Consider the following 57,671-nt stretch of genomic DNA (forward strand, 5'->3'; position numbering starts at 1 on the left):
TACGAATCATCACGAATACCATCTTTGGCATCTTGAATGATGATATGCACTTCGGCTCCTTCCTGCATCAGGTTGCGTGCCAGACGGAGCGCAATATCATAAGCGTATTCATCTTCATGCAGTTCGTATCTACCCACTTTTCCAATAGCTCCCGGATCGGGGCCTCCATGCCCGCTGACCACATAGAAACAAGCACCGGCAAGACGGTTGGAAGTGACTTTCACATTAGCCAGTTGCTTTCCAAACAAAGGCTCATTGATGGTGGTACCTATTTTTGTCGATTTAGCTTTTGAAGATGGTTGCTTTATCCCGGCACTTTCGGAAGCTGTGTTCCTGGCCCCCGTGTTTTTGGCAGAAGTAGTCTTGGCAGAAGCAGTTGTCGATTTCTTTACCGGAGGAATAACATAAGTCATGCCTACTTTAAGCACATTATTCTTTCCCAGCTTCTGCTTATTCAACTCTATAAAATCGTCGTAATACTTCTTCGGAGAACGGTTGTGCCTCAACAGAAAAGAAGAAATGCCCTCCCCCGCCTTCGGAGTTGCCTTCTGCTGCGCCCAAAGAGTTGTGCCCGAAAAAAGAAAAACTAAGAATAAAAGAATATAGAGTTTATTTTTCATAACTACATTAACTATCTCCTTCGCAAGAGTTATCATTTCACTCATAAACAGGGCAAAAATACAATTATTTTCCCTACTTTTGCAGCATTAAAACATTTTTTGAAATAAAACATTAAAACCCGATAACATTATGGCAAAACAATTCAAACCGGAAACCCTGTGTGTACAGGCTGGATGGACGCCTAAAAAAGGCGAACCACGCATATTGCCCATCTATCAAAGTACAACTTTCAAATATGATACCAGCGAGCAAATGGCCCGCCTATTCGATCTGGAAGACAGTGGTTATTTTTATACCCGCCTGCAAAATCCAACGAATGACGCTGTTGCCGCCAAAATCGCCGCTCTTGAAGGTGGTGTAGCCGCTATGCTGACTTCCAGCGGTCAGGCTGCCAACTTCTATGCCATTTTTAATATCTGTCAGGCAGGAGATCACTTCGTTTGTTCTTCCGCTATTTATGGAGGTACGTTCAACTTGTTCGGAGTGACGATGAAGAAACTAGGCATCGATGTGACTTTCGTAAATCCGGATGCCAGCGAAGAAGAAATTTCTGCAGCTTTCAAACCGAACACAAAGGCTTTATTTGGCGAAACAATTTCCAATCCTTCTCTGGAAGTGCTGGATATTGAAAAGTTCGCACGTATCGCACACAGTCACGGGGTCCCCTTGATTGTTGACAACACCTTCCCTACTCCTATCAACTGTCGCCCGTTTGAATGGGGAGCTGACATTGTAGTTCATTCTACCACCAAATATATGGACGGACACGCAACAAGCGTAGGTGGCTGTATTGTAGATAGCGGTAATTTTGACTGGGATGCTCACGCAGAAAAATTCCCGGGACTTTGTACTCCGGACGAGTCTTACCACGGGCTGACTTACACGAAAGCGTTCGGCAAAGGTGCCTATATCACCAAAGCAACTGCGCAACTGATGCGTGACCTCGGCAGCATCCAAAGCCCGCAAAACTCTTTCTTATTGAATCTGGGACTTGAAACACTGCACCTGCGTATGCCTCAACACTGCCGCAACGCACAGAAAGTGGCCGAATATCTTTCTAAAAATGAGAAAGTAGCTTGGGTAAACTATTGCGGTCTGCCGGACAACAAATATTACAGTCTGGCACAGAAATATATGCCGAACGGTTCTTGCGGAGTTATCTCCTTCGGACTGAAAGGCGGACGTGACGTGTCTATCAAGTTTATGGATTCATTGGAATTCATTGCTATCGTTACTCACGTAGCTGATGCACGCAGTTGCGTGCTCCATCCGGCAAGCCATACTCACCGCCAGTTGACGGATGAACAACTAATGGAAGCCGGTGTACGTCCAGACCTGATCCGCCTATCAGTAGGTATCGAAAATGCAGATGATATCATTGCTGATATCGAACAGGCTTTGAATGTCTAACAATATCGTAAAGATATCAAATAATAAGAGAAGGCACGGAGAATCTTTCATTTCCGTGCCTTCTTATTTTATCACAACAAGCACAGTTTCTTTTATCAAACCACCTTCTAAATAGTTTTTTTGAAAAATATTGCTGCCACACATGGAGCTGTATTCTTAGAGTTTTGTGTCTAACTTTTTAAGGGCAGTTCAATGTATGACAGGGGTAATCTTTCAATTTAGACATTATGCACGCCTTTAAGATTTTATGTTAGTCGTCTTTTTCGTTTAGCCAATCGTAGAAAGTGTATTGGGCTCGGACAGCAGATGTGCCAGGTGTTCTTTTTTTAAATATGTTTTGCAGCTTATCATCTACCCAACATGCTTTTTGATTGTCAGCGAGTTGGATGTCGAGCATTTCGATCAGGCTGTCACGCAGGTCGGGGACAAGAACGGGGGTGATGGCTTCGATGCGGCGGTAGAGGTTACGGCGCATCCAGTCGGGAGAGCCCATGAATACTTTGGGGCTGCCGTCGTTGCCGAAGTACCAAATGCGGGCGTGTTCGAGGAAGCTATCCACAATACGGGTGACACGGATATTACGACTGTATGACTGTCCGGGGATGAGGCAACAGATACCCCGGACGATAAGATCGATTTGTACACCGTGTTCGGAGGCTCCGTAGAGGCGGTCTATCATGGCAGGGTCTTGGAGGGCGTTCATTTTTAGGATGATGCGTCCTTTCTTGCCTTCGTCTGCGAGGGATATTTCGCGGTCGATCAGGCGGTTCAATTCGGGAATGAGGTTGAAACGGGCTACCAAAAGGGTGGTGAACTTCGGGTCTTCTTTTCCTTGCAGGGTACGGAAGAGGTTATAGAGGTCGGCCACTATCTCTTTGCGACAGGTGAAAAGACCGCAATCGGCGTAAAGGGTGGCGGTTTTTTCGTTAAAGTTGCCGGTACTGATGTAGGCGTAGCTGGGGATTTTCTCACCGTTTAATCCGCGACGACGGATCAGGGCTACTTTGGCGTGCACTTTCAAACCAGGGATGCTGTAGATTATCTTGATACCGGCGGCTTGCATCATTTCGGCGGTGGCAAGGTTGTTTTCTTCATCAAAGCGGGCTTTCAGTTCCACAAATACGGTAACTTTCTTGCCGTTTTGGGCGGCGGCTATCAGGGTATTGATGACGGCGGAGTTTTCCGCTACGCGGTATTGAGTTACCATGATTTCGCGGGTTTCCGGGTTGTGCACGGCTTCATATAAGAAGTGGATAAAGTGCTCGAAAGAGTGATAAGGGTAATATAATAACAGATCCTTTTGGGCAACGTAATTGAAAATGGATTCTTTCTCATCGAGGACGGTCAGCTTCATCGGCTTCGGCTTTTCGAGACTATGAAGGGATTTGTTCGGATTGGGAAGATGACGCAGGTCTTCGAGGTTCAAATGTTTATCACCTGGGACAAGTTCGTCACGCTGAATACGGAAGGCATCCACAAGGAAATCCAGGAATTCAGAAGGCATAGCACGGTCATAAACAAAACGACAGACATCACCGATCTTGCGTTTCTTCACTTTCTTCTTGAGTTGGGCGACGAGATCGGCACTGCTGGCGCTGTCGTCAATCAGTATATCAGCATCACGGGAAATTTTGATGCAGTAGCTGGAATCAACGTCGTAACCAGGGAAGATCAGGTTGAGGTTTGCCTTGATGATGTCTTCGGTAAACATCAAATAATGATTTTTCTCGCGAGACGGAAGTTCGATGAAGCGGGGCACTTTGGCGTAAGGCTGCTTCATCACAAAATAAAGAGGTTGTCGGAAGTCTGTTACATTTCTTTCATTTATGCACTCTCCTGCATATTTTTCTATATTTTCTTTAGTTTCTTCTCCTTTGTTTTCTTCTTCTTTCTTCGGATAGACTCGTATTGCCAGGTAAAGGCGGTTATCCCGTAGGAAGGAGACAATTTTATCTTTGGATACAGGCACAGGTTGCAGGTAGGGAAAGATTTCCTCCTGGAAAAAGTCTTTGATAAACTGTTGATGGAACGGTTCTACATGATTGTCCTGATAAAAAATGATATGATTTTTGCGCAGGGCAGGCAGTATTTTTTGTTCATAGATGCGTACACGGTCATCCAGCTGGCGGGTGACTTCTTTATTTATTTCCTCTACCAGTTCGCGAGCTGACTGTACGGTTTCTTCATCGCTTTCCGTAGCGCCGGAAGCAACAGCTTTATGGTCGGCTACACGGATTTTGTAAAACTCTTCGAGGTTGGAAGAGTAGATAGAGATGAAGTTGATACGTTCGTAAAGCGGCAGACGCTCGTCCAGAGCCTCCAACAATACGCGGTAATTGAATGAGAGCCAACTTATATCTCGCTTGAAATAATTATATTTGCTTTCCATGTGCTTTAAGATTTTTCCAAATATAGTATCTTTGTGGGATTAAACAAAGAATTTTATGACAAGAATTGGATTATTATCTGATACTCACGCTTACTGGGATGAGAAATACCTGAAATATTTTGAGCCGTGCGACGAAATCTGGCACGCCGGAGACATCGGTTCATTGGAAGTAGCAGAAAAGTTAGCCGCATTCCGTCCATTCCGGGCGGTATATGGTAACATTGACGGACAAGAAATCAGAAAACTGTATCCTCAAATAAATCGTTTCACGGTGGATGGTGCGGAAGTACTGATAAAACATATCGGCGGTTATCCGGGGAAGTATGATCCTTCCATCATCGGTAGTCTGATGACGCGACCGCCCAAGCTTTTTATCAGCGGACATTCGCATATATTAAAGGTGAAGTATGATAAAACGCTGGATATGTTACATATCAATCCGGGAGCTGCAGGTATGTCTGGTTTCCATAAGGTGCGGACTTTGGTGCGTTTTGTTATCAATCAAGGAGCGTTTCAAGACTTGGAAGTTATCGAACTGGCGGACAAATAAAATAAATGTCCCTGACTGAAAAATTATTTTAAAATTTTGCCACGTCGGAATTCTTTCCGACCTTTGCACACTGTTAATGAATAACTCAGACGAACATGAAAGGAATTATTCTGGCCGGTGGTAGTGCCACCCGACTTTATCCGCTTTCCAAAGCGATTTCCAAACAAATCATGCCTGTATATGACAAGCCGATGATTTACTATCCATTGTCGACACTGATGTTGGCAGGAATACGCGAAGTGCTGATTATTTCGACTCCACGTGACTTGCCTATGTTCCGGGACTTGCTGGGAACGGGTGAGGAGTTGGGTATGTCTTTCTCCTACAAAATACAGGAACAACCTAACGGACTGGCACAGGCTTTCGTATTGGGAGCCGATTTCCTGAACGGCGAACCAGGCTGTCTGATTCTTGGGGATAATATGTTTTACGGGCAAGGCTTCTCTGCCATGCTCCGCCGGGCTGCCAATATAGAAAAAGGTGCCTGCATCTTCGGCTACTATGTAAAAGACCCGCGCGCATACGGTGTAGTGGAATTTAACGAACAAGGGAAAGTTATTTCGCTGGAAGAAAAACCGGAAATGCCGAAAAGTAATTACGCTGTTCCCGGACTCTATTTCTATGATGCCAGTGTGACGGAAAAAGCGGCAGCTCTTCGTCCTTCAGCACGTGGAGAATATGAGATTACAGACCTGAATCGCCTGTATCTGGAAGAAGGCACATTGAAAGTGGAACTCTTCGGACGCGGATTCGCATGGCTGGATACGGGTAACTGCGACAGTCTGCTGGAAGCATCCAACTTCGTGGCTACTATTCAGAACCGGCAAGGTTTCTACGTCAGCTGTATTGAAGAAATCGCCTGGCGTCAGGGATGGATTCCAACAGAGCAATTGCTTCTGCTAGGTCAACAACTCGAAAAGACCAAGTATGGAAAGTATCTCATCGAATTGGCAAAACAATCCTAAAATCAACATAATAGAATAAAATATGAAAACTTATCTAGTGACCGGTGCCGCAGGATTTATCGGTGCGAATTACATCAAATACATCTTGGCCAAACATAACGACATCAAAGTCGTGATATTGGATGCCTTGACGTATGCAGGTAACTTAGGAACGATTGCCAAAGACATTGACAACGAACGCTGCGTCTTTATCAAAGGAGACATTTGCAGCCGTGATGTGGTAGATGGTCTTTTTGCTGAGTATCGTTTTGATTATGTAGTGAATTTCGCTGCCGAAAGTCACGTTGACCGCAGCATTGAAAATCCGCAACTGTTTCTGATGACCAACATTCTCGGAACACAGAACCTATTGGATTGTGCACGCCGCGCATGGGTAATGGGAAAAGATGAACAAGGATACCCTACCTGGAGAAAAGGTGTACGCTATCATCAAGTATCCACCGACGAAGTGTATGGTTCACTGGGAGCCGAAGGGTATTTCACTGAAGCAACACCGCTTTGTCCTCACAGCCCGTACAGTGCCTCTAAGACTAGCGCAGACATGGTAGTGATGGCTTACCATGATACTTATAAAATGCCGGTAACAATTACCCGCTGCTCAAACAACTATGGTCCGTACCACTTCCCGGAAAAATTGATTCCGTTGATTATCAAGAATATCCTCGAAGGAAAACATCTCCCCGTCTACGGTGACGGCAGTAACGTACGCGACTGGCTTTATGTAGAAGATCACTGCAAAGCGATCGATCTCGTTGTACGTGAAGGTAAAGACGGAGAAGTCTACAACGTTGGCGGACATAACGAGAAGACAAACCTCGAAATCGTAAAACTGACTATTTCAACTATCCACCGTCTGATGACAGAGAAGCCCGAATATCGCCAGGTTCTCAAAAAGAAAGTGAAAGACGAAAACGGAAATATTTCGATCGACTGGATCAACGAAGATCTGATTACGTTCGTTAAAGACCGCTTGGGACATGACCAACGTTACGCCATCGATCCTACAAAGATTACAAATGCTTTAGGATGGTATCCCGAAACAAAATTCGAAGTTGGTATCGTAAAAACAATCGAATGGTACTTGGCCAACCAGGCTTGGGTGGAAGAAGTTACCAGCGGAGATTATCAGGGTTACTACGAAAAGATGTACGGGAAATGATTCTCAACTTACCAACATTCCTATTGCAATAAGAACACCCATAAACAGCATATTACGCGAGGTCTCGCCTAATATGCTGTTCAATTTTTTACCACTATATATTTTCACCATCCGTTTCCAGGTGAGGAAATGAGGAATCAAATAGAGTTGCGGAAGAAGAGCGGCTAAAAAATGCCCTTCACGAAGGAAACATAGACAGAGAAGAGAAGCTGTAACACCCAACATCAAATAAAAATAGCGGCCGAACTTCTCACCGAAACGAACGATTACTGTTCTTTTTCCACTGCGCGCATCCGCTTCCCGGTCACGGTAGTTATTGACTACCAGCAGCGTATCAATCAATAGTCCACAAGTCAGAGAGGCGATAGTGACATCCGGCGTCCATGTTAGCGCTTGCACGTAATATGTTCCGCCAACAGGCACAAATCCGAAGAAGACAATCACCAGTACATCTCCCCAGCCGTTGTAAGAAAGAGGATAAGGGCCAGTGGTATAAAGAAAGGCGAATAATACACAAAGCACTCCTACGACAATCAGTTCCCATCCGGCAAAGAAAAGTAATGTGCAACCGATAAGACAGGCAAGAACAACCGTAATAATAATCCCGGTTTTCATCGCTTGCGGAGAAATCCATCCCTGTGCACAAGCACGTTCGGGTCCCAAGCGATCTTCCCGGTCTGTCCCTTTAAGGAAGTCGAAAAGGTCGTTAATGAAATTAGCGGCAATTTGCATCAAACTTGCAAACAGACAGCAAATCAGTGCCGGCAACCAATGAAAATGCCCGTCCATTGCAGCGAGAGCTGTACCTATCAAAACAGGGGTAACGGCTCCTGTAAGAGTTTTGGGACGTGCAGCTAATATCCATGCTTGTAGCGAGTTATGCTTTACTTCTTCCATAGTGTTCTGTTTTTAGATCTTTCCTGCTGTTGCGTTCTGCTTCTTCCATGCTGTTATCTTCTTGCTGTTTTTGTACTTTTATATCCCATAAAAAGTTTTCGGGCACAAAATTATATGATAATCTTGAGATTCTCACACCGACAAGACAAAGAAATGCTTTTTCTTTAGAGGAAAGATAACACTATTTGGGAAATATACTCTATTACTTTTACCTCACATCCCAGTAGAGAGAATACACATTGCCATTTACGGGAATAAGAACGGGCAAATAATATGAAATTGACTTTCTTCATATTTTTTGAGAAGGACAATGGTTATAAGTCTTCTCCGTTTGACCGATTATACTCGTTGTCATAAAACATCAGAATTTTGTATCTACCATATTGTTGATTAATCATGAACCATACTGATTTTTTTAAAATTGTTTCCACGAATTCATTTGTAATTTGCACCAATTTTTCTCTATCTTCAATTTCCTCTATTGGATATTTTGAAAAAATATATTTCTGCATTTTTAATAGTTCAGCATTCCCCTGTACGCTCTTTTCAAATATATTCTGAATGCTATCCGGTAGAATATTTACGGATTCGATTAGGGCTGGTAATTGACAGTAAGAGGCCTCATATCGCTTATTATTGACTGTCATTTCATAAGATAGATCTTCATTTTCAGATAGAAAAAGATTGGAAGATGAGTACGATATATATCTATCATTCTTCTGAAACTGACGACATAGTTTGTTAAATCTTATTCTGATATCAGTTTCACCTGATGCTATTGCATCTTCAACCAAGATCCGCCACACTTTATTGTTATTGGTTACTACACTCAAGTACACTTGACTACCATTAAATTCTCCTTCCAGTTGATCTAACGTACTATTGTATCGATATCCTTTTGCCTTCAGTTTTTGTATCATTTCCGATTTGCTGCCATCGACAGGGATACCAAGAAATTGTGTTACATCTTTTTGTGCATATAAAATAGTTGAAATAGTGAGTAGCATCACAATTGATAAAATCTTGTTCATTGTTATTTCTTGTTTATTAAGAAAGGCGTGCAACCATTCATAACTTGCCTTCATTTTGGTTACCGCCAAGTGACCACATCTCGTAACAAGTACAGAATAGTCCACGCCTTATGGGCGTGAACCTTCAGTCGACTTGTCCTCACGAGATGAATGTTTGGCGGTATTCAAATGAAGGAGAACAAGAGCTAAAAGCTCAATTCAATATTTTCAAGTATGAACAGGAACGCTTTCCGTGATTATTATTTATTTGTTTAATTCATTCTGTGGAAATCCTTTTGCAAAATTTGCAAATGCTTCCCAAATATCTGTTTCCTGTTTATTCAATTCATTCGCATACTGTTTTAAAGGGTTAATACTTACATTTCCGGCACAAAGATATTGAAAACGATGAATTTATTCCATATTCAGCAGTGATAAATTGAATAGATGTGTTGCGAAACAGAGTTTTGTCGACTTATACGGTGCTGTAATTACGGGCAAGAGTATTAATAGATGAGAACTTGTCTATTAAAAGAAAACTTCTTCTCCATTAATTATAAACTTCTTTTCTCCTACTTCTAAAGTTCCAGCTGATTCATCATAAACTCTAAACGCAAGTTCAGGGCAAACGCATTATATTTTTATCTTATTTAATAGTTTGAACAAATATTCATCATTCCATCCTGCGTTTTTTCTTTTGGCTGCTACACTGCCCTTTGTTTCATCTTGTTTGATGATATAAAGGGCCATCTTATTAATTAAAGAAAAATTTTGCGCAGCATTACCTACTTTCCTTCCTGCGTCTTCTCTAAACGATACGTCTAACTGCCAATGTAGCCTGTTTTCTATATCCCAATGCGATCTTATAGCCTCTGAAATTTCTTTCGGTTTTAGCCCTAGTGAAGTAATGTAATATCTTTTTTCTACGGAAAGTTTTTTAGTGGCTACCTCCAGTCTTTCGGTACTAATTCTTACGATGGACTTGACCCCCTCAAATTTATCTTTCAGCATTGATTCCATAATCTTTCCCGGGCTATAAACCAGACATTCACGAGTCTCAATTCTCCCATGAGAAACCTCCTCTGTGACATATTTTCCATAGTGTGAACGGTATACCGGCCGATCAATATCAACACCATCCATCTCGTCTAGCCAGCGTTCCACATCCATTAACCTGTTTTTTTGATTGGCCTTTAATGCCAGAATATAGTCTGCATTATTTTCTATTATTACTTCGGCAATATCTGTTTGGCATGCAATAGCATCAATTGTCACTATGCAATCCTGCAAATCCAGAGATTTTATAAGAGAAGGAATAGCGGTGATTTCATTGCTTTTATCATCTACTTTTACCTGACCCATACTGATTCCATTGGAAACAGCCCAGGCACTAACCATATGAAGCTTGAATCCTTTTTTGCCAAAGGGATTGTCTTTGCTGCACTTACTTGCTCCACGAAGCATTTTACCGTCTATAGCAACAACCCCTTCATACTTACCACAAAGCTCAGATACCCAATCACGAAAGACCAATTCAAAATAACCGGGTTTGAGTAAACTGAAAAAACGATTGAAAGTGTCATGACTTGGGATCTTTACTAAATCAGGAAAACGACGTTTAAAGAAGTCAAACTTACAAATACCGAACCGTTCTATTTCATTCCAGCTTTCACTTCCACAGATTACAGCACACAAGGCTATATAAACGATGACTTCCAAAGAGTGTTCTTTTTTTCGGTCAATACGAGGATCTTCAAGTTGTTTACAAAGACTAATTAAGCTCATTTTAGGGTTTATTTTTGTTTAAATTCAATACAACAAAAATACAAATAAATAATTAATATACAAAATATTAATAGATTAATAATAAGACAAATAATAAAAATGAAATATAGATAATAGTTGACTAATTGATAGACAAAATATAATGCGTCTGCCCTGACGCAAGTTTTGTTTTTATAAACGAAGCTTGCAATTATAAAAATGAAGCTTGCATTTTTATAATCAAAGCTTGCGTTTATAGTTTATGATGAATGGAAGATAAGTTTTCTATCTGATGAGATGAAGTTTATAATTAATGAAACGGAAGTTTTTTATTAATAAACAGGAAGAGAAGTACCGCTTCCTATAAGAATCAGTAGTAGTGGACTGATTGAGAAGAAACGTACGAAAGTAACAGGTATGCATAATCTGTCATCCGGTATAATCTTTTATTTTTTTGTCAGATATCAAATTAAAACACTTATCTTTGTTCTCTAATCATTAAAACCTCACGTTTATGCCAGTAAATGAATGGAAAGAACGATATATTGACCCGAGAACCGATTTTGGATTCAAGTATCTTTTCGGAACGCCCATGAACAAAGAACTGCTAATCGGCTTTCTGAACGCGCTTTTTCATGGAACATACATCATCAAAGACCTTACTTATCTTAACGGTGAGCAACTAGGTATTCGTAAAGAAGACCGCCGTGCCATCTTTGATGTGTATTGTGAAACGGAAAGCGGTGAAAAATTCATTGTCGAGATGCAAAATGTATTCCAGCAATTCTTCAAAGACCGCAGTGTCTATTATTCCACCTTTCCCATCCGCGAACAGGCCAAACGGGGAGATTGGGATTATCGGCTCGAATCAGTCTATACGGTAGGAATACTCAATTTTGTGTTCGATGAAGACAAGAATTCAAAGGACTATTTCCATCATGAGGTAAAATTGATGGATGTAAATACTAAAAAAGTATTCTACGACAAACTTACATTCATCTATCTGGAACTCCCCAAGTTTACCAAGACAGAAGATGAACTGGGAACATTGTTCGAAAAATGGATATTCGTCCTGAAGAATCTGTCCCGTCTGTTGGAACGTCCGGCTGCATTGCAGGAACGCGTCTTCAACCGTTTGTTCGAAGCTGCTTCAATAGCCCGTTTCACTCCAAAACAGTTAAGAGAATATGAAGACAGCGTGAAAGCGTATCGGGATATCGTAAATGCTGTAAATACGGCACGGAAAGAAGGACATGAAGAAGGACATGAAAAGGGGCTGAAAGAAGGATTGGAAAAAGGCCGTGAAGAAGAAAAAATAGAAATAGTCAGGAAGATGAAATCGGACGGATTGCTTGATGACGTGATTTCCAAATACACAGGGCTTCCGATTGAGGAAATAGAGAGAATCTGAAAGGAAATATGAACTTGTTGGTTCCGTTCAATCATCTGCATTCATAAACGAGAAAATGAAGAAAACGATATACCCTTTTATGCTGTTGGCGTTACTTTTGTTGGTTTCTTGTAAATCGAAAAAGAATGTCGTATCCACCTTGCCGCGCCCTGTCTTGAACATGGACTCTGTCTCTGCACATATAACGGATACAACCGGATCCATTGCCAGGATATTCACCCCTGACCATTCGCAACTCAAAGACCTGAATATCTCGAAAAGCAAGAAACATAACCCCCAAAAACAAGAACCAGCTACCGACAACAAATACTCTGACCGGGTGCTTCGTGGCACAAAGATAACCTCTTCGACAGTCAAACTCTCTTCTACCTATGCGGGTATAGACCGTGTAGTGAACTACGACTTTACCCACCGTGACGTCCCCGAAGCATTCGAAGGTTTCCGTATCGCTTTTATTTCCGACTTGCACTATAAGAGTCTATTCAAAGAACAAGGCTTGAACAGCCTTGTCAATCTCTTGATTGCCCAAAAAGCAGATGTTCTTTTGATGGGTGGCGATTATCAGGAAGGTTGCGAATATGTAGAACCTTTGTTTTCCGCACTTGCACGGGTAAAGACACCAATGGGAACCTACGGAGTGATGGGCAATAATGATTACGAACGTTGTCACGACAAAATTGTGAACACAATGAAACATTACGGAATGCGTCCGTTAGAACACGAAGTGGACACGCTGCGTAAAGACGGCCAGCAGATTATTATTGCCGGAGTGCGCAATCCTTTCGATCTGGGGCGCAACGGAGTATCACCCACTTTGGCACTCTCTCCCAAGGATTTTGTCATCTTGCTGGTTCATACGCCGGATTACATAGAAGACGTTTCAGTAGCCAATACAGACCTTGCTCTCGCAGGGCATACACACGGCGGACAAGTCCGTGTATTCGGAGTCGCCCCGGCACTGAACTCACACTACGGCAATCGTTTTATCACCGGACTGGCATATAATACAGCAAAAATCCCTTTGATTATAACAAACGGAATAGGAACTTCAAAGTTACCGATCCGTGTCGGTGCTCCGGCAGAAATCATCGTCATTACCCTTCATCGGCTGACGGAGTAAGGTATCGTAACTTAGTACGATAACAAACAGAAATAGCAGCATCACACACTTTTCTGATACGACTTTCTGTAATATACCACACTTTTAGGGTACGACTTTTTGTTAAATACCACACTTTTAGGATATGACTTTTTGTTATTATCCTTTTTAGTGTTTACATTTACATCTATAAATAGTTGATTATCAACAACAAGAGTAACTGACAAATTATCCGTTATATTCTGCCGGATATGTATTTTAATATATTCAAAGGCGTATATTATCTTTCTTGATAGCCTCCCAAACTCTTGGATGTAGAAAGTAACGAATATCTTTCCCTGCACTCAAGGCTTCCCGAATAAAAGTGGAACTGATTTCAAAAACAGGAGAATGAACGAGACGCACGGTTTCCGGCAATTCCTCTTCTTTTACCGGAAAGCCGGGACGAGGATAAATGAGAAGTTGATTCTCTTTAATGATGCGTTCGGACTGATACCAGCGTCCAAAACGTTCCCAATTATCGGAACCGATAATGAAATAAAACTCCCGGTCGGGATACGTTTCACGAAGTTTTTCCAGTGTATATACGCTATACGAAGGACGGGGCAAATGAAATTCAAAGTCTGAAGCTCGAAAACGAGGATAATCACTGATGGACAACTCCACTAATTGAAGACGAAGTTCGTCACTCCATAACTCCGCCTTCGTCTTCAAAGGATTCTGCGGACTTACCATAAACCAAATTTCATCCAACCCTTCATACTCACAAAGGTAATTGGCTAAAGCGAGATGCCCGATATGAATCGGATTGAATGACCCGCTGAAGATTCCGGTTTTTCTTGTTTTAGCTTGGTTCATTTTCTGCCATTCTTTCTTCTTGCTTCACTTTCTTTCTCCACTTCGGTAAAACAATAGCTTGTCTGATTGTGAGAAGTAGCGTAATGCCGCTTATGACCCATTGTTGAAAATAAAGGCATACAATAAAAGCAAGAAGATTCATCACACCGGTGACGGCACACAGATACATCCATTTTCGGCTGTTACAATTCTTCTTGTACATTCTTAAGTCTTATTCTTCGGCTAAAAACCCTTTGATTACTTTCAACGCTTCTGCCTTCGCAACTTCCAAATCGTCATTGACAATCACACAATCGAATTGCGGAGCAAACCCCAATTCGTATTCCGCCTTGGCAATACGGCTTTCAATGACTTCCGGAGCATCCGTTCCGCGTCCTTCCAACCGGTAACGTAATTCTTCCACCGAAGGCGGTTGAATGAACACTGACAGCGCACGATCACCATAAAACTTCTTGATATTACATCCACCTACCACATCAACGTCAAACACAACATTCTGACCTGCTTCCAGTTGCTTTTCCACTTGTGCCTTCAACGTTCCGTAATAACGGTCCTTATATACTTCCTCATACTCCAAAAATTCGTTGTTCTCAATGCGACAACGGAATTCCTCCGGCGTAAGAAAGAAATATTCCACTCCGTGCTGCTCCGTCCCACGCGGAAGACGGCTGGTAGCAGAAATAGAAAATGCAAGATTCAAATTCTGCGTCAGCAAATAATTGATAATAGTAGATTTGCCCGAACCTGACGGGGCAGAGAAAATAATTAGTTTACCGGTCATTATTAAAGCTTATTTGACATTAAGTTATTTACGATTAGACGATTTACGATGTACGATTGATATTACTTTTTGAATTTATAAATATCCAAATGTGTACACAATTATTTCGCAATACTAACTTCAATCGTACATCGTAAATCGTCTAATCGTAAATGAATCATCGTAAATAAATTTATTGTGAGTAAATTACATCACGTTCAACACCTGCTCCTTAATCTGCTCCAGCTCATCTTTCATCTGAACAACGATTTTCTGCATTTCGGCATGATTAGACTTGCTACCTAACGTATTGATTTCCCGACCCATTTCCTGGGCAATAAAACCAAGTTTCTTACCTTGTCCGTTACCGCTTTCCATTGTGCTGATGAAATATTTCAGATGGTTGCTAAGGCGTTGTTTTTCTTCATTGACATCCAATTTCTCAATGTAGTAGATCAATTCTTGCTCCAAGCGGTTCTTGTCGTAATCCACACTTAATGTCTTTTCGAGAGCATCCGTGATGCGTTCTTTCACTTTTTCCACACGTTCTTTTTCGTAAGGAGCGATCTTTTCGAGCAGGCTTGTGATATTGGCGATCTTCTCGCGGAACTTCTTTTCCAGTGCAGCACCTTCCTGTTTGCGGAAATCTACCAGATGACTGATAGCATCGAGCACCGTGGCATGCACCATTTTCCATTCCTCTTCGGTCAGTTCCTGAATTTCCGTTTTAGTCATCACATCCGGCATACGGAGCAATGTCTGAAACCAGTCGGCAGGAACAGGAATACCAAGATTCTGCGAGATTGCCAAAATCTGTTTGTAGTAACCTTCCACCAATACTTGATTGATAGGAGTCGCATTTTCTGCCGCCTCTTTCTTCTCGATCCACAGGCTGAAATCGACCTTTCCACGTTCCAGCACTTTAGAAATCTCATTACGGATTTCAATCTCTTTTTCACGATACACCGGAGCGATACGAGTGGATAAATCCATTGCCTTGCTGTTGAGCGACTTGATTTCTACATTTATTTTTTTATCAGGAAGTTCGGCCGTAGCTTTGCCGTATCCTGTCATAGACTGTATCATAACCTTAAAGTTTTGTGCAAAAGTACACGAATATTTTAAGAATTGGAAATAATCATGTAAATTTGCGACAATTTAATAAGCTGATTTTTATGTCGTGTATACTGAATATTGAAACCTCTACCTCTGTTTGCTCGGTAGCGGCCAGTCAAGACGGACAGACGATTTTTGTGAAAGAAGATTTGAAAGGCCCTTCACACGCCGTGTCTTTAGGAGTTTTTGTAGATGAAGCGTTGTCTTTCATTGACAGTCATGCCATCCCTTTGGATGCAGTCGCAGTAAGCTGCGGACCAGGTTCTTACACCGGACTTCGAATCGGGGTTTCTATGGCGAAAGGGATTTGTTACGGACGTAACATCCCATTGATCGGTATTCCGACACTGGAAGTATTGACTGTTCCGGTGTTGTTGTATCACGACTTGCCCGAAGACGCTTTGCTTTGTCCGATGATCGACGCCCGCCGCATGGAAGTATACGCAGCCATTTATGACCGCAGACTTCAGGCAAAACGTGCAGTATCTGCCGATATCATAGACGAAAACTCTTACTTGGAGTTTCTAAACGAACAGCCGGTTTATTTCTTTGGAAACGGGGCCGACAAATGCCGCGAACAGATCACGCATCCGAACGCACACTTCATCGACAATATTCACCCATTGGCTAAAATGATGTTCCCGCTGGCAGAAAAAGCAATAGCCGACGAAGATTATAAAGACGTGGCTTACTTCGAACCTTTCTACCTGAAAGAATTCGTTGCTTCCACGCCGAAAAAACTTCTTTAATTTTTAATTTTAAAACTTTCAATTAAATAAATGCAATACAATACTCAACAGAAAAGAATGCCGCTTCCCGAATATGGGCGTAGCATCCAGAACATGGTAGATTATGCGTTGACCATTCAGGATCGTGCAGAACGTCAGCGTTGTGCCAACACCATCATCAACATTATGGGAAATATGTTCCCCCATTTGCGTGATGTGCCCGACTTCAAGCACAAGCTCTGGGATCACCTGGCTATCATGTCCGGTTTTGATCTGGATATTGACTACCCGTATGAAATCATCCGTAAGGACAACTTGGTGACCCGTCCGGATCCGATCCCCTACTCCACTGCCCGTATGCGTTATCGCCACTACGGACGCACACTGGAAATACTGATAAAGAAAGCAATCGAATTCCCCGAAGGAAACGAAAAGAGAAACTTGATTGCCCTCATCTGCAACCACATGAAGAAGGACTACCTGGCATGGAACAAAGATACAGTGGACGACAAAAAAATCGCCGAAGACCTGTACGAACTCTCCAACGGGGAACTCCAAATGACTGACGATATCGTCCGGCTAATGGCAGAACGCCTGAACCAGAACTATCGTCAGAAGACGAACTATACCAATAATCGTCAGAACAACAAGAGAAGATACTAAGAAAATAGGAAATAAGTATCAAGTAGATACCGCACGGTTAATACTTGATATTTAACACTTAACACTTTAACCATACTTAATACTTAAAAATTAATGGCTTCATTTGTAATCGAAGGAGGACATCGGCTTTGCGGAGAGATTCACCCGCAAGGAGCTAAAAACGAAGTTTTGCAGATAATCTGTGCCACATTGCTAACCGCAGAGGAGGTAACGGTAAACAATATACCTGATATTCTTGATGTCAACAACTTAATCCAGCTCTTACGCGATATGGGAGTGACGGTTGCAAAGAAAGGCATTGATTCTTATAGTTTTAAAGCAGAGAATGTAGACTTGGCTTATTTGGAAAGCGATGAGTTTTTAAAGAAATGCTCCAGTCTGCGAGGCTCTGTCATGCTGATTGGCCCTATGGTGGCACGTTTCGGCAAAGCGTTGATATCCAAGCCGGGAGGAGATAAAATCGGTCGCCGCCGTTTGGACACTCACTTTGTAGGTATTCAGAATTTAGGAGCGGACTTCCGTTATGATGAAGGACGGGGCATTTACGAAATAACAGCCGACAAACTTCAAGGAAGCTATATGCTGCTAGACGAAGCGTCCGTCACCGGAACAGCCAATATCGTAATGGCTGCCGTGCTTGCCAAAGGCACTACTACCATCTACAACGCTGCCTGCGAACCTTACCTGCAACAACTCTGCCGGTTGCTCAACCGGATGGGAGCGAAAATCAGCGGAATTGCCTCCAACCTGCTTACTATTGAAGGCGTGGAAGAATTGCATGGCGCACAACACACCGTATTGCCCGATATGATTGAAGTCGGCAGTTTTATCGGTATGGCAGCCATGACAAAAAGCGAAATCACCATCAAAAACGTTTCTTACGAGAACCTTGGAATCATCCCCGAGAGCTTCCGCCGCCTGGGCATCAAGCTCGAACAGAGAGGAGATGACATTTATGTTCCCGCACAGGAAACTTACCAGATAGAATCATTCATCGACGGCTCCATCATGACAATAGCCGACGCCACCTGGCCGGGACTGACTCCCGACTTGCTTAGTGTAATGCTCGTTGTAGCCACACAAGCCAAAGGCAGCGTACTGATCCATCAGAAGATGTTCGAAAGCCGCCTGTTCTTTGTGGACAAGCTGATCGATATGGGTGCACAGATCATCCTCTGCGACCCTCACCGTGCCGTAGTCATCGGACACAATCATAGCTTCAAGTTGCGCGGCTCCCGCCTGACTTCACCGGATATACGTGCCGGTATAGCCCTTCTGATTGCCGCCATGAGCGCTGAAGGAACCAGTACCATTAGTAACATCGAACAGATAGACCGTGGTTATCAGAACATCGAAGGACGTCTGAACGCTATCGGAGCCAGAATCACCCGAATATGATAAAAAAAGAAGAAGTATATAAGATAGGATTATTCAATAAACCGCATGGCATTCACGGTGAATTGCAGTTTACGTTTACGGACGATATTTTCGACCGCGTGGACTGCGATTATCTGATATGCCTGCTCGACGGTATTTTCGTGCCTTTCTTCATCGAAGAATACCGTTTCCGTTCCGACTCCACCGCTTTGGTAAAACTGGAAGGGATAGACACTGCCGAACGTGCCCGAATGTTCACCAACATCGAAGTTTACTTCCCCGTAAAGCACGCGGAAGAAGCGGAAGACGGCGAATTGTCCTGGAACTTCTTTATCGGTTTTCAAATGGAAGACATTCATCACGGACCTTTGGGAGAAGTGATAGATGTAGATAACACTACGGTAAACACCCTTTTTGTGGTTGAAAGAGATGAAGAGGAACTACTCGTTCCCGCCCAAGAGGAATTTATCGTAGGGCTAGACCAGAAACAGAAACTCATCACCGTGGAACTTCCCGAAGGGTTGCTCAATCTGGAAGAGTTGGAAGATGACCGATGAGAACAAATAAAACGATGAGTCACTCATCAACTGAAAATAGTAAATAGTAAATCGTAAAATAGTAAATATCCGAGATGCCAAAGAGAAGACGAAGTAAAGCTTTCTGGAAAAATTTCAAGTTCAAGTATAAACTGACGATCGTTAATGAAAATACACTTGAAGAAATTGTCGGACTTCGTGTATCCAAGCTCAATGGACTATCCGTTTTACTTTGCGTGCTGGCAGTGCTTTTCCTGATTGCTTCCTGCATCATTGCTTTCACCCCGTTGCGCAATTATCTTCCGGGATATATGAACAGTGAGGTCCGTACACAGATTGTAGACAATGCGCTGCGTGTAGACTCTTTGCAACAAGTGCTCAACAAGCAGAACCTCTACATCATGAACATTCAGGACATCTTCAGCGGGAAAGTGCCTATCGACAGCGTACAAACGCTTGATTCACTGACTGCTGCCCGTGAAGACACGCTGATGGAACGAACCAAGCGGGAAGAAGAATTCCGCCGCCAATATGAGGAGAGCGAGAAATACAATCTAACCTCCATCACTTCCCAACCGGACGTGACCGGATTGATATTATACCGTCCCACTCGAGGCATGGTATCCAACCACTTCAATACCGAAAAGAAACATTACGGCACTGATATTGCCGCCAATCCCAACGAAAGCGTACTGGTAACCATGGACGGAACCGTCATCCTCAGCACGTACACCGCTGAAACCGGTTATCTGATTGGCGTGCAACACAACCAGGATTTTATTTCGATCTACAAACATTGCGGTTCTCTCCTGAAAAAGGAAGGTGAACGAGTGAAAGGAGGCGAAGCCATCGCCTTGGTAGGAAATAGCGGAACACTTAGTACAGGGCCACACCTGCACTTCGAACTTTGGTATAAAGGCCACCCGGTAAATCCGGAAAAATACATCGTATTTTAAAGTGATGACAGATAAAGTGATGATATAAAATGAATATAGAGACTAACAAAAAAAAGAAACAAATAGCTATTCTAGGCTCCACAGGTTCCATCGGAACGCAGGCTTTGCAAGTCATCGAAGAGCATCCCGACCTGTACGAAGCATACGCACTGACAGCCAATAACCGTGTGGAACTACTGATTGCGCAAGCACGAAAGTTCCTGCCGGAAGTAGTAGTGATAGCCAACGAAGAAAAGTATTCCGAACTGAAAGAAGCATTGAGCGACCTGCCTATCAAGGTGTATGCAGGAACCGACGCTATCTGTCAGATTGTGGAAGCGGGTCCTATCGATATGGTATTGACAGCCATGGTCGGTTATGCCGGACTGAAGCCGACAATCAACGCGATCCGCGCCAAGAAAGCGATTGCGCTAGCAAATAAAGAAACATTGGTAGTAGCAGGTGAACTGATTAACCAGCTGGCACAACAATATCGCACCCCGATTCTGCCGGTAGATTCTGAACACTCTGCCGTTTTTCAGTGTTTAGCAGGAGAAGTGGGCAATCCGATTGAGAAAGTGATATTGACTGCCTCCGGAGGTCCGTTCCGCACTTACACTTTAGAACAGTTAAAGTCCGTGACTAAGACACAGGCCTTGAAACATCCCAATTGGGAGATGGGAGCGAAAATCACGATTGATTCTGCTTCCATGATGAATAAAGGTTTTGAAGTGATCGAAGCCAAATGGCTGTTCGGTGTTCAACCCAGTCAGATTGAGGTGGTTGTGCATCCGCAATCAGTTATTCACTCGATGGTGCAGTTTGAAGACGGAGCTGTAAAAGCACAGTTGGGCATGCCTGATATGCGTCTGCCCATCCAGTATGCATTCTCTTATCCCGACCGTATTAGTTCTTCTTTCGACAGGCTCGATTTTTCCAAATGCACGAACCTGACGTTCGAACAACCCGATACGAAACGGTTCCGCAATCTGGCACTCGCTTACGAAGCGATGCATCGCGGAGGGAACATGCCTTGCATCGTCAATGCCGCTAATGAAGTAGTAGTAGCCTCTTTCCTGAAAGATGGCATCAGCTTCCTCGGTATGAGCGACGTGATAGAGAAAACAATGGAACGGGCTATGTTTATAGCCACCCCCACATACGACGACTATGTAGCCACCGATGCGGAAGCACGGAGAATCGCTTCCGAACTGGTGAGTCGGCAAAGTCTCTGAGCAATGATTAGTAATTTGTAAATAGTAAAATAGTAAATAATAAACATGGAAACATTTTTGATTCGTGCCCTGCAATTGATTATGAGCTTATCTTTGCTCGTTATCATTCACGAAGGCGGGCATTTTCTTTTTGCCCGTTTGTTTAAGGTGCGTGTAGAGAAATTCTGCTTATTTTTTGATCCCTGGTTCACCTTGTTTAAATTCAAGCCTAAGAAAAGCGACACAGAATATGCAGTAGGCTGGCTGCCGTTAGGCGGTTATGTCAAGATATCCGGTATGATTGACGAGTCGATGGATACCGAGCAGATGAAACAACCCGAACAACCGTGGGAGTTCCGTTCCAAACCGGCATGGCAACGTCTGCTAATCATGGTGGGTGGCGTACTGTTCAACTTCCTGTTGGCCCTGTTCATCTACTCGATGATTCTTTTTGCGTGGGGCGACCAATATATAAAGGTGCAGGAAGCTCCTCTCGGCATGGATTTCAACGAAACGGCCAAATCTGTAGGTTTTCAGGACGGTGATATCCTTCTTTCTGCCGACGGTGTTCCTTTCGAACGTTATGACGGTGATATGTTGAGCCAGATTGCCGACGCTCGCGAAGTAAGCGTTATCCGCAACGGTGCAAAAGCTTCCGTTTATATCCCCGAAGACTTGATGCAACGCCTTCTGGCAGACAGCATCCGTTTTGCCTCCTACCGTTTCCCATACGTGATAGACAGTGTGATGGTGAATTCTCCTGCCGCACAAGCAGGCATCCAACCGGGTGACAGCATTATCGCCCTGAACGGAACACCGATTTCTTTCTCCGACTTCAAAGAAGCGATGGCAGAACGTAAGAAAAACGCAGAAACCTTGCTCAAAGACAGCATAGATCCGCGCCTGATTACACTGACCTATGTACGTAGCGGCGTAACCGACACATTGAATATGCGTGTAGACTCCGCCTACCTGATGGGTGTAACCGCCTGTCTCGTCACAGACCGCCTGCTCCCTATGGTGAAAAAAGAATATACTTTCTTTGAATCCTTCCCGGCAGGTATCTCCCTCGGCATAAAGACACTGAAAGGATATGTAGGAAACATGAAACACCTTTTCTCGAAAGAAGGAGCCAAACAGCTAGGTGGCTTCGGAACGATCGGCAGCATCTTCCCCGCTACATGGGATTGGCACCAGTTCTGGTATATGACAGCCTTCCTTTCTATCATTCTGGCTTTCATGAATATCCTCCCTATCCCCGCATTGGATGGCGGCCACGTGCTCTTCCTCTTCTACGAGATGATAGCTCGCCGCAAACCGAGCGACAAATTTATGGAATACGCTCAAATGACCGGTATGATTCTACTCTTCGGTCTGTTGATATGGGCTAACTTCAACGATATTCTAAGGTTCTTCTTTTAGGATTTCGAAGCATAGATAGATTCAAGAGGCTGTCTAAAAAGTCGTTAGTAACTCCAACTCCCCTCCTTCAGGAAGGAGAATGAGGATAGAACCGATTTTTTAGACAGCCTCCATTTATTCTCTGTACCTATCCGAATGATTGACAGACACAAACACAGAAGCAAGCCCATCCGACTACAAAAAGAACCGGTTACTTCAACTTCAAAATCCGCTGATTGCTGCTTCCCCTGAACTCCAAATATGGAGAGAAAAGAGCCTGTTCGAAGCGTCCGTCCACCAATACATCAATATAATCAAGAGCGGCACTTAAACGAGGCTGCGCCTTAATTTCTTCGTATGTGTATCCGGTGTAGCACCACACATTCATCCCTGTTTCCTCTTTCACCCGTTTCAGTAAAAGCCGGAACGCTTCCGGATGAAAAAACGGATCACCACCGGAAAAAGTAACGCCGTCCAGCAAAGGATTCGCTTTGATTTCACGGATGATGGACTGTATTTTCTCCTCCGTCAGTTCTTCTCCTGCGTCCGGGTTCCAACTCTCCGGGTTGTGGCAACCGTGACAATGATGGGAGCAGCCGGCAAGATAAATAGAAAACCTGATACCTTCACCGTCAACGATCGTTTCGGGATAAGTTCCTAGTAAATTCACTTCTACAAATGCTTTACACGGTCCTTCTCTTCTGCTCGCTTAGCAGAGTTCCAAGAACTTAAATCGCCCGTCAGATAACCGGTGATACGCCGCATACGGAGAATACTTTCACTCTGGCATACAGGGCATTTATCGAAGATAACTCCCTTGTAACCACAGTTATGACAAGTGTCTACCGGGTGATTGATAGAGCCGTATCCAATACCTTCGTCGTGCATCACTTTCACAATCTTGGCAATGGCACGCACATTCTTCTGCGCTTCACCGTCCAGCTCCACATACGTGATGTGTCCGCCGCGTGTAACAGCATGGAACGGAGCTTCACGCTTGATTTTCTCAACGATGCTGATCGGTTCTTTCACGTCTACGTGAAAAGAGTTGACGTAATAGTCGCGATCTGTCACTCCGGGGATTTTTCCATATTTCCGGCGGTCCATTTTCGTGAAACGTCCCGAAAGTCCTTCGGCAGGAGTAGCCAGAACGGAGTAGTTCAGATTATATTTCTCTTTATATTCGTCTGCCACTTTATTCATTTCCATCACCGCTTCATACAGCGTGTCCCATGCTTTTTGGTTGTGTCCGTGACCTTGTCCGTAGAGAGCCACCATTGCGTTATGCCCGCCAATAAATCCGATCCCCAGTGTACCGCTGCGCAAGGCGTCTCCTACCTGTTCGTTCGGATTCAGTCCGCCACCGCCTTTCCACACATTATTTCCCATCATGAACGGGAACTGACGTGCCAGAGCCGTACGCTGATACTGATAACGTTCGTAAAGCTGATCGGCTACGAGCGCAGACATTTGGTGTACAGATTCGATGAAAATTTCTTTTGCTTTTTGTTCGATGGCATCTTTGTTGCGTTCATCTTCTACCAGATTTTCCGCTTTGATACGGGCTTCGATAGCCAGTCTTGGCATATTCAGTGTAGTGAACGAAAGATTGCCACGTCCTAAAGAAGATTTTTCTCCCGCCACATTTTCAAAAACACGGGTACGGCAACCCATCGTTGCCAATTCGTAAATGTAACGCTGCGGATCGTCGGCTTTCCATTTCTCGTTCTTGTTGAAAGGTGTGTCGAGGAACATGAAGTTCGGGAACAACGCTTTCGCAGTAGTCTGGCAAGCCTTCAATAACAAGTCGAAGTTGGGAGCCTCGTAACTGTCGGTCATTGCCTCTTCGATGTTCTCCGCTTTCATTGCCTTCTCAAAGTCTTTCTCCGAGTAAGAAACACCGTCTTTCACCTTGAATATCTGGATGGGGAATACAGGCACTTCTCCTCTTGTGCCGAGTCCTTCAATGGTAGCTTTCAGCAGTTCTTCGATCACCATACGGCCTTCGGCAGAAGTGTCCGTTCCGTAGTTAATGGAACTGAATACCACTTGGTTACCGCCACGGGAATGCATTGTGTTCAGGTTGTGGATGAATCCTTCCATTGCCTGATGCGTATCTTTACGGGTCTGCTGGTAGGCTTTTTCGACAATGCGTGCAAGGTGTTCCTTATCTATAATGATCTGTAAAGCGACCAAAGCGATGCGCAATGTTTCGCGTTCGGCCTCGGTGGACTTGATAGACGGAAGGTATTCTTTAATCAACGTGCGGATGGATTTTTCATCGGCCTGATTTCCGTTCTCCATAGCCACATAGAAGTTGATGAACGATGCCAGATGCTTACGGAAAGATTTCGCCACTCCTTTTGCCATGAAGAAGTCGAAAGCCGGAATCGCCTGTCCGCCATGCTGCTCATTTTGGTTGGTCTGAAAGATGATGGTAGCCAGCGTAGCATAGCTTTGGATGCTTTGCGGGGTGCGGATGCTACCGTTCTTTGTGCGGAAACCGCGTTCAAAGAGGTCATCCATATCATATTGGATACAGGTTGTCGTCTTTGTCGGATAATAATCCAGGTCGTGGATGTGAATGTCTCCCAACTGGTGCGCTTCGGCAAAACGTTTCGGCAACAAGTATTTATAGGTATAATCTTTAGTTACTTCGGAAGCAAACGTCATCATCTGCCCGGCAGGCGTGTGACTGCTCATGTTGGCGTTGCTCAAATTGACATCATTTTTGTCGATAGCCACAATGCCGTCCATCACCTGTTTCATCTGGGTTTTCTTATCACGCTCCGTATTCCGCCATTCGCGATAGATGATGTATTTCTTCGCCACCTCCGGCCGCACTTTCATCAACGACTTTTCTACCAAGTCCTGAATCTCTTCTACGGTGATCGTGGGGGTAGCAAACTGACTGATAACATTCATGGTGATGTCAGCAATCAACTGCTGCTCATCCTGAATACCACATGCACTGAATGCTTTACTAATTGCATTCTTAATCTTACTGATAGAGAAATCTTCTCTCTTACCATCGCGTTTGATGATACAAATTTCCGCGTAGTTCATAACTTTAACTCCCGAAAGCATTAATAAATTGAAAATAGAAAATCTCTTCGGCAGGTCTTCTGACTTATCCCTCCCCCGCAACACCTTCCCACACCGGCATCGATGCAGTGGCCTATTGTGCGGATTCTTAGAGAATTACAGCAGCGGGTACTGTCGCCGATTTGCACAGCGTTCCCTCATTGACTAAACCTCTTTTTAGCTCCGAAAACGGATGCAAAGATAGGGGAATATATAATAGCTTGGTTAGCTTTTAACATTAAATTTTGGGAAACTTTTCTTTCTCGCTGATACAGAAAGTTTTCCAAAACGGAAAACTTTTTTTCTGATTTTAACGTGGATAATATTCCAATTCCGTTTATTCTTTTTCCGAAAAGCAGACAATTCACAGACCGTCTATCCCCTATTGTAGCTACAAAAATGGGAATTTATTTTCTTTTGTTCTATACAAAATCAAAGAAATATTTCTGCTTTTTAGAAATTATCATCAAATTTCTCTTTTCCGCAATGTTTCCGAAAAAGGAGTAGAATTAAATTGTATGACACCCGGGTGTCAAGTGCCATGAAACCCGAGTGTCGTATAACTGATTATTGCAGTATTTTGTTTCCGACCTTACTGCTAGCAATAACTTCAATCGCTATTAGACAGAAGTATCTAACTCATAACCTGCCAAAAGGAACTAATAATCTCCTGCAATCCGACGCAAAACACATACATACCTACATACGGCCGCCACCCAAAACCTGATACAACGTAATCACACCCTGAATTTCAGTAAAACGGTTTGCCACTTGTGACAGTTGCGCGTTGAGCAACATTATATGATTACATTAATTATATGACTACACCGACTTTATCTTTTGTACTTATGTTCTTCTGTCTAAAAATCAGAATTACTCTTTTCCAGCCCTGGACTTTTCTCCCTCGCTCACTTTGATTTCCTCTTCAATCTGCCAATCATGCGTAGGGGCACTCTGTATGGGACGGAGACGTTCCTGCAACCATTAGAAAGCGATGAATAAGGTTGGCACGATGAAAAGCAGTGCCAGCGTACCGATAGTCATACCGCCAACTACTCCCGTACCCAACGAACGGTTACCGTTAGCTCCTACTCCACTAGACATCATCAGCGGGAACAGACCGAAAATCATCGTCAAAGCCGTCATCAGAATCGGGCGCAGACGGGCTTTGGCTGCGCTGACAGCAGAAGCAATCAGTCCCATACCGGCCTTACGGCGTTCGGCAGCATATTCCGTCAGCAAGATAGCCGTTTTTGCCTGCAGACCGATCAACATAATCAGACCCGTTTGCAGGTAAATATTATTCTCCAGTCCGAATATCCGGGCAAAAAGGAAGCTACCCATCAATCCGCAAGGCACACTCAAAAGAACGGCGAACGGAATAATGAAGCTTTCGTAGAGCGCACTTAGAGCCTGTTTAAATTTTCCTGAGATTATGTTAGATAGGCTTTACCAACCTGTTTTTATTCGTCCCATAGTCTCCGTCATGCTGCTCCTCACAACAACAGAAAATATACTCGAAAGCAACTCTCAAAACTGTGTCGGGCAAAACTCGGAGCGGGCTCTTAATAATCCACTTTTCATTCATTAATAAAAAAGTTCTCTTTCATTAATTGTAAACTTCTTATTATCAGCATGTAAACTTATTTTTCATTAACTGTAATCTATAAACGCAAGCTTCGTTTATAAAAACAAAGGCTTTGATTATAAAAACAAAGCTTGCAATTATATAATCAAAGCTTGCGTTTATAGTTTGCATCAAATGAAACAGGGCAGACGCATTATATTTTGTCTATCAATTAGTCAACTATTATCCATATTTCATTTTTATTATTTATCTTATTATTAATCTATTAATATTTTGTGTATTAATTATTTATTTGTATTTTTGTTGTATTGAATTTAAACAAAAATAAACCCTAAAATGAGCTTAATTAGTCTTTGTAAACAACTTGAAGATCCTCGTATTGACCGAAAAAAAGAACACTCTTTGGAAGTCATCGTTTATATAGCCTTGTGTGCTGTAATCTGTGGAAGTGAAAGTTGGAATGAAATAGAACGGTTCGGTATTTGTAAGTTTGACTTCTTTAAACGTCGTTTTCCTGATTTAGTAAAGATCCCCAGTCATGATACTTTCAATCGTTTTTTCAGTTTACTCAAACCCGGTTATTTTGAATTGGTCTTTCGTGATTGGGTATCTGAGCTTTGTGGTAAGTATGAAGGGGTTGTTGCTATAGTGGAGAGCACTCCGAAAGAGTGCTTCTAAAAGAAAAGATAAGGTGGAATCTTCCCGATTTCCATCTTTCTTTTTTCTTCTTATCAATAAAAACAATAAATGTTTTCCGAACCGGATATAAATGTGGAAACTTTACAAGCCGTATTATAGAACCAGTCATTTTGCTATAAAATCAATAGAATTTATCAATTATGGACTACAATTTTAAACTTTTATTCCTACATTTGCAGCCAAATGATAACTTATTAATAAAAATACAGATACCATGGCTAAAATAACGAAAGAAGCCGCTTTGCTCTACCACTCACAGGGCAAACCCGGTAAGATTGAGGTAGTTCCTACCAAACCGTACAGTACACAAACAGATTTAGCACTCGCATATTCTCCCGGCGTAGCAGAACCATGCCTCGAAATAGAGAAAAATCCACAGGACGCATATAAATACACTGCGAAAGGTAACCTTGTTGCCGTTATCTCTAACGGTACAGCCGTACTCGGACTGGGCGATATAGGCGCATTGAGCGGCAAACCGGTAATGGAAGGCAAAGGGCTGCTCTTCAAAATCTATGCGGGTATTGACGTCTTCGATATCGAAGTGGACGAAAAAGACCCTGAAAAATTCATCGCAGCGGTGAAAGCTATCGCTCCTACTTTCGGTGGTATCAATCTGGAAGATATCAAAGCACCGGAATGTTTCGAAATCGAACGCCGTCTGAAAGAAGAACTGGATATCCCGGTGATGCACGACGACCAGCACGGAACGGCTATCATCTCCAGTGCCGGACTGGTAAACGCCCTGCAAGTGGCCGGAAAGAAAATCGAGGATGTGAAAATCGTTGTGAACGGTGCCGGTGCATCCGCAGTATCTTGTACTAAATTGTATGTTTCACTGGGTGCACGTCTCGAAAATATCGTCATGCTGGACAGCAAAGGCGTAATCAGCAAAACACGTACCGACCTGAACGAACAGAAAAGATACTTCGCCACCGACCGCACAGATGTCCACACACTGGAAGAAGCAATCAAAGGCGCAGATGTATTCCTCGGCCTGTCGAAAGGAAATGTGCTGAGCCAGGATATGGTGCGCAGCATGGCTCCGATGCCTATCGTATTTGCACTGGCCAACCCTACGCCGGAAATCTCTTACGAAGACGCCATGTCAGCCCGCCCCGATGTATTGATGGCAACCGGACGTTCCGACTATCCGAACCAGATTAATAATGTAATCGGTTTCCCGTACATCTTCCGTGGCGCATTGGACACGCATGCCAAAGCAATCAACGAGGATATGAAGATTGCCGCTGTACACGCCATCGCCAATCTGGCAAAACAGCCTGTACCTGATGTCGTAAATGAAGCCTATCATGTAAACAACCTCTCTTTCGGCCCGGAATATTTCATCCCGAAACCGGTAGACCCGCGTCTCATCACAGAAGTTTCCTGTGCCGTAGCCAAAGCCGCTATGGAAAGCGGAGTGGCTCGCACGGAAATCAAAGACTGGGACGCTTACTGCGTACATCTGCGTGAATTGATGGGCTACGAATCCAAACTGACCCGCCAACTGTATGATACTGCCCGCCGCTCACCGCAACGTGTCGTATTTGCCGAAGGTATCCACCCGAATATGCTGAAAGCTGCCGTTGAAGCCAAAGCCGAAGGGATCTGCCATCCTATCTTATTAGGAAACGACGAAGCTATCGGAAAACTGGCAGAAGAAATGGATCTTAGCCTGGAAGGTATCGAAATCGTCAATCTCCGCCATCCGGACGAATCGGACCGCCGCGAACGCTACGCCCGCATCCTTGCAGAAAAACGTGCACGCGAAGGATTTACCTACGAAGAAGCCAACGACAAGATGTTCGAACGCAACTACTTCGGCATGATGATGGTGGAAACAGGAGATGCAGACGCATTCATCACCGGACTTTATACAAGATATAGCAATACGATCAAAGTGGCAAAAGAAGTGATCGGCATCCAACCGGGCTTCAAACACTTCGGCACCATGCATATCCTGAATTCCAAGAAAGGTACTTACTTCCTGGCAGACACATTGATCAACCGCCACCCCGATACGGAAACACTGATTGATATCGCCAAACTGTCTGATAAAACAGTTCGTTTCTTCAACCACACACCGGTGATCTCTATGTTGTCCTACTCTAACTTCGGTGCTGATACCACAGGTAGCCCGGTGAAAGTGCACGAAGCTGTTGCTCACATGCAGGAAGAATATCCGGAATTGGCTATCGACGGTGAAATGCAGGTAAATTTTGCCATGAACCGCGAATTGCGTGATGCCAAATATCCGTTTACCCGCCTGAAAGGTAAAGACGTAAATACATTGATTTTCCCGAATCTAAGTTCAGCAAACGCCGGTTACAAACTGTTGCAGGCAATGGACCCGGATACAGAATTCATCGGCCCTATCCAGATGGGATTGAACAAACCTATCCACTTCACCGATTTCGAAAGTTCTGTCCGCGACATTGTGAATATCACAGCCGTAGCCGTGATCGATGCCATCGTAGACAAGAAGAAAAAAGAAAGCAAATGAAAAGGCCTTTATCCAAATCACAAATAGTTTGCATCAGCTTGCTTTGGTTGGCGCTTTGCTATTTAGTTCTGGCAAAAGCCGAACGAATTGACGGGATGACAATAGTAATGCTTGTCATTTCGGCAGCATTGGTATTTATTCCTGTTTATAAGTCAATCAAAAAGAGCAAATAAATATCTTTTTTCCTATTTTTAATGCGATAAAATATCAAATTTGATGTTTTATCGCATTTTTCTTTATAAAATGTTTGATAGTTCAATTTTTATCTTTACTTTTGCAACCGGAAATAAAAATCCGATGTACCCATATACAAGTGTGCAAATCGCTATACGGCAGAAAAGCACATAGTCGAGCGGCACATGAGCTATTTGTCAAATTAGCACATTATTTTATATCAACCAATTAAAGAAAAAAAAGATTATGAATGCAGCAAAGGTATTAGACGATCTGAAAAGAAGATTTCCCAATGAACCGGAATATCATCAAGCAGTAGAAGAAGTGCTTTCTACTATTGAAGAAGAATACAACAAACACCCGGAGTTTGATAAAGTAAACTTGATCGAACGTTTGTGTATTCCAGATAGAGTATATCAGTTTCGCGTGACTTGGATGGATGATAAAGGTAATATTCAAACCAACATGGGTTACCGTGTTCAGCACAACAACGCGATCGGTCCTTACAAAGGCGGTATCCGTTTCCATTCATCTGTAAACCTTTCTATCTTGAAGTTCCTTGCCTTTGAACAAACATTCAAAAACTCACTGACTACGCTGCCGATGGGTGGTGGTAAAGGTGGTTCCGACTTCTCTCCTCGTGGAAAGTCAAATGCTGAAGTAATGCGCTTTGTACAGTCGTTCATGTTGGAACTGTGGCGTCACATCGGTCCTGAAACGGACGTTCCTGCCGGTGACATCGGTGTTGGTGGCCGTGAAGTAGGTTTCATGTTCGGTATGTACAAGAAACTGGCTCACGAATTTACCGGAACATTCACAGGTAAGGGCCGCGAATTCGGTGGTTCGCTGATTCGTCCGGAAGCTACCGGTTATGGTAACATCTACTTCCTGATGGAAATGCTGAAAACAAAAGGCACTGACCTGAAAGGTAAAGTTTGTCTGGTTTCCGGTTCTGGTAACGTTGCTCAATATACAATCGAAAAAGTAATCGAACTGGGTGGTAAAGTAGTTACTTGCTCTGACTCTGACGGTTATATCTACGATCCGGATGGTATCGACCGCGAAAAACTGGATTACATCATGGAACTGAAGAATCTGTACCGTGGCCGTATCCGCGAATACGCAGAAAAATATGGTTGCAAATATGTAGAAGGAGCTAAACCTTGGGGTGAAAAATGTGATATCGCTCTTCCTTCTGCTACTCAAAACGAATTGAATGGCGACCACGCTCGTCAACTGGTAGCAAACGGTTGTATCGCTGTATCTGAAGGAGCTAACATGCCTTCTACTCCGGAAGCTATCAAAGTGTTTCAGGATGCTAAGATCCTTTACGCTCCGGGTAAAGCTGCTAATGCCGGTGGTGTGTCAGTATCAGGTCTTGAAATGACTCAAAACTCTATCAAATTGAGCTGGAGCGCTGAAGAAGTAGACGAAAAACTGAAGAGCATCATGAAGAATATCCACGAAGCTTGCGTTCAGTACGGTACAGAAGCCGACGGATACGTAAACTATGTGAAGGGTGCTAACGTAGCCGGATTCATGAAGGTTGCTAAAGCAATGATGGCACAAGGTATCGTGTAATCAGCGAAAGATATATAAGCTATAGTTTATTTAAAGGCTCCCGCCTTCCGAAAGGAAGTGCGGGAGTTTTTTTTATACCCTATAAGGTATAATCCATAAAACCATAACTAAAATTATACCCTAAAGGGTGTAAATCAGAGAAAATACATTATCTTTGTACCCAAAAGGGTATAATATGAACGATAAATCATTATCAGAATACGTAAAGCTAATGCGTAAAGAACATAACTTGACCCAAGTAGAACTCTCCGAAAAATCAGGAGTTGGGTTACGCTTTGTACGCGAACTCGAACAAGGCAAACAGACTTTGCGTCTTGATAAAGTAAATCAAGTGCTTAGTCTTTTTGGAACGGAAGTGGGTGTTGTACCAATAAGTAAATTCAACAAGCTATGAGACAAGCACACATATACTACCAAGACCAGTTGGCAGGATTACTTACAGAAGATGAAAATGGCTATACTTTTCAATATGATGCAGCCTACATTAAATCCAACGATGCCGACCCTGTCAGCCTCACGCTTCCAATCTCTGAAAAGCCATATACAAGTCTAATATTATTCCCATTCTTTGACGGTCTCATTCCCGAAGGCTGGCTTTTAGATATTGCCGAGAAAAGTTGGAAGATAAATCGCCGTGACCGTATGTCACTACTCCTTGCCTGTTGCAAAGATTGCATCGGTGCAGTTAGTGTGATTCCTGTCTTAAATAAAGAATAATGATGAACAGATGCCTATATTGTTATCAGGAACTTGGCGAGGGAGAAACTGATTTTCACCCTCAATGCGGAAAAAAAATATTTGGAAGTAAAACTATCCCCCTCCTACCCTATACCAAAGCAGATATCAAGCAACTTGCCGAACAAGTCATACGTTCACAAACCACACTTACAGGAGTGCAAGCAAAATTGTCTCTCGATATATCATCGTCCCCCAACCAACCACAACGTTTTACTATCGTAGGTTTATGGGGGCGTTATATTCTCAAACCGCAAACGGAGCAATTTAAATATATGCCTGAAGTTGAGGATTTAACAATGCATCTTGCCGAATTGGCTAAAGTAAACGTTGTTCCTCATTCATTGATTCGTTTTGCCGATGGCGAATTGGCCTATATCACCAAACGCATAGATAGAACCTCGAAGGGTGAAAAGCTGCCAATGGAAGACATGTGTCAGCTTTCGGAACGCCTCACAGAATATAAATATAAGGGCTCTTATGAAAAGATAGCAAAAATAATTATGCAATATTCCGCTGTGCCAAAACTTGACGTAATAAATTTCTGGGAACAAGTCGTTTTCTCATGGCTGACCGGAAATGCGGATATGCATCTAAAAAACTTTTCACTTTATAGTCAGCGTAAAGGCTATTATTCGCTGACTCCGGGATATGACATGCTCTCTACGGCACTCCTCATGCCAGAGGACACCGAAGAATTGGCTTTAACACTAAATGGTAAAAAACGCAAAATCAAGCGTTCTGATTTTGAAGTTGCCATGAATAGCTGCAGTTTGGAGAAAAAGATCATAGACAATCTATTTTCTAAATTTACCAAGGTTGCTGACAAATGGCTGAAGTTCATAGATATTTCTTTCTTGCCAAAAGATATGAAGCAACAGTATAAGCTGATTATAACAAGGAGGTTAGATTTGTTATAAAACAGTGTAGAGATGCAAAGAGGAAATAACTTATTTATAATATCAATAAAAAAAATTCTTGGGGATTTAACGGCTACTTAAGTTGAAGTAGATTCTTATTTCTTCATCGTGTTCTTCCGCGTTATGAATATTCTCTAAAAAGGACATAATCGCGCAGAAAGGAGGAAAATAGTGATTAATAATGCAGAAATGAGCAAAATTCGGAATGAATAAAAGAAGATATCTCGTATAAGCGCTTATCCATCGGACTTTCGGTTGAAAGCGCCCCTAAAACCACTCCATTTTACTTTCAGCCTCTGTGCTATTGAATTTTCTTTTAACATTCTACAGAAATAGCGATTCAACTCTTTTAACTATCTTTGTCCCCTATATAACTCATTAATATTTATAACAGACTGATGAAACTAAAAAAATTATTCGCCGGAATGATATTATGTCTGGCAGTCGCTTCCTGCATTCAAGATGAAGCTCAAAATGTTGAAGCAGCCATAGACGGATGCAGCGGAAACCACATCCAACAGTATTTGATTGATCGAAATGACTTCACCATTCAATTGTATGTATCAAAAGCTGCTGACCCATCCCAAATAAACATCAACTTCGACCTCCCTACTGGAGCTTCTATACAACCAGTACGACAATTAACCGGAGACGAAGCTAACGTCTACAACTTTGATGATGAAAACCCTAGAGAATTTAAAGTTACATCAGAAGACGGTGCTTTTTCTGCAACCTACACAATCAAACTTTGGCAAACAGAAATGCCTTTGGTATACGACTTTGAAACTTTAAGTTCAGATGCTCCCTATCACAAATTCTATGAAGATCAATCTTCTGAAAATGTTATCCGTCGATTAGAGCTTGCTAGTGGAAACCCAGGATTTGAATTAACCAAAATGGCAAAAACACCGGAAGACTACCCCACAGTACGAGCAAATGGAGGAGTTGATGGTGGCAAATGTGTAAAACTGACAACGAAGGACACAGGTAGCTTCGGAAGTATGGTAAAAATGTATATTGCTGCAGGAAACTTGTTCATCGGTTCGTTTGAAGTGGGACAGGCTTTAAACAACGCAATGAAAGCCACTCGCTTTGGCTTTCCATTCTTCTACTATCCGCTCAAGTTGAAAGGATGGTATAAATATAAAGCAGGTGCCAACTTTTCATCAAAAGGAGAAATCATAGAAGGGAGAAAAGATAAATGTGACATCTATGGTGTATTATATGAAACAGATGATAATGTACAATTTCTCGATGGCTCTACTTCACTCACTTCACCCAATATTGTAGCTTTGGCACAAAATCTTGATGCACTTCCAGAAACAGATAATTGGAAAGAATTCAGTTTTAAATTCGAACCGCAGAATGGCAAATCTATTGACCCTAACAAACTAATGAAAGGTATCTACAAACTTGGCATCGTATTCTCTTCCAGTGCAGACGGTGCAAAATTTGAGGGAGCTGTTGGCAGTACACTTTATATAGACAAAGTGGTAATTGAACATACTTCTAACCCGAGTGAATATCCTGCAAATTAATAATAAACCCAATCAACCGATAAGATAATGAAGAAAATAATATATAATAAAGTAACAGGAATCATATTCCTTGCAATACTTTTTTCACAGGTGACACATGCCCAAAACGAACGTAACAAAGCTCTTATCTACTCATATTTACATGGATGGGAGTATAGCATCAAAGCCGGATTGAGCATTGGGGGTACTTCTCCTCTTCCCCTACCGAAAGAAATACGTAGTATTGATAGCTACTCTCCCAACATAGCTATCGCTATCGAGGGAAATACCACAAAATGGTTCGGCAAAAACAAAAAATGGGGAATGACCGCAGGTATACGGCTTGAGAATAAAACGATGACTACTGAAGCTACCGTAAAAAATTATGGTATGAAGATCATCAACACTAATGGTGGCGAGCTACAAGGTCTTTGGACTGGTGGAGTAAAAACAAAAGTGAAAAATTCATATCTCACCATTCCTGTATTGGCTAATTATAAGATAAGCGACCGTTGGAAAGTATCACTTGGTCCTTATGTCTCTTATATGTCTGAAGGCAACTTCTCTGGACATGTATATGAAGGGCATCTACGCACACCTGATGAAACAGGTCAGCGTGTCGACTTCAACGGTGAAAGTATTGCAACTTATGATTTCTCTGACAACTTACGCAAATTTCAATGGGGAGCTCAATTAGGCGGTGAGTGGAAAGCTTTCAAACACCTTAATGTCTATGCAGATTTGACATGGGGACTAAACGACATCTTTAAGAAAGACTTTGATACCATCACGTTCGCCATGTACCCCATCTATTTGAATATTGGATTTGGATATGCTTTCTAAAAAGGAGGCTTCCGTAAATGTCACGCTTGAAAGTAGAAAAATTCAATAAATTCTAAATTAAAAAAGGCGTATGTCATAATGCTCAATTATAAAGATTTACCCCTGCTACAGCTACCTGCGGCAGGGGTATTTTTTTCAAAAAGGGAGTTTTGACACACTTTTTTCAATTTATATTAAAAACAACTCAATAAAAAAACAACCCATTCATCGCCTGTTTCATATTTGAGTAATTATAATCCACCAACAATCTCAAATCATTTCTTTACAGTTTATCGATTTCCGAATCGGAAAGCCCCGTCACCTCGCGGATAGCATCAAAGGACATGCCCATCCGTTTCAATTGACCGGCTATGATACGGCGTTCTTCCGCTTTACCTTTCGCCATCCCTTCCGCCAAACCTTCGGCTCTCCCCTTCTGCTCGGCAAACTCCATGGTCACCAGACTATCACGATACACCTTGATACTCTCGTCATACTTCATACGCTCCTCCTTGGAAAGAGAGGCGATGTCGACAATCTTTTCAAGCTTCTCGAATACCGACTTTCGCGCCTTAAAAGGCATTCTGTTCAATGTTTCCATATTCTTCAGTACATAAATCCAACGTTCAAAATCTGTCACACATTCCTCCTCTTCCTTCCGGAAAGAGGGAAGCTCGATGAAAATAAAACGAAGCTTGTCGGAGAATTGTTCGTGCGTGTCACGGTCGGAAAGAACGATGTCCGTACGAAGCTTGTGGGGCATATCCTCCAGCCGGAAGTTCATAAAGAAAACACCGTAAACGGCTTTCAAGTTGAAACGCCAGTCGGCACCCTTCTCGCCCTGACGGGAAACAGCATGGGAAAGGTAATACAAAGCACGTTCGCGGAAGTTGACCTGCTGGCGGTTCTGCATCTCGACAATAAACTGCTCGCCGTTCTCAGTCGTACAGTAAATGTCGTAGATGACACCACGGTCGCCCATGTATTCCGGGAGAATCTCTTTATCGAGAAAAGTGATATCAGTGATGCTCTTTTCGTCCACTAGAAGGTCATTGAGAAAATCTATCAGCAAATCTTTGCTGACTTCCTGACCGAAGATTTTCTTGAAACCTACGTCCGTGAAAGGGTTGATAAACTTTGCCATGATTGCTTGATTCTATGTTTTATATCACAAAGATAATAACTGAATACAAATTATCACTATTTAAAGAGAAGATTCCCACATGAGACCAAACGATACTTATAAAGCATCGATTTCCGAATCGGAAAGTCCCGTCACCTCACGGATAGCATCAAAGGACATGCCCATCCGTTTCAACTGACCGGCTATGATACATCGTTCTTCCGCTTTACCTTTCGCCATCCCTTTCGCCATCCCTTCCGCCAAACCTTCGGCTCTCCCCTTCTGCTCGGCAAACTCCATCGTCACCAGACTATCACGATACACCTTGATGCTCTCGTCATACTTCATACGCTCCTCCTTGGAAAGAGAGGCGATGTCGACAATCTTTTCAAGCTTCTCGAATACCGACTTTCGCGCCTTAAAAGGCATTCTGTTCAATGTTTCCATATTCTTCAGTACATAAATCCAACGTTCAAAATCTGTCACGCATTCCTCCTCTTCCTTCCGGAAAGAGGGAAGCTCGATGAAAATAAAACGAAGCTTGTCGGAGAATTGTTCGTGCGTGTCACGGTCGGAAAGAACGATGTCCGTGCGAAGTTTGTGGGGCATATCCTCCAGACGGAAGTTCATGAAGAAAACACCATATACAGCTTTCAGACCGAAACGCCAATCGGCACCCTTCTCGCCTTGGCGGGAAACGGCATGGGAAAGATAATACAAAGCGCGTTCGCGGAAGTTGACCTGCTGGCGGTTCTGCATCTCGACGATAAACTGCTCGCCGTTCTCAGTCGTACAGTAAATGTCGTAGATGACACCACGGTCGCCCATATACTCGGGCAAGACCTCCTTATCCAGAAAAGTGATATCAGTGATGCTCTTTTCGTCCACTAGAAGGTCATTGAGAAAATCTATCAGCAAATCTTTGCTGACTTCCTGACCGAAGATTTTCTTGAAACCGACGTCCGTGAAAGGGTTGATAAACTTTGCCATGGTTGCTTGATTCTATGTTTTATATCACAAAGATAATAACTGAATACGAATTATCACTATTTAAAGAGAAGATTCCCACATGAGACCAAACGATACTTATAAAGCATCGATTTCCGAATCGGAAAGCCCCGTCACCTCGCGGATAGCATCAAAGGACATGCCCATCCGTTTCAACTGACCGGCTATGATACGGCGTTCTTCCGCTTTACCTTCAGCTTTACCCTCAGCCTTACCTTTCGCCATCCCTTCCGCCAAACCTTCAGCTCTCCCCTTCTGCTCGGCAAACTCCATGGTCACCAGACTATCACGATACACCTTGATACTCTCGTCATACTTCACACGCTCCTCCTTGGAAAGAGAGGCGATGTCGACAATCTTTTCAAGCTTCTCGAATACCGACTTTCGCGCCTTAAAAGGCATTCTGTTCAATGTTTCCATATTCTTCAGTACATAAATCCAACGATCAAAATCTGTCACACACTCCGCCTCTTCCTTCGTGAAAGAGGGAAGCTCGATGAAAATAAAACGAAGCTTGTCGGAGAATTGTTCGTGCGTGTCACGGTCAGAAAGAACGATGTCCGTACGAAGTTTGTGGGGCATATTCTCCAGCCGGAAGTTCATAAAGAAAACACCGTAAACGGCTTTCAGGTTAAAACGCCAATCGGCACCCTTCTCGCCTTGGCGGGAAACGGCATGGGAAAGATAATACAAAGCGCGTTCGCGGAAGTTGACCTGCTGGCGGTTCTGCATCTCGACAATAAACTGCTCGCCGTTCTCAGTCGTACAGTAAATGTCGTAGATGACACCACGGTCGCCCATATACTCGGGCAAGACCTCCTTATCCAGAAAAGTGATGTCCGTGATACTCTTTTCGTCCACTAGAAGATCATTTAGAAAATCTATCAGCAAGTCCTTGCTGACTTCCTGACCGAAGATTTTCTTGAAACCGACGTCCGTGAAAGGGTTGATAAACTTTGCCATGATTGCTTGATTCTATGTTTTATATCACAAAGATAATAACTGAATACGAATTATCACTATTTAAAGAGAAGATTCCCACATGAGACCAAACGATACTTATAAAGCATCGATTTCCGAATCGGAAAGTCCCGTCACCTCGCGGATAGCATCAAAGGACATGCCCATCCGTTTCAACTGACCGGCTATGATACGGCGTTCTTCCGCTTTACCTTCTGCCTTGCCTTTCGCCAGTCCCTTCTCCATCCCTTTCTCTAGTCCTTTCGCCATCCCTTCCGCCAAGCCTTCGGCTCTCCCCTTCTGCTCGGCAAACTCCATGGTCACCAGACTATCACGATACACCTTGATGCTCTCGTCATACTTCATACGCTCTTCCTTGGAAAGAGAGGCGATGTCGACAATCTTTTCAAGCTTCTCGAATACCGACTTTCGCGCCTTAAAAGGCATTCTGTTCAATGTTTCCATATTCTTCAGTACATAAATCCAACGTTCAAAATCTGTCACGCATTCCTCCTCTTCCTTCGTAAAAGAGGGAAGCTCGATGAAAATAAAACGAAGCTTGTCGGAGAATTGTTCGTGCGTGTCACGGTCGGAAAGAACGATGTCCGTGCGAAGCTTGTGGGGCATATCCTCCAGACGGAAGTTCATAAAGAAAACACCATAAACGGCTTTCAAGCTGAAACGCCAGTCGGCACCCTTCTCCCCTTGGCGAGAAACGGCATGGGAAAGATAATACAAAGCGCGTTCGCGGAAATTAACCTGCTGGCGGTTCTGCATCTCGACGATAAACTGCTCGCCGTTCTCGGTCGTACAGTAAATGTCGTAGATGACACCACGGTCGCCCATATACTCGGGCAAGACCTCCTTATCCAGAAAAGTGATGTCAGTGATGCTCTTTTCGTCCACTAGAAGGTCATTGAGAAAATCTATCAGCAAGTCCTTGCTGACTTCCTGACCGAAGATTTTCTTGAAACCGACGTCCGTGAAAGGATTGATATATTTTGCCATTATGGTATAAGTTTATCTGTTGGATTTCACAAAGATAACGCTTGAAAATGAATTATCACAATTTAAAAGAAGATTTTTGCTACCGTGTGATTCTGTGATTATTCATTATCTTCTCAATCAACTGTCGCATTTATAACTTAAACTTAAGGTCAACTCTCTACAAAATAAAAAAAATGAAAATTATCTGTCATCTGTCACACATTGGTACATAATCATCTGATTACAAACATTTAATCGTGTGACAGCACGTGGTGACAGCAAGGTAACGGCAATTTTGCTGTCACACATGCAATCATGATGTATCATAATCAACAGCCTGTCAGATATTAATCATTGAGAGGATCAGGCATTAATTGAGTATCGGTTTTAGAATCTGTTTAAACCTTTCTTCAATAATAATTTTATAGCTGATATTTTAACCGAATGCTTTTTTCACAATCCACCTTTTGTAAACAGGTCTGCATCCCTGTTTTTTTATATGCACTATGTATGGATAACTACTTATCAGAGATGGGAACTTTCTTAAAATTTTTATTTCACCCCTTTTGAAACAAGCTCTTCTCATCACGTCTGTCTATAGTCAGCAGAAAAGGTATTAACAGTTGCGTTCTTGGCTGTTAACGAAAAATTTCCTACCCATTAAATATAAACTTCCTCTGGATAGGAAGGAAACTTTCTTTTCATTCGATGCAAACTATAAACGCAAGCTTTGATTATATAATTGCAAGTTGCGTTTTTATAATCAAAGCCTTTGTTTTTATAAACGAAGCTTGCGTTTATAGATTACGGTTAACGAAGAATAAGTTTACATGCTGATAATAAGAAGTTTACAATTAATGAATGAGAACTTTTTTATTAATGAATGAAAAGTGGGTTATTAAGAGCCTGCTCCGAGTTTTGCCCGACACAGTTTTGAGAGTTGCTTTCGAGTATATTTTCTGTTGTTGTGAGGAGCATGACGGAAACTATGTGACGAATAAAAACTGGTCGGTAAAGCCTATCTAACACAATCTCAGGAAAATTTAAACAGGCTCTTAATCATTAAACAAGATCAATTCTATACTTTTCATGTTCTTTTTTTAAGATTTTCCCTATATTTCATACAAAAATAAGACACCTTTCTCATATAAACATATAAAGTTCATGTTTAATATACCCACCCTTAAAATATCTCTTCCAACCAAAATGAGCAATCGTTATATAAACAACATAGAAAAGAGGGTTCCGAAAAGGGTACCCTTCATCTTTTTTATAGCTTTTATGTGTGTTGCGTACTTTTTTGCCCAACTATAAAAATTGCGACTATCCAACTTATATTTCTCTCTAAACTGTCGTTATAAACTGCTCCATTTCCCTTTTTCTTAGTCTTTTTCCCCTTGGCTATCATTTTTCCAATGTTGAAGGCAATAGCTAAGATACCAAAGTCCATGACAATCTTATCAAAGCCTACATGCCTGAATCTCTTATATCCCTTATTCCATTTTATTTGCCCAAAGACTGCTTCTACCTCCACCGGTCTTTTGCTTCTATGTTTGAGCCCTTCCGGTGAAATGAGCCTCTCTCGTGCCAGTTGCTTGTATCGTCTTAATTTATGGTTAACTCTGATCTCTCTATTTCCTTTTCCCTTGTGATATTTATTCCGCAGAGGACATTCCTTGCAGTCTGCGGCACGGTAAACGCTTATTTCACTTTCATACCCATTATCATTGACAGTCCGGGTTTTGTAAGCAAGCTTCATATGCTGTCCCATTGGGCATACAAAGTAATCATCCGATTCGTTATAGTATAAATTCTCTTGTTTAGAGATATCCCCTTTCCATTTCTTAGTTTGCTCCACATGAAAATAATTATACTTCACATAAGCGCTTATACCAAAGTATCCCATAAACTCATAATTCTCTTCGCTTCCATATCCGGCATCCGCGCAAACCTCCTTCATCAAACGGTTGTATCTCAGCCAACCATATAATAGAAATGGAATTAGCGTTAAGGTATCACCGGGATTGTGAGAGAAAGCATAATTTGTTATAAACTGGTTTTCGGTAGATATCTGCAGATTATATCCCGGTTTAAGTTGTCCGTTTTTCATGTGATCTTCTTTCATGCGCATGAAAGTAGCATCAGGATCTGTTTTGGAATAGCTGTTTCTTTCCTGCATCGTATCCAGGTGCTTCTCATAATCTTGCAGTTTGGGAAGATGTTCTTCCTTAAGTTTCTTAATCTGACGAAGCTCACGTTTGCCGCGGTTCTCAAGATTGATAGCATCTATTTTTTCCTTCTGTGAATGCACCCTTTCAAACGTTTGCTACGAAAATCATTGATAGTACGAAAGTCGGGAGTTGATTTACCCGAAAGCCACATATAAAGGATGTTCTCCTGAAGTAGGCGAGCTATCTTACGACAGGAATAAACATTGTTAAGGTAGGCGAAGAATAATACCTTTAGAAGCATACGGGGATAATAAGCTGGACAACCGCCACCGTTATAAGTAGACAGCAACGGACTAATGTCAAGGTCATCAACGATCCGATTGACAAGCCTGACCGGAGCATCCGAAGCAATATTTTCATCAAGACGCGAAGGAAATAGTACTCCCATGCCTTGAGAACACTCCTTAAATTGTATATTTGTTCACCCGATTAACATGCTCTAAGATAAGAATTTTAGAGCAAATAAAAAAGTCTGAGCTTGGGAAAGTTCAGACTTTTGCACAAATAAATAGAGGGTACCCTTTTCGGACACCCTCTTTTTAACATAAGCATTATTTCACTTACGCAATAATTCTATTCACATACAACTTCAAATTCATCCACAATCAAAGTACTACCACCGGCACCTTTAAATGAATCACCATCTTTACTTGAAGAGCAAACTATAGCAAATTTATATTTGCTATTTCGGTCATACTCTTGTAAATATTCAAATTCAATGTTAAAAGGAGTATATTCTTTAATATCCTCAACGATAATATTAGCAACAGCAACTCTTAATTCCGAAGTGTTCACATCGTGACCTGTCAATACAATCTCTTTACCATCCTCACCTGTTTGCACTTTATACAATATGGCTTGAATCTGTCCTTTATCTTTAATATCAACCGGTTTTACATCCTCATGATTAGAAGCGTCAAGATAATTAGAACCTGATTCATATTTATAAACACCCTTAAAACGAAGCGGTTTTCCACCTAAACCAACTGTTTCTGCATCAAGACCAAATTTAGTACAACTCAACCTATCACCTTGCAAAGCAGGCATCATATCAAATTTACCAATAAAAATAGAACCGGCAGTAATCTTCGGAACTAATGAACTTGGCTCATTTGGATATTCAAAAGTTATCAATTTAGCCGCATACGTACCATCCTCTCTAGTTTCTTTTCTCAACAAAGTACCACCTAAAAAACCTGCTCCAGCAGCACTTCCTGCCCACAAATCTTTGGGTAACAGTTCATCATTCTTAGTACCTTCCTTCCATTCTTCAAAAGAATATTTCAATACACTGCGAGTACCTTCTACAAAAGCCGTATAAACTTTCACGGTTCCATCTTCCGCCATCACAGTATAAGTCACTTTCTTATTATTCGAGAAGTCCTGTTCTACACCGGAAGCCGGAGTAATAGTTGCTCCTTCAGATATTTCAATAATAGGAGTAAACTTGAAAGATGCTGCCTTCTCATTAACAGCAAAAACAATCGTACCAGCTTCTTCATTTATAACTGGTTGTTCTACCACTGCCTCATCGTCAATGATGAAACTTGCAATCTTAGCTTCACTACTTTCCGAACCTGTCAATTTAGTACCTTCATATACCACTTTCACAGCCTGTTCCAAATCACCCAATTTGGCAGCGATATCCAAATCAACTACTACTTTATTACCAGAGATATGTCCTTGGGCATTAATATCACCAGTCAAATTATATTGTGTCACATTCAAGACTTGCTTTCCTGTAAAACGATAGCTGTTTCCATCTTTCTCCAAAGCACAATCAGTCAAAGCAATAGTACCCAAGTCCATTCCCATAAAATTGAAATCCTTCAATTCCATATTAACAGAAGCATCTCCTGCCTTAGATATTGTTATATTTTTAGGAATATCAGATCCTATTGTAGTTCCATCCAAAGAAATATCCAATGTTCCTTTATAAACTCCGGCAATTTCAGCATCTATAGGATAAACAACAGCATCGTCATCGTCACTACATCCCGTAAACAAAGTCACAGAACAAACGAGCATAAACAAATACAACAAACTTTTCTTCATAATTTTCATTGTTAGTTAATAATCTTTTTTTCGATAAAAAATCGAGTGCAAAGTAATGACTTTGCATTTACCCTCGCAAGGTCTATTCTTTGTATTTTATGTTCTATTTTTAAGATTTGTATGCCAGACTTCCCATTTTTAACCCCAAAATGAGATAGTTTTTTCAAGACAAACCTATATTTAACCGATTGGTATCGACTGATTTCATTTCAAACGTATAACCATCCATACTAAAATCCGAAACAGAGGAAGTCACAACATCATGATTGACCCTCATTTGGTTGAAAAAGAAAGTTTCACGAACATTCCCAATCTCCGACTGTTCTCCTCCAAGATTGTATATCAGATTGGTATTATCAAGATATATCTTATCTACTTTCCCCAATCCGCGTATTCCTTCCGTATCATCACGAAGCTGGGCTATCAGCCCGGCTTCTTCAATATAAAGACAATAATCCGCCACGCTGTTGCGGCTCACATTGAGGGCGGTAGCTATACTACTGATCCTACACCACGAGGGGTACTTTGTTCTTCAAACAGAACTCCAGTATGGACTCGCCTTGTGGCATGGCTTCCGCTTTGTAGCGGATGAACAGCCTTTCGAAATCACTGCTGCTATACATATGTTTTTAGTTTTGGATTACAGCAGCGAAAGTCAGTGTTATTATGGTTGGGAGCAATACGTCATGTCGGACGCTTACAACGCTTTGTTTCATTAGAAGGACACAATTTTGAAACTAATCATCATAATCGTATTTCAAACTAAAATCATCTACCCATAAAGTACTGCCATCTCCCCCGGTAAAGTAGTCACCATACTTACTTGCCGTACATACTAACACCAGATATTTAGGAACACGACTAGTAGAACGATAAACTAAAGGTAAATCCAACTCTGTGTATTGAGGTATAGTTTTTCCGGAAATGAATTCCGCATAAGCAATGATATTCGGGTCATTCTTATCGAATAATTTACGCTCACTCTTCTTAGTTCGAATTTCCACAGGTTCATCCCAATCACCTAAAGCTACATAAATATAACAAGAATCAGGTCGACCTTTCAAATAACTGAATTCAGAAGTTGATTTGTCGATAATTACGCTTGTATATTTAATATGTCCTTTCAGACGAGTGGGACGTTCTGTAAATGGCTTGCCAAAACTAAGCACTCCATCAGTAACATCTGTTCTCAAATAATCTCCGACAAACAAGTTACCAGCAGCAAATTTCAATACAATATAAACAGATTTCAACTGTGCAGCCTTACCCGAGCCATTCCATGTATCAAACACCGGAATCGTATTACTGGTGCCAACAGTAGTAGCACCTTTGTTACCCGTATCCCAATACCCTTTCTCCATCCCTTCTGCCCATGGTTTCCAAAGTATCTTGTTATTGCCCTTATCCTCTTTACTCCAATCCTCGAACAAACCGCCCGGAATTTCTACCGCCTTTCCTGTTGTAAAAGAAAGTTCTGTACCATAGTCAGTTCCAGAATAAGCTCGGCAAATATATTCTGTCTCCGCCTTTAGGTGTGGAACACAAGCCGTAAATGCCGCTCCATCAAATGTTATATAAGATTTATCTACTTTTTGCCATTCAAGTGCGGAAGTCTCACGGATTTCAAACCCATTATCCTCTCCTTCAAGCCCTTCACCATATAACCATGCTACATTCACCCATCCATCGGCCTGCTTCGTTTCAGCATTTTTATCTTTACGATAAGCACGCACTTCCCATTCTTCTTCAAAGGAATCTTTATATTTCACCAAGATTTTGGCAGAAGCGTAATTGGAATATACAGTCCAATTCAAAGAAGGTATTTCAGTACTTCCATTATAAGTAGCTCCTACCGGTCCCAACTTCAGTTCAAGCAATTGCAGCTCTTTCCACTTTGTGTCTTTTGTCACATATGCCACAGCCAACCGCTGTTCTTCATTAATATCAGATACCCCAACTTGATTTTGGAGTTTATAAGTTCGATCTATATTACGCTTGGCAAGGATACTCCACTGATAATTTTGATAAAGTGACAATGTTACTTTATAAGGACTCGTCAAATCAATAATATCGTTCACCGCAAGTGTACTTTCAGCACCTTCCGTCACAGTGAAAGCAGTAACCTGAACTTTTTTCAAATCCTGCGTCTCTTCTATATTAAGTGTGACTGTACGGTTTTCTTCGGAAATAACAGCATTCCCTTGCTGTCCGGTCACTTGCATTTCTATAATAGATAATGCAATCTGCGGATATCCTATGTCATTTTTGATACAGCTTTGCAGTAAACATACGATTACTGCACTAAGAGATAAATTATATATAATACGCATCACCATTACATGCAAAAAGTTAAACCAATATTTATATTAAACAGATTGATCTTAAAATCAGCACCGCTAGACCGTCGTTTTCCAGTTTCTCCCAAATTATTGCTTTGTTTCTCCAATCTATATTTGAAACCCACTACTCCAAAAGAAAGTTCTGCACAAACATTCTGTGTTATAAAAACAGAGATGCCCGGATTGATACCCAAATGCAATTCATTTATCGTTGTATCCGTCCGCTTATATTCCGCTCCTTCTCCTCTGGCAAAACTCGATGTCCCATTCAAATACGTTAATGTCGTCTCATTAAATAATCCGAATAATTTTCCCCTATCAAGCCCGACATACGAACGGTGGAACAAGCCAAAGGAATACAAGTCTTCCGCATATCTCATATTACTCAATGAGAAATCCGACTCTTCATCAATATTAAGCGATATATTTCCTAAATCAGCAATTGTATGATTATATCCGAGCTTCATTCCGACTACAACATTATCCTTCACTGCATAACCAACAAAAGGCTTAACTGAAAACATTTTAAAGTTACAATCAAAATCCTTCAGCATAGAAAACAGCAAACGGCTGTCATCACTATCAAAATTAACATAGGAGAAAGTAAGACCACCAATCCATTTTTTCTTAGGAATAAACCGATAACTTACAATTCCACGATCAAAGCGTCCGATTGGTTTGATATGAATCAAGTTAGTGTTCTCTACAACATCTTTCTTCCTCTCCAATTCCGCTTTATCCAAATAAATGGTATCACGTATTATAACTGTATCCCGTTGTTGTGCCGAAAGTGTCTGTACTCCAGCCAACACAACCATTACACATATATAGATTAATCGACTCATTATTTCTTTCTTATAAGTAGAATGCTATACCTAATCCAATAGAGAATAGGTTAATTTTAAAGTTTGCCGCACTCGACGAACGCTCTCCGACATACACTTGATCTGTAGTTTGTTTTACCTTACTAAAATCCAATCCAAGAACCCCAACACTGACCTCAACTGCCGTAAAATTATTTATAAACGCAACAATACCGGGAGCGACTCCCAAGCCAAAATCTGTAGTTTTCGAATATGTTCCGCTTAGTGAAGTATTATCCTTTGTGATTACTTTAGACTGGCTTCCACCAACCTCCAATCTGGTTTCAGCGAAAAGAGCAAAACGTTTGCTCGTCCCTATGTTGATATAATTTCGAAGAATTCCAATGGCACTGTACGTGTGCTTCAATTGATACATATCATTCACATCAAACTTGGTATCTTCGTCAAGATTCAGAGTCACTCCATCCAATTTTGTCAATGTACGTCCATAAGAGAAACGTCCTCCGGCAGCCACATTATCTTTAAATGCATAACAAAACATCGGACTCACCTTAAAGGTATATCCATCTGAATTGAAACCATCAATTACCAGAAACTGATAGTTCTGCTCGCTATGTTCGGAATAAGAAACCGAACTGCCAACAATCCATTGCCCTTTCGGAACAAAGGTGTGAGCCTCTATATTACGTTTAAACTCTTGTGCCTGAGCAGTCATACCCACTATCAACAAGAGATATATTAAAATCTTTTTCACGTGCAATATTTATTTGATAATCAATGGTTAATACACTAGTTCTACATCATCTATCCACATTATACTCCCCACAGCTCCGGCAAAATAATCTCCATAGCGACTAGAAGAAGCAACCATCACGATATATTTGGGCAAACGGGTGTTATCTCGATAATCCAAAGGAATGATAATCTCCGCCATTTCAGTGTCTCCGCCAACATCCTCCGTAAAAATACGCTCTCCATAGGCAATTATATTCTCATCATTCGGATCAAAAGTGCGTGTGTTTTCCGGATGATTAAAATCCGTCTGTGCAACGACAGCCCATTCATATCCCGAAATATATTCACTACCCGTTCCAGGCCAATCACCTACAGCCACATAAATGATTCCCTGATCCGGCTCCCCTGAAATAAGTCCTTGTTCAGGCAAGGCGTTGTTAGTTACTACTTCAGGACGATACTTAACATAGACACGTAAAGCTGACGGACGGGCTGTAAAAGGACGCCCCCAACCTAAGACACCATTTCCTTTCCATCCATCCATTATGGTTTTCAAATATCTTCCGGCAAACAGATTACCTGCTGCAAACTGTCCGATTCCAAGAACTTTGGCATCTGTTGAAGTTAACTTAGCAGAATATGTTCCACTATGTTTAATAGAAGCATCAGCAACCGTAATATCGACACTCGCAGATTTGGAACCATGATTTCCTGAATCCCAAAAAATATCACTTTCGGCAGATGAAGTCGCAATATAGGCAGGCATACTTCCCGACCAATATTCAAAACTACTATTTTCCAGTTGCAATGCTTTTTCCGTAGTAAACGTACAGACAACTGTAGATAGCACATCACCATCCATTAATTGATATTCATATTTCGTGTCAGAAAGCAATCCCGTCACAGCAGACGCGCTCTGAACATTCTGCCCGTCACGAACAGCATCTACTATTTTCCAATCTTGCTCATCCGCCTTACGATAGCGGAAGGCCAATGCACCTTGTGGCTCACGACCGGGAAGAACAGTACCATACAGAGTAGCTTTTGTTGCCCACACTTCATAGACCGGAACAGGTTCTGTTTGTACGGTAGCATCCGAAACTACCATCTTCCAGTTTGCTGTACGCATCTTATTATTTGCATCTGTCGCAGTCAGGCTAATTGCATAAGTACCTTCGTTAACCGTATATTTCCGAATCAAATCAGCAGACAGAATCAGATTCAATGCATATCCTTTGGATTCTGCTTTTTCATCAATCAGTATTCCACCTTCCGTCAACTGAGTTTTTTGTTCCTCTGTCAGATTTTTCAAGTCAAAAGAGTTTTCACTTGTTGCCAAAAATTCAGGAAACTGTTCAGATGAAAGAAGCACTTGTTGCAAAGCAGAAGAGCCGGTAATATTTATAGTAACATCCGAACCACTTTCAGTAGCGACATAACTTGTGGCATCCAGATTGAAGATTTCATCTCCATATGCAGCAGTAAATACCGGGCGACGGTAATACACAACCTCTTCTTCAATGATTTCCAACGGAGTGGCATCCACTCGTAAATGTAAAATAGCCCCTCCGGTATCAGGATTTCCCACCTCAATATCCTTGTATTCATAAGTCAACTGATAAAGAGTGGCCGCTTTCGCTTGTGGAATAGTATCAACCTGTGTGTACGGACGTCCTGCAATATCAGTTGCCGAAAATGTGCAAAACAAAGTATCGCAATCGGCTGGAAGAGAGAAATATCCCATTGCTTCCAAATTATCCGCATTAAAATCCAATATTCCATTTTCTGCCTTTACGGCTATTGACACAGCATATTCTTCTTTAAAAACAGTTTTCAAAGATTCACCGAAAGCAACTTTTGTTACTGTGTTTGCAATATTACATATCACATCTACCGGGGTTACTTTTGCTCTCTCTACAGTGAAAGGTTCAACTCCCTCATAGAACTTTTTGGTAAACGATGCAGCCACAGAATCTCCGGCAGTCACCCGTACACGGTATTCGCCGGAAGGCAATGTTATCCCTTCTTCCGGAAGTTCTGCCGTACCCAAGTATTTACGAATCAACTTATCCGTATCATAAATTCGAATTTTACAATCTTTTACCAAGGCACTTTCTTCATCGGCAGTCAGAGAACGAGTAACAACTACCTGCAAGTCATTTTTCATCTGTACCCCCAAACGAAGCGTACCTTCTCCACCATAGCCTACATTTTCATCACTCTGACAACCACTTAAAGCCAACAGAGATAAAATGATATATTTATTAATCTTTTTCATCATACTCCTTTGCCTCACTTTTACTTGGTATTCAATGTCAAGGTAGCTGTAGCAGATGCATTTGTTACATCTTTCACCGTAATCTTAAACTGATGCATGCCATGATATACCTGCAACAGTGGAACAAATTTTGTAATATTAAAAGGTACCGTCTCTGTTGTTTTCACTTCATCTCCAACCGGGAAACCTAATGAAATCAAGTTATTTTTATGATCCTCATCTGCCGGCGGGTTTGCCAAATCAAAGGACGTAGCACCAAACAACTCTACTACAGCTGCCACAAAATCGTTATCAGAACTTGTAATCTCCACAATCACATTCTTTATTCCTCTGGAAGCCAACAAATTCACAACAACAAGACCATCAACCTCTTCATTATAGTCATTTGCATCAATTGGAGTATTCAAATCAAAATTCTTATTACCACTTGTCACAGTAGGGTCAGTACCTTCCTTATCTCCTCCTGATGGAAAGTCGTCTATTCCCTCTTCCTCTCCGGGATGAACAGAACCATCCAACTCTACAATATCACAAGTAACATCATACTCAACAGACGGATTGGCAGCTCCTCCTGTTCCCGGATCACCATTGGCATCCCGCAATGTATAAGTAATAATCAATTGAGAACCCATATTTATATTGGAAAAAGATTTATTAATCGGCACATCTAGTTCATCATCAAGCTCACCTATAAACTTCGCATCAATCACGTTACCACTTGCTGCTGCAGGAAAATAACCGGCACGAGTTTCATCTTTTTCAAAATTAAGAGAGTATTTATTATTAACAGTAACTTTAATATTAGCCTCATCCCCCAACAATTTCCTGAAATTCTCATCATATTGGATAGTCACCATGATACAATTCAATGTACAGTTAACCGTTTCAAGATTAGTAATCTGATCTTTCTGAATCTCAAAATTCTTCGATCCTTCACAATAAGGCTCATCAAATAAAGCTATGCCAACATTAGGAGCATGAGCTATCACTTTATATTTTCCCACCTTTAACTGAAAAATCTCAGGAAGCTCACTATATTTCCATTCCGAAACCAAAGTTTCATCTTCTGCATTATAGATGCCTACTATATAATTACTGGGATCTACTGTTTCAGCACGAGATACCGGAGTAGCATTTACATTTACCGACAGTCCCATAGAAGCCAAATTCACTTGTCCATAATCATTGGACTCTTTTCCAAAATCCATGTTTTCGCGATCACAAGCTGACATTAATATTATCAAAACAGTCAGCAACAAATATGTCGGATGAATTATTTTTTTCATATCATTTTTATTTAATGTAAATTAGTTTGCATATTCTAAAACCAGATCATCGATAACCAAAACATTACCTATAGCTCTAGTATCTCCATATCCAGCAAAGAGTCCTAAACTGCCACTATATCCGTTCACAGATGGCGTAGAAGCAGTACTTGCCAAAAACTCAACAGATATGTGTGTCGGTGAAAGTTGAATATTCTTATATTCAATACCAACTATTCCCTGAGTGTCAACAGGAGTAGCCATTGAACTCGTCAATTCCAACATACCTTCACCTAATACAACAATACTTCCATCGTCTTCACGATGTTCTATTTTCACAACAGCAGAAGCAGATTCACCATTTATAGAATGAAAACGATAAATAAATGACATCTGAGTAGGACGAGAACTAAATATATGTCCATATTGTTCTCCTGATTGTTTATCATATTGACCTATAAACAAACAACCTGATGTTTTCTTTCTACAATTAGGAGAATTCTTTTTAGAACAAGTACTTCCTGCCCCCCAGCCTACAACAGCTATTTCTGCAGAATACTCACCGTTACACGGTTTATTCGAAATTCCTATTTTTGAGCTAGCAGAATGGTTAGAATTAACATAGGTAGTACTCAGATGATATCTATAAAAATAAGATTGATCATCGGATTCAGCTGTACTCAAATCGTTGCGTGTTGCCCACCACGGCTCATTTTCACCTTCTAAATAAGGATATGCAGTATATATTTCCTGATTTCCATTACTAATACCACTTATTTTATCTGATTTCCATACAAACTTCTCATACCATTGTTCAAAGTTTGAATTAGGTATCTGTAATTCACTTTCCGTATTAATTTCCAATTCATCAGAAGCTGCAACAATATCTCCTTCCAAATCCTTTTTCACAATACGAAGATCTATTTTCTCCCCTGCAGGCAATCCGGTCATGGACACAGAAGTATTATCAACACTATAAACCGGATTTATCTCTTTCCCGTCATTAAAACATAAAAATTCCCAACCGTCCTCAATACTTTTGTCCACTTGTACTGTTGCTTTCTTTGTCCAAACATCACCAGGATAAGCCAGACTAAGTGTATACAATGGAGCTTCAACAGTACTTTCTACCGACTTCATCCGACGAAGGTAGTTAGCTTCTATTTGCATTACGGAAGTCTGTGACTCAGGCAAAACAAAAGTCAGTTGATGTTGTTCCTTATCAGAGTTTATTTTCTTTGGAGTAATAGCTTGCTTGCTATCACCTACCTTCAACCAATAATTAACTTTTAATGGATCTCCATCAAGCGTCATATTCACATTCACTTTGGTCGTACCATAAGCAATTGTAGGTCCAGTAGTAATTGCAAACTTATTATCCAGACTATTCACTTTGAGAGTCAACGGTTCTTCATTGGTTTTTGAAAGTATATCAACCGCATTTAAAGTGAAAAGATGTTCTGCGTCCCCTTCTTTATATTCCAAGAAAGGGATAACATCCGTAAAATCAATCATCGCTATCTTATCCTTCTTGTCACTTAGGCCTACGATTTTCAATCCTAACTCTTGCATTTTTTCTAAAATATCGGCAGGCACATTAGCCAAGTCCACCGATTCCGGCCATCCTTGCTCAATCAAAGTATTGGAGCGAGTTGTCAAATTACAATGGGCAATCCCACCAGCCGCATTCAAATATGCGTAAATCTGTGATGATTCGGCACTTTTACCTTCAACAACAGACAATGCTTCTGTCCCAAATCCATTCGCTTTCAGATAAGGAGCCGGAGCACTTAACGCTTCGTCAGAAACATCAATTGTTATTGGTTCCTGATTTGGAATATCGTCACTGAACGATATATTTACCATTGATGAACCTGCATCCACATCAAGCGTCAAAATATAAGCATGACGGGCTTCTGCTAAAAAAGTTTTTGCTTGCACAGTCACTTCCTGACTGCTACCTTGCTTTTTGCGAAATGTGGTACGGACTTGCAGCTCTCCCGGTTTAAAATATCCATAGCGTTCTTCCGACTGTTCAAACTTTACTATGTTATTTAAAGAAGAAGTAACTTCGGAAGAGTAGGAAGAAAAGAATTCTTTAAAAGCATCCGTATAAGTAATCTTTAGTTTTGCATTCGCTAAATAGCAAGTCACTTTCACATTAGTCGTTTTTCCTTTCGATATAGTAAACGATTGATTACCTTCAAAATATGGTAATTCAAATCCTTCATTTTCGACATCACTATACGAAGCAACCGCTGTATAATTTCCCGAACGAAGTGTCAGTTCATCATCCGCAAAAAAATCCGCCAAAGTAGCCCATTTTCCACGAAGAGTTTCTCCTTTAAATATGGAAAAAGAGAAATCATTTACATCAGGAACTCCCTGTTCTGTTCCGTCACCCACCCGGGTATTGGTTCCCACTACCACCTCGGGATTTGCATTAACCTGTACATGTAATGTCCCACTTCCTTCACTACCTTCATCACGTTCTGAAGAACAAGAAAAAAACAGAGGCAAAAGACATATACAAAAAGCTAGTTTTACTAGTTGTCTGTTACTCATCTCTCTAGAATCTCTAAAATGTATAAAACTGAACGTAAAAGTACAGTTTTACTTTTTTATAATAAAGTATCCAAAGAAAGTTTTATTTCCAAATATGAAAATAGGAACACAATTAGCATATTACATCTAAAAAACAGACCATTTTAAAGAGGAAAAACACAAAAGTTCTGTCTTTCATATGAAAAACAGAACTTTCCTTATTCAAGTTGAGAGTGTTAACAGAACTTATTTGTCGATATCCGGCATCAGGACGACTCCGAGCTTTTTCTTCCCATCCATCTTGACAATCATCGGTTTTTTAAAACGGACGTGACGAAGGTATTTTGTTTCTTCCACTGCCGGCTGTGCGTTGAGGAATTCCTGGTTATAAATCCCATCATTCATAAAGGCATTGATGGTGAAATAACCCACACCAAAAGAAGTCAAGTTCTGGAAGAAGTGCGTGCCTTGACTGGGGTCTACGCGATAGTTGGTCAATCCGGCTTCTACGATTACACGGGCGGCGGAGATGTGCGGCCACTTCACCGGGATACCCAGCCATGTGTCACTACTTCCCCAACGTCCCGGCCCGACAAGCACATAATTCTTGCCTTCGTTCAGGAATTGCTGGTTTATCTTTTCTATCTCCCAGGCAATAGTTTGATTATTCGAAGCACTGTAACCGTCGGTCTTGACATAGACAACATCACAAATGTCATTCATAATGCCATGCCCCAGTGAGTTATAAGAACGAAGCACTACATCCTCGTCCGGTATCTCGTTCAAATCTTCATCCAAAATTTCCTTGCTGTCTACGATGGGACGGATTTGCAGCAGATAGAACGTACCCGTCTTATCCTGCTCACGGCTTAGCGTAGCTGCAAATTCGATTTCAACAGGACGGCGCATCTCCTGTTCACTGTACTTCAACACTAATTGAAGAATACGTGCCAACGGGAAAACATCATGTTGCAGAATATTGGCAAACGTGATTACTTTACGTCCTCCCGGATACAAGCCATCCCGGATAATTTGGTCATACGGGTCGTATGTGGAAGCGATGTAGCGCAAAGCCCCGTCATTTTCCGCCTCTTTCACGTGAAGCTTCAAGAGGTTGAAGCCATCGTCGATAGAGAAATCATGCCCTGCGTTCTTCAAGTCCAAAGCATAGAAACGGGTTTGTGTTTCTTTCAGAGCTATTTCCATTTCGCTGGTTTGCAATACCTGGTTCGGGTGATAAGGAGAGAAACGGAGTGTCATGCCACCATCCACAATATATTTCCCTAATCCTAAAGCCAGGTTTACCGTTCCTTCTTCCGCCTTTTCATCGCCCAACGGATAATAATTCAATGAACGGGCCACACCGGACATGGAAGGATAATAGCGGTCGCCATACTGATTACCCACCACTTCCTGCAAGATTACAGCCATTTTCTCCTGGTCGATTACATTCGAGGTAGCCTGCATATACGCCTTACTATCGCGGAAATAGACCGAAGCATATACCCCCTTGATAGCATCGGAAAGCATACGCAACATCTCATAGCGGTCGTCCAGATAAGGAACCATATATGTATTGTAGATTCCGGCAAAAGGCTGATAGTGAGAATCCTCTAATAAAGAAGAAGAGCGGATGGCAATCGGAGACTTCACTACATCAAAGAAAGTGAAGAAATCCTCTACCAGTCTGTCCGGCAATTTTGCTTTCAGGAAATATCTCAGAATCGTATCGTCGTCCGCATCCGAAAGGGCAATCTGATACAGATTATTGGCATCCATAAATTCATCGAACACATCCGTACAGAGCACCACCGTCTTGGGAATAGCAACCCGTGCATTCTCGAACTCGTCAAACTCCGGATGACGTTTCACCATATTGTCTATAAAAGCCAGTCCGCGTCCTTTTCCGCCTAATGAACCGTCGCCGATACGGGCAAAATTGGAGTAGCGGTCGAAACGGTCGCGCTTGAACACCGCCACGACCCCTTGATTCTTCATTTTGCGGTATTTTACGATAGCCTCGAAGATAATGCGGCGATGAGCATCCACATCTTGAAGACTGCTCCAGGTGATAGGCTTCAAGAATTCCGCCACAGGAAACATAGCCCGCGAATAAAGCCAACGGGACACGTGATTGCGGCTGATATGATATAGGAAAGATTCGGCAGGCACGGCAAACAGGATATTCTGCAACTCCTTCAGATTACGAACGTGCGCTATCTCCTCACCCGTCTCAGGATTGCGGAAAACAAAATCACCGAAACCGAAATTGTCAGAAACGATACGGCGCAAATCGACGTCCATCTTCTTCGAGTTCTTATCAATAAAGCTCGCACCGTATTTCGCTGCATAAGAGGAGTTTTCCGATTCGGACGACTGGATAATCAAAGGAACAAACGGATCATTCTTGCGAATCTCGGCACATAACTTGATACCTGCCAGACCGTCTTTCTCCCCCCGTTCCACTTTCGGGAAACGCACGTCGGTGATTACACCTAATATATTATTCTGATATTTGTGATAAATCTCCATCGCTTCCTGATATGTACGCGCCAACACGATTTTAGGACGCCCGCGCATACGAAGCGTACGTTGATGCGCATTCAGAGCTTCCGTAGAGAATTCCTGGCTTTGCTGCAACACGAACTTATACAGATTCGGCAGAATGGAAGAATAGAAGCGTATACCATCTTCTACCAGCAGAATCAACTGCACGCCCACTTCCTGCACATCATGTTCCAGATTCATCTTATCTTCCATCAACTTGATGATAGACACCAACAGGTCGGTATTGCCCAACCAGCAGAACACGTATTCAAACGCGCTCAAATCC

Annotated in this window: 45 protein-coding genes, 3 pseudogenes and 1 riboswitch (2 of these 49 running past the window's edge); of the genes and pseudogenes, 22 read left to right on the plus strand and 26 right to left on the minus strand. The window is 41.9% G+C overall.

The annotated features are described in order from the left end of the window. Window positions 1–620: the 5' portion of an N-acetylmuramoyl-L-alanine amidase family protein gene (locus A4V03_RS13305; RefSeq protein ID WP_065540422.1), read on the minus strand. 475 nt of this gene lie to the left of the window's left edge; 620 of the gene's 1,095 nt are visible here — the first part of the coding sequence; it begins with the start codon at window positions 618–620; the stop codon falls past the left edge of the window. A gap of 130 nt (window positions 621–750) precedes the next feature. Here A4V03_RS13305 and A4V03_RS13310 point away from each other — a divergent pair, with 130 nt between their 5' ends. Next, the gene (locus tag A4V03_RS13310) at window positions 751–2,031 is read left to right on the plus strand and encodes an O-acetylhomoserine aminocarboxypropyltransferase/cysteine synthase family protein (RefSeq protein WP_065539237.1); all 1,281 of its coding nucleotides are present in this window, start codon (window positions 751–753) and stop codon (window positions 2,029–2,031) included. 250 nt (window positions 2,032–2,281) lie between these two features. Here A4V03_RS13310 and A4V03_RS13315 read toward each other — a convergent pair whose 3' ends face one another. Then, window positions 2,282–4,420, minus strand: coding sequence for an RNA degradosome polyphosphate kinase (locus A4V03_RS13315; protein ID WP_065539238.1), 2,139 nt, complete (start codon window positions 4,418–4,420; stop codon window positions 2,282–2,284). Window positions 4,421–4,475: 55 nt separating this feature from the next. On the opposite strand from A4V03_RS13315, the gene A4V03_RS13320 reads away from it, so the two are divergent. The 3 genes from A4V03_RS13320 (at window position 4,476) to rfbB (ending at window position 7,094) form a co-directional block, all read left to right on the plus strand. Next, window positions 4,476–4,970 carry a metallophosphoesterase family protein gene (locus A4V03_RS13320; RefSeq protein WP_065539239.1) on the plus strand — a complete coding sequence of 165 codons (495 nt, stop codon included), beginning with the start codon at window positions 4,476–4,478 and terminating at the stop codon, window positions 4,968–4,970. 95 nt (window positions 4,971–5,065) lie between these two features. Further along, entirely contained in the window at window positions 5,066–5,935 is an 870-nt protein-coding gene (rfbA, locus tag A4V03_RS13325) for a glucose-1-phosphate thymidylyltransferase RfbA (protein ID WP_065539240.1), read from the plus strand. A gap of 22 nt (window positions 5,936–5,957) precedes the next feature. Next, a complete protein-coding gene (rfbB, locus tag A4V03_RS13330; RefSeq protein WP_065539241.1) occupies window positions 5,958–7,094 on the plus strand; it encodes a dTDP-glucose 4,6-dehydratase in 1,137 nt (378 codons plus the stop codon). A 3-nt stretch (window positions 7,095–7,097) separates the two neighbouring features. Here rfbB and A4V03_RS13335 read toward each other — a convergent pair whose 3' ends face one another. From A4V03_RS13335 to A4V03_RS13345, 3 genes are all read right to left on the minus strand, one after another. After that, on the minus strand, window positions 7,098–7,991 hold the full coding sequence (locus A4V03_RS13335; protein ID WP_065539242.1) for a 1,4-dihydroxy-2-naphthoate polyprenyltransferase: 894 nt from the start codon (window positions 7,989–7,991) through the stop codon (window positions 7,098–7,100). 314 nt (window positions 7,992–8,305) lie between these two features. Beyond that, a complete protein-coding gene (locus A4V03_RS13340) occupies window positions 8,306–9,022 on the minus strand; it encodes a hypothetical protein (RefSeq protein ID WP_065540423.1) in 717 nt (238 codons plus the stop codon). A gap of 612 nt (window positions 9,023–9,634) precedes the next feature. After that, complete coding sequence (locus A4V03_RS13345; protein ID WP_065538162.1) at window positions 9,635–10,786, minus strand: ISAs1 family transposase; 1,152 nt, start codon at window positions 10,784–10,786, stop codon at window positions 9,635–9,637. Window positions 10,787–11,279: 493 nt separating this feature from the next. Between A4V03_RS13345 and A4V03_RS13350 the strand changes: the two genes are divergently transcribed. Further along, the gene (locus A4V03_RS13350) at window positions 11,280–12,176 is read left to right on the plus strand and encodes an Rpn family recombination-promoting nuclease/putative transposase (protein WP_065539243.1); all 897 of its coding nucleotides are present in this window, start codon (window positions 11,280–11,282) and stop codon (window positions 12,174–12,176) included. A gap of 55 nt (window positions 12,177–12,231) precedes the next feature. After that, window positions 12,232–13,296, plus strand: coding sequence for a metallophosphoesterase (locus tag A4V03_RS13355; protein WP_065539244.1), 1,065 nt, complete (start codon window positions 12,232–12,234; stop codon window positions 13,294–13,296). A 246-nt stretch (window positions 13,297–13,542) separates the two neighbouring features. Here the strand turns inward: A4V03_RS13355 and nadD are convergent, their stop codons facing one another. From nadD to A4V03_RS13375, 4 genes are all read right to left on the minus strand, one after another. Continuing rightward, entirely contained in the window at window positions 13,543–14,133 is a 591-nt protein-coding gene (nadD, locus tag A4V03_RS13360) for a nicotinate (nicotinamide) nucleotide adenylyltransferase (protein ID WP_065539245.1), read from the minus strand. Further along, the gene (locus A4V03_RS13365) at window positions 14,120–14,335 is read right to left on the minus strand and encodes a hypothetical protein (RefSeq protein ID WP_065539246.1); all 216 of its coding nucleotides are present in this window, start codon (window positions 14,333–14,335) and stop codon (window positions 14,120–14,122) included. The genes nadD and A4V03_RS13365 overlap by 14 nt, the downstream gene beginning before the upstream one ends. A 9-nt stretch (window positions 14,336–14,344) precedes the next feature. Continuing rightward, window positions 14,345–14,914, minus strand: a complete 570-nt coding sequence (gene gmk / locus A4V03_RS13370) for a guanylate kinase (protein ID WP_065539247.1) — start codon at window positions 14,912–14,914, stop codon at window positions 14,345–14,347. 186 nt (window positions 14,915–15,100) lie between these two features. Next, the gene (locus A4V03_RS13375; RefSeq protein WP_065539248.1) at window positions 15,101–15,979 is read right to left on the minus strand and encodes a YicC/YloC family endoribonuclease; all 879 of its coding nucleotides are present in this window, start codon (window positions 15,977–15,979) and stop codon (window positions 15,101–15,103) included. A gap of 89 nt (window positions 15,980–16,068) precedes the next feature. Here A4V03_RS13375 and tsaB point away from each other — a divergent pair, with 89 nt between their 5' ends. The 7 genes from tsaB to rseP all read left to right on the plus strand — a co-directional run bounded on the left by tsaB (window position 16,069) and on the right by rseP (window position 22,884). Next, complete coding sequence (tsaB, locus tag A4V03_RS13380; protein WP_065539249.1) at window positions 16,069–16,758, plus strand: tRNA (adenosine(37)-N6)-threonylcarbamoyltransferase complex dimerization subunit type 1 TsaB; 690 nt, start codon at window positions 16,069–16,071, stop codon at window positions 16,756–16,758. Window positions 16,759–16,788: 30 nt separating this feature from the next. After that, a complete protein-coding gene (locus A4V03_RS13385) occupies window positions 16,789–17,400 on the plus strand; it encodes a DUF4290 domain-containing protein (RefSeq protein WP_065539250.1) in 612 nt (203 codons plus the stop codon). A gap of 93 nt (window positions 17,401–17,493) precedes the next feature. After that, window positions 17,494–18,798: a UDP-N-acetylglucosamine 1-carboxyvinyltransferase gene (murA, locus tag A4V03_RS13390; protein ID WP_065539251.1), complete on the plus strand. Its 1,305-nt coding sequence runs from the start codon at window positions 17,494–17,496 to the stop codon at window positions 18,796–18,798. Then, on the plus strand, window positions 18,795–19,334 hold the full coding sequence (gene rimM / locus A4V03_RS13395; protein ID WP_065539252.1) for a ribosome maturation factor RimM: 540 nt from the start codon (window positions 18,795–18,797) through the stop codon (window positions 19,332–19,334). Before murA ends, rimM begins: the two co-directional genes overlap by 4 nt. A gap of 74 nt (window positions 19,335–19,408) precedes the next feature. Continuing rightward, a complete protein-coding gene (locus A4V03_RS13400) occupies window positions 19,409–20,269 on the plus strand; it encodes a M23 family metallopeptidase (RefSeq protein WP_065539253.1) in 861 nt (286 codons plus the stop codon). Between the two features lie 29 nt (window positions 20,270–20,298). Then, entirely contained in the window at window positions 20,299–21,483 is a 1,185-nt protein-coding gene (locus tag A4V03_RS13405) for a 1-deoxy-D-xylulose-5-phosphate reductoisomerase (protein WP_065539254.1), read from the plus strand. A gap of 45 nt (window positions 21,484–21,528) precedes the next feature. Further along, window positions 21,529–22,884: an RIP metalloprotease RseP gene (gene rseP / locus A4V03_RS13410; protein ID WP_065539255.1), complete on the plus strand. Its 1,356-nt coding sequence runs from the start codon at window positions 21,529–21,531 to the stop codon at window positions 22,882–22,884. Window positions 22,885–23,074: 190 nt separating this feature from the next. On the opposite strand, the gene nrdG is transcribed toward rseP, so the two are convergent. From nrdG to A4V03_RS13430, 3 genes and pseudogenes are all read right to left on the minus strand, one after another. Further along, complete coding sequence (nrdG, locus tag A4V03_RS13415; RefSeq protein WP_065539256.1) at window positions 23,075–23,533, minus strand: anaerobic ribonucleoside-triphosphate reductase activating protein; 459 nt, start codon at window positions 23,531–23,533, stop codon at window positions 23,075–23,077. A gap of 2 nt (window positions 23,534–23,535) precedes the next feature. Next, complete coding sequence (locus A4V03_RS13420; protein WP_065540424.1) at window positions 23,536–25,929, minus strand: anaerobic ribonucleoside triphosphate reductase; 2,394 nt, start codon at window positions 25,927–25,929, stop codon at window positions 23,536–23,538. A gap of 32 nt (window positions 25,930–25,961) precedes the next feature. Then, window positions 25,962–26,150: riboswitch (cobalamin riboswitch) on the minus strand. Between the two features lie 670 nt (window positions 26,151–26,820). Beyond that, window positions 26,821–27,357: pseudogene (locus tag A4V03_RS13430) on the minus strand (efflux RND transporter permease subunit); the annotation flags it as partial. Between the two features lie 514 nt (window positions 27,358–27,871). Between A4V03_RS13430 and A4V03_RS13435 the strand changes: the two are divergent. The 9 genes from A4V03_RS13435 (at window position 27,872) to A4V03_RS13470 (ending at window position 36,510) form a co-directional block, all read left to right on the plus strand. Further along, window positions 27,872–28,213, plus strand: coding sequence for a transposase family protein (locus A4V03_RS13435; RefSeq protein ID WP_065539259.1), 342 nt, complete (start codon window positions 27,872–27,874; stop codon window positions 28,211–28,213). A 235-nt stretch (window positions 28,214–28,448) separates the two neighbouring features. Beyond that, on the plus strand, window positions 28,449–30,740 hold the full coding sequence (locus A4V03_RS13440) for an NADP-dependent malic enzyme (protein ID WP_065539260.1): 2,292 nt from the start codon (window positions 28,449–28,451) through the stop codon (window positions 30,738–30,740). Further along, window positions 30,737–30,913: a hypothetical protein gene (locus tag A4V03_RS20830; RefSeq protein ID WP_089280722.1), complete on the plus strand. Its 177-nt coding sequence runs from the start codon at window positions 30,737–30,739 to the stop codon at window positions 30,911–30,913. Before A4V03_RS13440 ends, A4V03_RS20830 begins: the two co-directional genes overlap by 4 nt. A gap of 247 nt (window positions 30,914–31,160) precedes the next feature. Further along, entirely contained in the window at window positions 31,161–32,495 is a 1,335-nt protein-coding gene (locus A4V03_RS13445) for an NADP-specific glutamate dehydrogenase (protein ID WP_024987856.1), read from the plus strand. 175 nt (window positions 32,496–32,670) lie between these two features. Continuing rightward, entirely contained in the window at window positions 32,671–32,889 is a 219-nt protein-coding gene (locus A4V03_RS13450; protein WP_065539261.1) for a helix-turn-helix transcriptional regulator, read from the plus strand. Next, window positions 32,886–33,212: a HipA N-terminal domain-containing protein gene (locus A4V03_RS13455; protein WP_065539262.1), complete on the plus strand. Its 327-nt coding sequence runs from the start codon at window positions 32,886–32,888 to the stop codon at window positions 33,210–33,212. The genes A4V03_RS13450 and A4V03_RS13455 overlap by 4 nt, the downstream gene beginning before the upstream one ends. A gap of 2 nt (window positions 33,213–33,214) precedes the next feature. Beyond that, entirely contained in the window at window positions 33,215–34,150 is a 936-nt protein-coding gene (locus A4V03_RS13460) for a HipA domain-containing protein (protein WP_065540425.1), read from the plus strand. A 398-nt stretch (window positions 34,151–34,548) separates the two neighbouring features. After that, entirely contained in the window at window positions 34,549–35,688 is a 1,140-nt protein-coding gene (locus A4V03_RS13465; RefSeq protein ID WP_065539263.1) for a PCMD domain-containing protein, read from the plus strand. Between the two features lie 27 nt (window positions 35,689–35,715). Beyond that, on the plus strand, window positions 35,716–36,510 hold the full coding sequence (locus tag A4V03_RS13470) for a porin family protein (protein ID WP_065539264.1): 795 nt from the start codon (window positions 35,716–35,718) through the stop codon (window positions 36,508–36,510). Window positions 36,511–36,772: 262 nt separating this feature from the next. Here A4V03_RS13470 and A4V03_RS13475 read toward each other — a convergent pair whose 3' ends face one another. From A4V03_RS13475 to A4V03_RS13540, 14 genes and pseudogenes are all read right to left on the minus strand, one after another. Beyond that, window positions 36,773–37,633, minus strand: coding sequence for an Rpn family recombination-promoting nuclease/putative transposase (locus A4V03_RS13475; RefSeq protein WP_065539265.1), 861 nt, complete (start codon window positions 37,631–37,633; stop codon window positions 36,773–36,775). A gap of 96 nt (window positions 37,634–37,729) precedes the next feature. Further along, window positions 37,730–38,602: an Rpn family recombination-promoting nuclease/putative transposase gene (locus A4V03_RS13480; RefSeq protein ID WP_065539266.1), complete on the minus strand. Its 873-nt coding sequence runs from the start codon at window positions 38,600–38,602 to the stop codon at window positions 37,730–37,732. Window positions 38,603–38,698: 96 nt separating this feature from the next. Beyond that, window positions 38,699–39,583 carry an Rpn family recombination-promoting nuclease/putative transposase gene (locus A4V03_RS13485; RefSeq protein ID WP_065539267.1) on the minus strand — a complete coding sequence of 295 codons (885 nt, stop codon included), beginning with the start codon at window positions 39,581–39,583 and terminating at the stop codon, window positions 38,699–38,701. Window positions 39,584–39,679: 96 nt separating this feature from the next. Continuing rightward, window positions 39,680–40,588: an Rpn family recombination-promoting nuclease/putative transposase gene (locus A4V03_RS13490; protein WP_065539268.1), complete on the minus strand. Its 909-nt coding sequence runs from the start codon at window positions 40,586–40,588 to the stop codon at window positions 39,680–39,682. 1,360 nt (window positions 40,589–41,948) lie between these two features. After that, a pseudogene (locus A4V03_RS13495) lies at window positions 41,949–43,186 on the minus strand (transposase); the annotation flags it as partial. A gap of 185 nt (window positions 43,187–43,371) precedes the next feature. Then, window positions 43,372–44,853 (minus strand): PCMD domain-containing protein, encoded by a 1,482-nt coding sequence (locus A4V03_RS13500; RefSeq protein ID WP_024987784.1) that lies wholly within the window; start codon window positions 44,851–44,853, stop codon window positions 43,372–43,374. Between the two features lie 205 nt (window positions 44,854–45,058). Then, window positions 45,059–45,358 (minus strand): annotated as a pseudogene (locus A4V03_RS13505) (ATP-binding protein); the annotation flags it as partial. Between the two features lie 232 nt (window positions 45,359–45,590). Continuing rightward, window positions 45,591–47,183, minus strand: coding sequence for a PCMD domain-containing protein (locus A4V03_RS13510; RefSeq protein ID WP_236588632.1), 1,593 nt, complete (start codon window positions 47,181–47,183; stop codon window positions 45,591–45,593). A 5-nt stretch (window positions 47,184–47,188) separates the two neighbouring features. Next, entirely contained in the window at window positions 47,189–48,040 is an 852-nt protein-coding gene (locus A4V03_RS13515; protein ID WP_024987782.1) for a hypothetical protein, read from the minus strand. 7 nt (window positions 48,041–48,047) lie between these two features. Further along, window positions 48,048–48,770 (minus strand): hypothetical protein, encoded by a 723-nt coding sequence (locus A4V03_RS13520; protein ID WP_236588631.1) that lies wholly within the window; start codon window positions 48,768–48,770, stop codon window positions 48,048–48,050. A gap of 27 nt (window positions 48,771–48,797) precedes the next feature. Beyond that, entirely contained in the window at window positions 48,798–51,032 is a 2,235-nt protein-coding gene (locus tag A4V03_RS13525) for a DUF4493 domain-containing protein (protein ID WP_236588630.1), read from the minus strand. Between the two features lie 17 nt (window positions 51,033–51,049). Beyond that, window positions 51,050–52,315, minus strand: coding sequence for a DUF4493 domain-containing protein (locus tag A4V03_RS13530; RefSeq protein ID WP_065539275.1), 1,266 nt, complete (start codon window positions 52,313–52,315; stop codon window positions 51,050–51,052). Between the two features lie 21 nt (window positions 52,316–52,336). Continuing rightward, window positions 52,337–54,859: a DUF4493 domain-containing protein gene (locus tag A4V03_RS13535; protein ID WP_065539276.1), complete on the minus strand. Its 2,523-nt coding sequence runs from the start codon at window positions 54,857–54,859 to the stop codon at window positions 52,337–52,339. A gap of 225 nt (window positions 54,860–55,084) precedes the next feature. Then, window positions 55,085–57,671: the 3' portion of a PEP/pyruvate-binding domain-containing protein gene (locus A4V03_RS13540; protein WP_065539277.1), read on the minus strand. 389 nt of this gene lie beyond the right edge of the window; only the last 2,587 of its 2,976 coding nucleotides appear in the window; its start codon lies beyond the right edge, outside the window — the gene reads right to left on this strand; it ends in the stop codon at window positions 55,085–55,087.

The sequence above is a fragment of the Bacteroides caecimuris genome (genome assembly GCF_001688725.2).
Lineage (GTDB): Bacteria > Bacteroidota > Bacteroidia > Bacteroidales > Bacteroidaceae > Bacteroides > Bacteroides caecimuris.

What these genes read in the sequence shown, in the direction of transcription:
- A4V03_RS13310 (WP_065539237.1), top strand. Translation starts at nt 751, where the DNA reads ATGGCAAAACAATTCAAACCGGAAACCCTGTGTGTACAGGCTGGATGG.
- A4V03_RS13315 (WP_065539238.1), bottom strand. Translation starts at nt 4,420, where the DNA reads ATGGAAAGCAAATATAATTATTTCAAGCGAGATATAAGTTGGCTCTCA.
- A4V03_RS13320 (WP_065539239.1), top strand. Translation starts at nt 4,476, where the DNA reads ATGACAAGAATTGGATTATTATCTGATACTCACGCTTACTGGGATGAG.
- rfbA (WP_065539240.1), top strand. Translation starts at nt 5,066, where the DNA reads ATGAAAGGAATTATTCTGGCCGGTGGTAGTGCCACCCGACTTTATCCG.
- rfbB (WP_065539241.1), top strand. Translation starts at nt 5,958, where the DNA reads ATGAAAACTTATCTAGTGACCGGTGCCGCAGGATTTATCGGTGCGAAT.
- A4V03_RS13335 (WP_065539242.1), bottom strand. Translation starts at nt 7,991, where the DNA reads ATGGAAGAAGTAAAGCATAACTCGCTACAAGCATGGATATTAGCTGCA.
- A4V03_RS13340 (WP_065540423.1), bottom strand. Translation starts at nt 9,022, where the DNA reads ATGAACAAGATTTTATCAATTGTGATGCTACTCACTATTTCAACTATT.
- A4V03_RS13345 (WP_065538162.1), bottom strand. Translation starts at nt 10,786, where the DNA reads ATGAGCTTAATTAGTCTTTGTAAACAACTTGAAGATCCTCGTATTGAC.
- A4V03_RS13350 (WP_065539243.1), top strand. Translation starts at nt 11,280, where the DNA reads ATGCCAGTAAATGAATGGAAAGAACGATATATTGACCCGAGAACCGAT.
- A4V03_RS13355 (WP_065539244.1), top strand. Translation starts at nt 12,232, where the DNA reads ATGAAGAAAACGATATACCCTTTTATGCTGTTGGCGTTACTTTTGTTG.
- nadD (WP_065539245.1), bottom strand. Translation starts at nt 14,133, where the DNA reads ATGAACCAAGCTAAAACAAGAAAAACCGGAATCTTCAGCGGGTCATTC.
- A4V03_RS13365 (WP_065539246.1), bottom strand. Translation starts at nt 14,335, where the DNA reads ATGTACAAGAAGAATTGTAACAGCCGAAAATGGATGTATCTGTGTGCC.
- gmk (WP_065539247.1), bottom strand. Translation starts at nt 14,914, where the DNA reads ATGACCGGTAAACTAATTATTTTCTCTGCCCCGTCAGGTTCGGGCAAA.
- A4V03_RS13375 (WP_065539248.1), bottom strand. Translation starts at nt 15,979, where the DNA reads ATGATACAGTCTATGACAGGATACGGCAAAGCTACGGCCGAACTTCCT.
- tsaB (WP_065539249.1), top strand. Translation starts at nt 16,069, where the DNA reads ATGTCGTGTATACTGAATATTGAAACCTCTACCTCTGTTTGCTCGGTA.
- A4V03_RS13385 (WP_065539250.1), top strand. Translation starts at nt 16,789, where the DNA reads ATGCAATACAATACTCAACAGAAAAGAATGCCGCTTCCCGAATATGGG.
- murA (WP_065539251.1), top strand. Translation starts at nt 17,494, where the DNA reads ATGGCTTCATTTGTAATCGAAGGAGGACATCGGCTTTGCGGAGAGATT.
- rimM (WP_065539252.1), top strand. Translation starts at nt 18,795, where the DNA reads ATGATAAAAAAAGAAGAAGTATATAAGATAGGATTATTCAATAAACCG.
- A4V03_RS13400 (WP_065539253.1), top strand. Translation starts at nt 19,409, where the DNA reads ATGCCAAAGAGAAGACGAAGTAAAGCTTTCTGGAAAAATTTCAAGTTC.
- A4V03_RS13405 (WP_065539254.1), top strand. Translation starts at nt 20,299, where the DNA reads ATGAATATAGAGACTAACAAAAAAAAGAAACAAATAGCTATTCTAGGC.
- rseP (WP_065539255.1), top strand. Translation starts at nt 21,529, where the DNA reads ATGGAAACATTTTTGATTCGTGCCCTGCAATTGATTATGAGCTTATCT.
- A4V03_RS13420 (WP_065540424.1), bottom strand. Translation starts at nt 25,929, where the DNA reads ATGAACTACGCGGAAATTTGTATCATCAAACGCGATGGTAAGAGAGAA.
- A4V03_RS13435 (WP_065539259.1), top strand. Translation starts at nt 27,872, where the DNA reads ATGAGCTTAATTAGTCTTTGTAAACAACTTGAAGATCCTCGTATTGAC.
- A4V03_RS13440 (WP_065539260.1), top strand. Translation starts at nt 28,449, where the DNA reads ATGGCTAAAATAACGAAAGAAGCCGCTTTGCTCTACCACTCACAGGGC.
- A4V03_RS20830 (WP_089280722.1), top strand. Translation starts at nt 30,737, where the DNA reads ATGAAAAGGCCTTTATCCAAATCACAAATAGTTTGCATCAGCTTGCTT.
- A4V03_RS13445 (WP_024987856.1), top strand. Translation starts at nt 31,161, where the DNA reads ATGAATGCAGCAAAGGTATTAGACGATCTGAAAAGAAGATTTCCCAAT.
- A4V03_RS13450 (WP_065539261.1), top strand. Translation starts at nt 32,671, where the DNA reads ATGAACGATAAATCATTATCAGAATACGTAAAGCTAATGCGTAAAGAA.
- A4V03_RS13455 (WP_065539262.1), top strand. Translation starts at nt 32,886, where the DNA reads ATGAGACAAGCACACATATACTACCAAGACCAGTTGGCAGGATTACTT.
- A4V03_RS13460 (WP_065540425.1), top strand. Translation starts at nt 33,215, where the DNA reads ATGAACAGATGCCTATATTGTTATCAGGAACTTGGCGAGGGAGAAACT.
- A4V03_RS13465 (WP_065539263.1), top strand. Translation starts at nt 34,549, where the DNA reads ATGAAACTAAAAAAATTATTCGCCGGAATGATATTATGTCTGGCAGTC.
- A4V03_RS13470 (WP_065539264.1), top strand. Translation starts at nt 35,716, where the DNA reads ATGAAGAAAATAATATATAATAAAGTAACAGGAATCATATTCCTTGCA.
- A4V03_RS13475 (WP_065539265.1), bottom strand. Translation starts at nt 37,633, where the DNA reads ATGGCAAAGTTTATCAACCCTTTCACGGACGTAGGTTTCAAGAAAATC.
- A4V03_RS13480 (WP_065539266.1), bottom strand. Translation starts at nt 38,602, where the DNA reads ATGGCAAAGTTTATCAACCCTTTCACGGACGTCGGTTTCAAGAAAATC.
- A4V03_RS13485 (WP_065539267.1), bottom strand. Translation starts at nt 39,583, where the DNA reads ATGGCAAAGTTTATCAACCCTTTCACGGACGTCGGTTTCAAGAAAATC.
- A4V03_RS13490 (WP_065539268.1), bottom strand. Translation starts at nt 40,588, where the DNA reads ATGGCAAAATATATCAATCCTTTCACGGACGTCGGTTTCAAGAAAATC.
- A4V03_RS13500 (WP_024987784.1), bottom strand. Translation starts at nt 44,853, where the DNA reads ATGAAGAAAAGTTTGTTGTATTTGTTTATGCTCGTTTGTTCTGTGACT.
- A4V03_RS13510 (WP_236588632.1), bottom strand. Translation starts at nt 47,183, where the DNA reads ATGCGTATTATATATAATTTATCTCTTAGTGCAGTAATCGTATGTTTA.
- A4V03_RS13525 (WP_236588630.1), bottom strand. Translation starts at nt 51,032, where the DNA reads ATGATGAAAAAGATTAATAAATATATCATTTTATCTCTGTTGGCTTTA.
- A4V03_RS13530 (WP_065539275.1), bottom strand. Translation starts at nt 52,315, where the DNA reads ATGAAAAAAATAATTCATCCGACATATTTGTTGCTGACTGTTTTGATA.
- A4V03_RS13535 (WP_065539276.1), bottom strand. Translation starts at nt 54,859, where the DNA reads ATGAGTAACAGACAACTAGTAAAACTAGCTTTTTGTATATGTCTTTTG.